Source organism: Pseudoalteromonas sp. S1727 (assembly GCF_005886375.1).
GTDB classification, from domain to species: Bacteria; Pseudomonadota; Gammaproteobacteria; order Enterobacterales; family Alteromonadaceae; genus Pseudoalteromonas; species Pseudoalteromonas haloplanktis.
The window spans coordinates 1-57,671 of the sequence record NZ_PNDT01000088.1 but is presented as its reverse complement, the minus strand read 5'-3'; the positions used below and the strand labels follow the sequence as shown (position 1 = coordinate 57,671).

The window sequence follows — 57,671 nt, the reverse complement described above, 5'->3', positions numbered from 1 at the left end:
GAACAAGCTAATCTTGCAGGCAGCGTGTTATATAACAGTCTTGTGCTGAAAATGAGTTCTCCTTTACCGGAAGAAGGTGTGCTTGATGATGAGTTTGATTTTTCACTAGATCGTTCCCAAAGTTGCGCTTCGATAGGGGAGTTTGACCGTTTGGCTGATAGCCAGCCGCATGCGGGGATGCCTTACGGATTACCGGGTATTTCACGAACTGAATTTAAGCACTTAGAGAATTGGCTTAAAAACGGTGGTAAAATGGCGCATATTAAACCGCCAAGTAAAACCGTGCTTGCACAGGCTCAGCGTTGGGAAAGCTTTTTAAATCAAGATGGTTTAAAGCACCAGTTAGCTGCGCGCTATATCTTTGAACATTGGTATTTGGCGCATATTTACTTTGCACAAGATGGCGAAAAAAGCTTCTTTAAACTAGTGCGTTCAACGACCCCGCCAGGGCAAGATATTGTATTGGTCAATACGCGTCGTCCATACGATGATCCTAAGGTAGAGCGAGTGTATTACCGTTTGATGCATGATAGATCAACTATTTTGGCCAAAACACACTTACCACTTGCCTTGGATGATACAAAGTTAGCACGTTTGTATCATCAGTTTATTGAACCTGATTACAAAGTTGAAAAAATGCCGAGTTATACGGCTGACGTAGCATCGAATCCATTTAAATCCTTTGCGGCAATCCCTACTAAATCTAAGTATCAATTTATGCTTGATGAAGCTGAGTTGATTATTATGGGCTTTATCAAGGGGCCAGTATGTCGTGGTCAAATTGCTTTAAATGTTATTAACGACCATTTTTGGGTGGCGTTTGCAGATCCAGATAAGGCTGCAACACCAGAAGTGGGGCAAATGCTAATGCAACATGAAGATGCACTGGCGCTACCTGCCGCCGAAGAAAGTAATGCTTTACCAATTTCAAGTTGGGTAAAATACTCACAGCGACAAAGTGCTTACCTTGAAGCAAAAGTAAAACTGGCAAATAGCATGTTCAAAAATGGCGAAAACCTTACTACCGACGTGTTATGGCGTGGTGAAGGGGTTAATGATAATGCCGCATTGACTATATTTCGCCATTTCGATAGTGCGACTGTAGTTAAAGGCTTTATAGGTCAAGAGCCGAAAACCATGTGGGTACTAGATTATGCATTATTCGAACGTATTCACTATTTGCTGGTGGCGGGGTTTGATGTGTATGGCAATATAGGCCATCAGCTCATTACGCGTTTGTACATGGATTTCCTCCGTCTTGAGGGCGAGCAAAACTTTTTAGCTCTGCTACCACAACAACAGCGTAAACAGCTCAAAGCAAACTGGTATCGTAAATCGCCAACAAGTCTTACTGAATTTTTTAAAAGCGGTGAGAGCTTTAGCCAACCAACTGGGGTGGAGTATCAAACTCAAGATCAACAACACGAGTTGTATGGGTTAATTAAGCAAACTTTAAAACCAGTGCTTAGCCCTCGCTATGACTATAAACAGGTTCCAGAGCCGTTACAGCAGTTAAATAACATGCCCGCCAAGGCCGTTAATCTACTGCCACAAATCTCTTATATTTTAGTCAAAGATGGTGATAAAGAGCATCAAGCGTATACCTTGATCCACCACAATGCTCACTATAATATTTCGAGCTTATTAAACGAAGAAGGGCAGCGAGCTTACGCAGAGGACACAGTCACAATCGTGCCAGGTTTTATTGGTGATTACCCTGAAGCTATTTGGTATTTGAACAATCCGCAACAGGTTGCATCTTTTGCGGAGCAGTTACCAATGATGCAGGTTGAGGCCGATTATAGGGCACTGAAGAGCCAATTTGCTATTCGCCGTACCCACCCGCAGTTTTGGCAATACAGCGATATTTTGCACCGGGTTGCTCAGCAATACCGTGGCGTAGAATACGGCTTATTTGATTATAATCGTTTAGAAAATAGGTAGTAAATAAAGCTGGTAGAACCAAGCTCAGATTAAAATGGGCTTGATTCTATTAGTGCACAGTGTCAGATTATTAGGCTTGGGTTACACTTAACAGAAAAAGAGCCTCTTATGATTCAAATCATTGCTAATATTCGCTCTCGCTACCGTTGGGCATTATTAGCGATTGCCATCCTCAGTACTGCAACCGCACTGTTAATTCAGTATATGCTGTTTGTGCAAAAAGACGACGCGCATATTATTAACGTAGTGGGTAAGCAGCGTATGTTATCGCAAAAAATAGCGTGGCATAGTAATGCACTAATAACAGAAACAGGCTTAGATACGCCGTTGCATCTTGCAGTTTTAGAGCAAGCAATTGCAGAGTTTACTGCGGGCCATGCACTTTTAGTACAACAGCAAGCAAATGGTGGTTATACGTATTTAAACGATGAGCTCGTTAGTTATTATTTTTCTCCACCAGTAAACCTTGCGCAAAGCGCCCAAGCATATTTAGATAAAGCGCAATTAATAGTAAATAATCGTAATGCCAGAACAGTAGATCAGTTATTTCATGTAGCGGATAGCGAAGCATTGCTGAAAGATCTGGATGGAGCAGTTACTTTATTTGAGCAGCACGCACAACAGAAGTCACAACTATTATCCTACCTAGAATTAAGCTTTTGGTTTACCACATTGGCTTTATTACTTATTGAGTTGAAATTTATCTTTCGGCCAATGGAGCACTTAGTTGCAGCGACGATCAATAAGTATCAACAACAAAAAGCGCAAGTAGAACAGATCAGCCATTACAAAGAACGTTTTATTGCACGGGCAAGTCATGAGTTTAGGACGCCATTACAAGGGCTTGTTAATTCGATTGAGCAACTACAGCTACCAGCAAACCAACAACAAGTGCAAAAGCAAGCTAAGTATTGTGCTAGTAGGATTGTTACTATGTTGGATGAGCTGCACGAATTACAACAATTTAATGCAGGCCAGTGGCAACTAAAGCCAGTTATGCAAAACTTACTGACGAGCCTTGAATCCGTAATCACTCCATTTAACTATGCATGTGAGACTAAAAATCTACAACTTGAAGTAAACTTAAGTGCCGACTTAAATCAAAATGTCATGCTAGATCATAAGCGTTTACAGCAAGTGATCACAGAACTATTAAGTAATGCGATTAAATATACCAGCAAGGGTTTAATTGCAATATCAGTAAACTATCGGGACGGTCAATTGCACATTGCGGTGACGGATAGCGGAGCTGGGTTTGCACAAAATTACCCTTATTTAAATGTAGATAGCGCAGATAGCGACAATAACTTTCAAGGCTTACAAACAGGTTTAGTACGCGTTCAGCATATTATTAGTGCTATGCAAGGGGGAATTGAATTTAAGGATCTATCGCCTCATGGCGCAAAAGTTAAGATCCGCATGCCACTGGCTGAATTAGAATCAACAGCAGAGCCCGCGTTATTACCGGCATCGTTAAATTGTTTAGTAGTGGAAGATAATTTACTAAATGCGACGATTTTATCGCGTATTTTAAGCAACTTTAACTACAGTGTAATAACGGCTGAAAACGGTCTAATTGCAACAGAAAAAGTCACTGAGAATAGCTTTGATGTGATTTTTATGGATTTAAATATGCCAGTGATGGATGGTTTTCAAGCAATTGATATAATTCGCCAAGAGCTTCATTCAATGACCCCAATTATAGTTGTTACAGCTAATACTGCTGCCAGCGATTTAGAACGTACGTATGATTTAGGCGCGAACGCTCATGTGTATAAACCATTTGGAGTGAGTGAGATTGAAAAAGCCCTTATACATGTCTTTGATAAGGGCTGATTGCTGCTAGTGGCGAACTTTGATATCGCCCACACCAACCACAACATTAATACTGTATTGGCCATCACCACGGTATTTACTGGTTGAACTCACCATTTTGCGGCTATGCTTAGCATCATTTTTCATTCCTGATACCTTGGTATCGCCAACGCCACTATCAAGGGTGATTGTTTGGTAATCATCTAATGCACTGCTGATCCTTACAGCCCCTACACCAACATCGATGTTAGCTGTGTTAGCAAAATCAGTGAGTTCAATATCGCCCACGCCTAACTCTATATCTATAGCCATGCTTGTAGGTAGGCTGACCAGCCAGTTTTGTTGTACTTCGTCATTTTCAATCGACAGGCTCAGCGTATCGTTATTTTGTTGATGCTTTAAAGTGATATCTTCCAGTGCCACATCATCGCTAAACCAGCTGTCATTTTTTGCTTTGAGTTCAATCGACACCGTAACGTGATGACCTTGGTGAGTGCTAAATTCTAAACTGCCAACCGGCACGTTGATTGCCAATGCTTGATTGGCCGTGACATCAAACGTCTGTTCAATTTTTTGCTCGGCATGGGCTGTAACACTGCTGGTTAATAATAGTGCGGCTAGGCTAAAGGTGCTAAGTATGTTCATTATTGCTACTCATTGTTGTTGGCTTTATAGATTAGACGTAAGCAAATTTAAAAAGGTTTAAACGGCGTGAATTTTATTCTATAGCCATGTTTATTAAAGTCATGTACTTTCAAACTAAGTAATTAACTACGGTGGGCTGATAGGAAGTACTGTGAAGTCAATTAAACTTAATAATGTAACGGCTAATCTAGGCGTCGATGAACACGTGAGCTTCGCGCTAAGTAACTTAACGTGGCAGGTTGATAGCCATCAGCATTGGGTGCTACTTGGTGGTAACGGAGCTGGTAAATCAGCCATTACTGCAGTCCTACTCGATCAGGCTAATATTGTCAGTGGTACACGACGTTGTGATTTTGAGCGTATGGAAATAGTCTCTTCAGACATGCAAAAGCAATTACTTGCCGCCGAGTTATTAGTTGACCAAGATGATATCACCGATGGTAAAACTGATCCTAAATTAGTGTCAGAATTAATTTATCAACAAGCAAGTGCAAACTTTGATGAGCAGTTATGTCAGCAGTTAATTACTGGGTTTGCTTTTGAGCCATTACTTAAGCAACGTTTACGCGCACTCTCCACAGGTGAAACACGCAAGCTGATGTTGATCAAAGCACTCAGTAATCGCCCTGAACTTATCGTGCTTGATGAACCCTTTGATGGCTTAGATGTTGAAAGTACTGAGCGATTAAATACCATATTGGCAGCGCTAAGCGAGAGTATGACCATGGTCTTTGTACTTAACCGTTTAGCTGAAATCCCAGCATTTATTAGTCATTATGGCTATGTAATTGCCGGTGAATTACAGTATCAGCTCGCAAACCCTGACGAAAAACAGCGCGATGACTTATTTAAACTATTACATTTAGCGCATACAGACTTAACCATTCCTGACAAAGATATGCAGCACAGCGCCCCTGCGTTTGATGATTCTGAATTAGTACGATTGCAAAATGCCAGCGTCAGTTATAGTGGCCAGATTATTTTTAGCAATTTAAATTGGACAATCAAAGCACAGCAACATTGGCAGTTAAGTGGTAAAAATGGCTCCGGCAAAACCTGCCTACTTAACTTAATCACCGGCGATAATCCGCAGTGTTACAACAATGATATCAAGGTATTTGGTTTTCAGCGTGGCAGTGGCGAAAGCATTTGGCAAATCAAACAATATATAGGCTATATTTCCAATGCCTTGCACATGGACTATCGCGTTAGTATCTGCGCACTCAACACCATAATATCGGGTTTTTACGACAGTATAGGCCTGTATCAAAAGCCAACACAACGCCAGCTTGACCTTGCCATGCAATGGTTAGCGCTATTGGGCTTAAGTGAATTTAAAAATACCCCATTTACTCAACTGTCTTACGGCGATCAACGCATGTTGTTAATTGCCCGTGCTATGGTAAAACACCCAACATTACTGATTTTAGACGAGCCATGCTTAGGGCTTGATGAAGCCAATCGACAGCGTGTTTTACTGCTAATCGAAAAAATATGCGCCGCAGGCAGTAGCACAGTAATTTATGTAAACCACCACGCCAAAGATAAAATAGCCGGTATTGAACACTACTTAGATATGGCAGATTTTAGCGGGTAGAGAAGGTGCTAGGGGTAGAGAAAGGTTCTAGAGACTAGGCGCTAGGAAAAACCAGAGCAGCTCGGCGTTAAGTTTATCACCGTAGATACAAGGTTGGGTTGAGTGCAACGAAACCCAACGACAAACCTAGCACATAGTAGGTCGTCATTTATGGCGACAGCTTTAGTTATTGTAATTGACGCGCTAAAGCACGACCTACGCCAACCTCAGGATCTAGTTGCCTAACCTCTTTGTGAGTAATTCACTTAAACACATTTTGTACAAAGAGAAGGGAATGAGCAGTAAATGATGGGGGCAAAATAGCAACTCGGCTATGTTTGAACCATCAATAACAATAAATTAAAAACAAGTGATTTTACAAGTTCGTTATATTTTTCAGATCGCGCGGTTAACATCCATACTTTTGTGTAATATTCTCACGATTAAAATTTGCCTTGTTTTATGTTCTTTATAATAAATTACGTGACTACCTTGCGGCCGTTTTCGATAACCTTCCCTTATGTAATCGCAATGAACTCCCAGCATAGGTTCGTCGGCTAATTGCTGGAAAGTACTATCTAACAGTTTTAAATAATCATTTCTTTGCGCTGTACCCCAAGTTAACTGAGTATATTTGGCTATTTTTATTAAATCGCTTTTGGCTTTTCCTGATAATTCGAATTGCGACATTAGTGGTTATCTTTGTCCAGCTCTAAAATCAAAGAATCATAAGAGTAATCTGCAACGCCACTGTTTTCACCGTCAATTAGCATATTGCGTAAATTCATTGTCTTTATTTCCTGATCTTCTAGGGCTCTTAAACCAGCACGTATTACTTCACTTGCTGAGCCATAACGACCTGAGTTAAGTTGCTGATTTATAAATTTATCGAAATGTTCGCCTAATGTTACGCTTGTATTCTTAGCCATAATGTAAAACTTTTTAAATACCAATATATACCGGATTATGGTATAAAAAATATATCAAGGCAATTAAATGGGCAAAAAAGCAGTTGGCTTTTTTCTCTTACCTTGCCAGTTCAGCCAGCTATTGTCTTGCCGCTTTTTTCAAGCTAGTTGTCGCCTTTTAAGCTCTTTGTGACTAATTATTTCTGTCAATAAGTATTGTTGAAAAGTATATTGTGTAAACTTGTCAGCTTTTTTGGTCATAATCTTAAATGAAAAAATCAACTGGATGTCATTTCATTTTAGAGTCTAGGGAGGTTAATTAACTATGGAATCTATAAGGATAGCCGTCGCGACGTTGGGATTTATCGCTGGCACTTTTTTGATAATGGGGATGCTAATTGTCCATTTTGACTGGACATACTTGTTTGCAGGGTTTGTCTTTTATCTTTTTACTTACCTTGTTTGGCCAAGCAAAAAACGCGGTAAGCGTGTTTCAGAAAGCTCTATAATTGACAAGCTTGAACTTATAGTTGAGTTCCCTATTGAGCTTATAATCTGGTTGCTTAGGATACTAGGGGGGTTATTGAGAGGCTTATTAGGCGGTAAAGGTGATGGAGCTGATATCGACTTCTAAAGGAAGCAGGCGGCCACTTTTATAATTTCAGTGTCCTTACGATATTAGCGCAGCAGCTACTTCTATATTCCTCTAAAGCGCAGCGTCTCTTAACCTTTTTGTGAATAACTTACTTAAATTTTTTTGCACAAAGAAAAAGGGAATGAGCAGTAAATGAGGGAGGACAATAAATTAGCCCGCTTGGCTATTGCTAGCCAAGCAGATGAAGTGTCTATTTGTGAGTCATTAAAGACGAGTTACTGTAAAACCTTGGTCTTTAAATTGTTTTAATAAACCGTGTTGCTCTGGTAAGTGTAGGGCGCCTACGGCGATAAATAACTTTTCTTTACCGATGCGTGGCGTGAGTTCTGTTACCCAATTATTGTTACGTTCAATCAGCATCACTTGTTCGCTGATCTCACCATAGTTACTGTCGTCAAAACTTTCATTGTAATACTTAGTTAGCGTGACCATGTCACCGTTTTTCCACGCATCCACTAAGGTAATAAAATAGGTTTCTACGTCGGCAAGTTGTTCAAACGTTTCTTCAATCATCTCATTGCTTAACAATGACATGTGGTTAAACATTTCCATTTGATATTCAAGGGTTTCTAACTCGCCCACTGCTATATTTTTATCTTTGGCGTAAGCAAGTACTTGCTTATCGATACCTGTTTGATCAGAAAATCCAGCATTTTGGAATTCCATTTGCATCATGGTTACCATTACCGCCCATGGGGCTAGATTATTAAACATCGCAATATCTATCGACTTTTTGCTGAAGTATTCTTTTAACTTAGCGTAGTTTTGCTCTGATAACTCACTTTGCAGGGTCTTACCATTTTTTAGCATCATAAACGGCATAGAGCGTCGTTGCATTTCCATTGGGCTAATTGCACTGATATCAACTTCAACAATTACTTTATCACTGGCATCAATGGCTTTAGTGACTTTCTCTGGTAGACCTTTCATGCTGGCATCGCCTACATGCACGGTGCCAAATAAATAGCTGTTAATACCGTTTTTCTCGATTTGCCAAAGGCCCGGTTCACTATGACTGGCAAAACTAATACACAGGAAAAGCGATAAAATAAAGTAACTGCTAATACGTTGGGTGAGGTTCATAATTGTCCTTATTAATAAATTACCGAGATAATATAAACTAATATTCTATCTAGGTAATGTTAAAATTAGTGCTAAGCGAGTATCCGGTTTATTTTTAGCGCTGATACTAAAGTGGTTTAAGTTGCATAAACTTTTTACTATCGATAACCCTAAACCGTGACGCTGGTTGTTCGTTCGTGAACTATCTAGTTGATAAAGCGGATCAAAAATCGCTTCTAGTTGTTGTTCACTTAATGGTTCTGTAAGGGGATTGCAGAGAGTAATAGTCGTTTTGTCTGCAAACTGCTCAACCCGTAAATTAACGCTTTGGCCAGGTACACCATAAAATAGTGCGTTATCGAGTAAGTTAGTCAAAATGGTATGCAAACAAAACTTATCTACTGTAACAAGCAGGTCCACGGCAATATCATGTTGTAATCGTTGTTCAATATCTGGGTGCTTAAACTGCAGTTCGTTACTGAGGTCATTTATAAATTCACTTAAATTGAGCTTTTCAAGGTTTAGTTCAATGGCGCTGCTACCAGCTCGTTGTAATAATAGAAGATTATTAACTATGGTTTTCATGCGCTGCGAAATGGCGAGTATATCGCTGGTGTAGGTGCTGGTTATGCGTTCATCGTTGGGGTAGCGCAATGCCACTTCAGAGAGGCTAATTAGCTCTGCAATAGGGGTTTTTAACTCATGAGCAATGTCACTAGTAAGGCGTTTTTCATTTTGATAGAGCTGCTGATTGGTGGTGATGAATTTATTGAGCTCATTACGAATAGGCTCTATCTCTTCTACCTTAAAGTCACTTTTAATGGTTTGTGAGGCGCCAGTGATATCGAGTTGTTTAATTTGTTCGTTTAAGTTATTCAGTGGATAGAGGCCACGATTGACGATGCGGGTAACTAAGTAGCGTACGCCAAATACTGTAATAATACAGGTAAGCAAAAATACGACATCAATAATGATTAACACTTTATTTAATGCTGAAGTTGGTGCTGCAATTGTTAATACCATAGTATTAAAATGACCACTATTACGTGCACTTTCGTCTTCTTGCTGAGCAATGAAGTGACTGATCATCGCTCGCCCTTCTTCACCATTTGGTAGAGTGTAATCAATAATTTTAAATTCATTAATCGGAATATCTATATTAGGTAAGTCGACGCCTGGATAGATCTGTAACGAGTCGGATTTTTCGAAGGTGTGTTGTTCGTGCCACAATTGATAAAACTCGCTGGCATTAGCTTGCTCGTATTCAGACATAAACTCACCGGCAAAATCAAACTCCAGTTTGCCCGCATGATCTTTTACTAAGGTTTTTAAGTAATTTGCTTTATTGGACAAGGATTGATTGAATTGATTCTCGACCCAAGAATCGACGCTTAAATCGACCGTTAAAAAAATAGTTACTAAGATCAATGAGATCACAGCGGTAATATTATTTACTAGTTTTCGTTTAATCGAATGAAGCTTAGTCTTGTGAGGCAACATAGCCGAACCCTCGTTTGTTCTTAATAGGGAGTTCCCCGCCAAGCTGGCGGACTTTTTTACGTATTGCAGAAATATGCGCTTCGAGGGCGTTTTTTGACAGTATATCAAATTGGCCGACAACAGCTTCACTGATCATTTCAAGCCCCAATACGCGGCCTTTTGCGCCAAATAAGCATTCAATAATTTTATACTCGTTGCGGGTTAGGTTTACAGGTTGCCCTTGATAATGCAGAGTTTTTAATCCTAAATCTAACACGCAATCACCAACACTTAAGGTATTTTGCTGGCTGTGCAGTTGACCCCGACGAGAAAGTGCCAGCACTCTGGCATGCAACTCTTCAAATGAGAAAGGTTTAGTTAAATAATCATCTGCACCAGTCATCAAGCCGTTTATTTTATCTTGCGCTTCTGAGCGGGCAGATAGAATAAGTACACGGGTTTGGCTAGAGGTACTGCGTAGTGCTTTAAGAATACTCATGCCATCTACACTTGGTAGCATTAGGTCGAGAATAATGAGATCATAATCGCCGCTGAGTGCCATGCTTAAGCCATGAGATCCATCCCCTGTACTATCAACAGTAAAACCAAGATTATTGAGGCCAACATCTAAGCTGCGTCTAAGTGGTTCAGAATCTTCTATTACCAGTATTTTCATTGTGTTAACTTTATAAACTGACGAATAAGCCTTACTACTTTAGCAAGGCTTAAAGATTAATGATACCAGCCTTTTTGATAGGCTAAGTTACCAAAGTTTGCATGAGCAAGAGCTTGTTTTACTAGTTGTTGATCATTACTAATGGGGACTAATTTACTCTCACTATAAAGATAAGACGTCGCGGGTTTGTGTGGTTGTAAAATAACCACTTTATTACCTTGAGGGTGATGCTTTGTTATATAGGCAAAGTTTTTATCATATTGCATCATCGCACGTTGTTCATTGTTGGCGATGGCTTGTGAAAGGTCGCGGCCTATCATTGGATGCTCACCACTGGCGCCAATTAACGACAATAACGTGGCTGGAATATCAAGCTGGCTGGCTAGCTGGTGATCGCGCTTTGCTGCAATACCTTTACCAAAGATCACCGCAGGGATACGAAAGTGGTCAATAGGCACTAAACTGGCGCCGGAAACCCGTGAATCGTGATCGGCAATGACTATAAATACAGTATCCTCCCAGTAGGTTGATTTTTTGGCTTTTTCAATAAATGTACCCAGTGCATAATCTGCGTATTTAGCGGCATTATTACGGGTTTGTTTGTCATTGTCGTAGAGTGAAATTTTATTATCAGGAAATTCATAAGGGCTATGATTTGAACTTGAGAACACTAAGCTGAAAAAAGGCTTACCTTGCTGTTGTAGCTTAGTCAGCTCTATATCTGCTTGTGTGTATAGATCTTCATCGGATGCACCCCATGAGCCATTAAAGTCAATGTTGGCAAAATCATCACTATCAACAATTTGCTCAAAACCATTGCCTAAAAAGAAGCTTTGCATGTTATCGAAGTGACTTTCACCGCCATAAATAAATTGGGTATGGTAGTTTTGCTTAGCAAGAAAATCAGCGATAGTAAAAAAGTCACGTTGTGATTTATCAAGTTTTACGACTGCACGTGAAGGGGTCGGCGTAAATCCGGTAATAACAGCCTCTATGCCTCGTACTGAGCGGGTGCCCGTTGCATATAAGTTATCAAATCCCCAACCTTGCTGGTAAAGTTTATCTATATTTGGAGTTAAAGGTAAGCCGCCTAACGTACCCACGTAACGTGCGCCTAAACTTTCTTGTAGTATGATCACTAAGTTTTTAGGTTTACCTTGGTACGCAGCTTGATGAAAAGTATTTGTTGGTGCGTTGCTATTGTTAAAGTCAGCTTGTTGATTTTGCATGCTTTTACGTACTTCTGTGAGTAATTGCTCTTCTGCCATCGTGCCATAAAAGTCTTGACTGGATTGTTCATTACTGAGCTGTTTAATTGCAAAGGCCACGCTGTAAAGCGAATTGAGGCTCAGGTCATTAAGTAAGTGATCGGTCGAAAATGCCACCATAGCGGGATTTAAAGGGCGATGACCAATAGAGTTACGTGCGCCTAGAGTCGTTAAACATAATAGTAAGATGACCACTACCGTATGCTTTAGTGTCGATAATTGAGCGCGGTTTTGCCATTGTGAAGCAAATATTATTGCAGCTGCTTTTATAGCTAATACCAGCAACAACAGTGAGCAGACTATCTCTGTTTTATAGCCTGAAAAAATCATCTTTGAGACTTCTTTAGGGTAAATTAAATACTCTATAAACAACCTATTAGGACGCAAATCATATTCATTAATGAAGGTTGGCGTTATCACTTCAAAAAAGACCAGTAGCGCGGTCATTAGTAACAGGTAGTACTTAATGATGTTGCGAGTCATGTATTGCTTACTCAGTGCTGAAGCGACAATAATAAGCAGTAAAGCAGGCATTAAAATATAACTTAAGGTTGCGATATCAACACGCAGTCCGCCAACAAAAATATTAAGCCAAGCATGAGAGCTAAATACGCGCTCACCTTGCCAAACACATAGGCCAAAGCGAGCTAAGGTTAGTGTTGTTAACGATAAGCCAAAAAATGTTAGTAATATCCAGTAGGGACCCAGCTTACTTGGTAGGTGATTTAGGTTAAGTTTCTGTGTTATGCCCATAAGATTGCCCACCAAATAAGTGTGCTGATCAGCATGGCAATAAACACACTGGCAGAGGCTATATCTTTTGCTAAACCTGATAACTCATGATGCTCAGTACCAATACGATCAACCACCACTTCAACGGCGGTATTCACTAACTCGGCAAATAATATAAACAACAAGCTGGCAATTAAAAGTAGCTTATTGCTGGTGGCTATCTCCTGCATCCAAGCAAACGCACCTAGCAATAGAAATAATGCGAGTTCTTGTTGAAATGCAGCTTCAAAGCGGGTCATCCACTTTAAGCCATTAAAAGTGTGGCGTAAGGTAAATATAAGGCGCATTAGTCCTTGGCGTTTGAGTACTGTTTTCGCATTATTCATGGTTGCTTACCGCTTTGTTATTAAGAGTGTTACAGGTGTTTAGCAAATCTAATTGGGCTTCATAGGTGCTGGTTTTAAGGCCAATAAAATTTGACAAAGTGTGAAATAAAATATCGTGTGAATACGCTGGCTGTGAGTCGAGTGAACGTAAACAGTTTTGGCTGATGCGTTGGTTGTTTTTCCCTACCCAAATATACAAAGGCACGTGGGTTTGCTCTGCTGGCGCAAAGCTGTACGGGAAGCCGTGTAAGTAAGCGCCATTTTCGCCCAGTGATTCACCATGGTCTGAAACATAAATAAAGTTTTTATCAATACTGTTAGGGAGTTCGCTTAGTTGTTGTAAAACTTGGCTGTTGACGTAGTCACTGTAGGCAATGCTGTTGTCGTAGGTATTAACCAGTTGCTCGTTAGTGCAATTTTGAATATCACTACGATCGCAAGTAGGAGTAAATAGCCTAAAGTCATCAGGATAGCGCTGAAAGTAAGTCGGGCCATGGGAGCCCATCATATGCAATACAATCACAGTATTTGCTTGGCTCAAATTTGCTAGTTTACGTCTAAGTGGCGCGAGTAATGCTTCGTCATAGCAAGGTTGCTGGGTGCAAAGCGAATCATCAGGAGTGAGAGTGGTTATGCGGTTACAGACATTTTTACAACCACTGTTATTGTCTATCCATAGTACATCTACACCAGCCGTTGCGGCGATATCCAGTATGTTTTGTTGGTTATCTGCTTCACTTCGCGAAAAGTTCGTATGCTGTTGCTGCGAAAACATACAAGGCACAGACACTGCGGTTGCGGTGCCACACGAGGCGACATTATTCATGTATGTGACATTGAAGGGGCGACTGTAACGGTTGGTGTCACGTGCATAACCTTGGTATGCAAAATTAGCAGCTCGAGCTGTTTCACCTACCACAATCACCGTGACTTGTGTTTGTGCTGGGGTAATAAGTGTTGGTGTGGGATCGAGTATTTTAAATGGCTCTTTTGTCACTAACCATTGATCACGCAGGTATTTGTAGCCACTGCTTAAATACTGAAATGGAATTAACTCTTTTTTTAAGAGCTGATTATTACGTCCTGTTGCTGCGTAGTCAGCATAAAAGCTCAATACAATCACTGCGATTAAAGCAAGGCAACCAAGTACCAACTTACTACGACTCAGTAGCTCTTGTGTAACAGGACTAAATCGCACATTTGTTTTAATCAAAATTAGTAACGGTAGAAGGGCAAATAAGGTAAAAAACAGCATAAATTGCGGGTTGAGATAACTGACGGCTTCTTGGCTATCGGTCTCAAAGGTGTTTTGGATCATTGAGTAATCAAATACCACACCGTAATTTAAGGTGCCGTATAAAGCGGCACAAGAACACAGTAATAAAATGTAACTAACGGGTTTGAGCAACCAGCGGCTCGATAGCAAAGAGAAAAAAATAATTAATAAGCACAGTAACAACAACGGTACTGACAGCAAAAACAACCAAGAGAAAGCTGGTAGGGTGGTAATGGCTGTAAAAGCACCTTGCATGAAAGGAATATTAATCACTAAGCAGTAGTAGCTTGCGAGTGCAATAATAAATACGTTGGCACTACAGGTAATGTAAAAACGTTTGTTAATACCCGTGCGGAAAAATTGACTGACGACCATAAATTCACAACTCATATATAATTCAATGGCGAGATGGTAGAAGCCAATACTTAAGAAATACTGAGGAGTAACTGGGCATTTCCTGAGTGAAACGATTTAAAAAGAATAATTTAATTACGAGTTCGTCAAAAATTAATCAAACCGCTATTTGGTTATAAGGAGGTATGAAATATCAAATGTTTCGCATATGAGAAAAATTAATCTATTTATGTGTCTATGTTGGATTTTTATGCCTTTAAAGGTCGGTGTTTACATGAATATTGGATTGATTTTAAGGTTGACTTAACCCTCCCATCGCGGTACTAATAGAAAAAGACGGCGGGGAGGTAAAAGTTCCTCGTGCGAACAAACAAATTTTGGTATCGATTACATGCTTATAAATGCACTAAACCTAGTCCTAATTAACGTCGTGGTAATTATTATTACCGCGGGGGCTTGTTAGTGCTTTAAAAAAGAGAAGCATTGAAAAAGCCCCCCGCACTTAACAGTCCGGGGGGCTTTTTAGTTTCAGGGTTTAGAATGGGTAATTAAGTTTAGACATGTCACTGAGGAATGAGGATTTATTAATGACAGGCGCAGAGTTAACAATTGATTTATTAGCCAAACACGGCGTAAATGAAGTTTTTGGCTACCCAGGTGGAGCCATAATGCCAATTTACGATGCGCTGTATGGCGCGCCGGTTAAGCATTACCTTACTCGTCATGAACAAGGTGCAGGATTTGCGGCGGTTGGTTTTGCGCGTAGCACGGGTAAACTTGGGGTCTGTTTTGCAACTTCAGGGCCTGGTGCAACTAACTTAATCACTGCGCTTGCTGATGCGATGATGGATTCAGTGCCATTACTAGCAATCACTGGGCAAGTACCTACTGCAGCAATCGGCTCTGATGCGTTTCAAGAAATCGATGTATTGGGTATGTCATTGTCGTGTACTAAACACAGTTATATGGTTGAGCGCCCTGAAGATTTAGCGGAAATATTACAAGAAGCCATGCACTTAGCACAATCAGGCCGTCCAGGCCCTGTATTGGTTGATATCCCAAAAGACATTCAAATGGCGCAAGTCCCCTTTCACCCTTGGCTGGCAGGAGATGATTACTTACCCGAGTTAGATTCAAATCAAGTGGCGATAGCCAACCAATTACTTAGTGAAGCGAAGCGCCCAGTTGCTTACGTAGGTGGTGGCGTACAGGCGGCAGATGCGCAAAAGCAGTTAATGCAGTTTTTAGAAAAAACTCACATGCCAGCAGTATCAACACTAAAAGCCTTAGGTAGTGTATTGCCTGATTACGAATTTAATTTAGGTATGTTAGGGATGCACGGCGGACAAGCCGCAAATTTAGCAGTACAAGAGTGCGATGTATTAGTATGTATCGGTGCACGCTTTGATGATCGGGTAACGGGTAACTTAAGTAAGTTTGCAGCCAAAGCAAAAGTAATCCATTTAGATATAGATGCAGCAGAAGTCGGTAAACGTAAACCAGCTAAAGCGTCGTTAATTGCGGATTTAAAAACCTCATTGCCACAACTTTCGTGTTTTGTTACTGAGCAGGCGTGGTTAGATCACACTAAAGCAATGATGGAACAACATGCGTGGCGCTATGACTACCCGGGTGAAAAAGTATTTGCTCCGTATTTATTAAACCAACTTAGTCAACGTATGCCAAGTAATGGTGTTGTTTGCTGTGATGTAGGTCAGCATCAAATGTGGGTGGCACAGCACATGAAGTTTAGTCACCCAAGTAACCACTTAAGCAGTGGTGGAGCCGGCACGATGGGCTTTGGCCTACCAGCAGCAATTGGCGCACAGGTAGCACGTCCTAATGATTTTGTGATCACCGTTTCAGGTGATGGTTCAATCATGATGAACATTCAAGAGTTAGCAACGATACGCCGTAACAATTTACCGGTAAAAATATTAATTTTAGATAACCAACGTTTAGGTATGGTTCGCCAGTGGCAAGAGTTGTTTTTTGAAGGGCGTTATTCTGAAACTGATTTATCAGATAACCCCGATTTTGTGCAGTTAGCAGCTGTATTTGGTATTCCGGGACAAACTATTACCCGTGCTGATCAAGTCGATGATGCGATCGCAGCATTAGTAAACAGTGATGGTCCTTATATAGTGCATGCCTGTATTGACGATAAAGAAAATGTCTGGCCGTTAGTACCGCCAGGTGCAGCCAACGATGAAATGATGACGGAGAGTGCAAAATGAAACACAGTTTAACAGTCGCCTTAAAAAACCAGAGTGTTGCCGTTGAGCGCTTTTTACGCGTAGTTCGCCATCGTGGTTTTGATTTAACCCATTTTCAGCTCAATATGGATAATGGCCACTATCACGTAGCGATGACTGTCGATAGTGATAAACCTATCTATCTTTTAACGACACAACTGAATAAGCTAGTAGACGTAAAGCATGTAACGTTACAAAATAATTTACAGCAGCAAGCCGTTTAAGCAGCTGCTCAACATAATCAACAGGGCTGTGGGTTTTTCCTATAGCAATAAAATTTTAAGAATGAGGATGTCAGCAACTGATAAAGGTGCTGCAAAACACTGAGGTAACTATGGCTAAATTAAGAAGTGCAACAACAACAGAAGGTCGAAAGCGCGCAGGCGCACGTGCATTATGGCGTGCAACAGGAATGACAGATACTGATTTTGGTAAACCAATTATTGCAGTTGTAAACTCGTTCACGCAATTTGTACCTGGTCATGTTCATCTTAATCAACTCAGTGAATTAATGGCCGAAACCATTACCCAAGCTGGTGGTGTACCAAAAGAATTTAATACTATTGCCATTGATGATGGCATTGCAATGGGTCACGGCGGCATGTTGTACTCATTGCCATCGCGCGACTTAATCGCGGACTCGGTTGAATACATGGTTAATGGCCACTGTGCCGATGCGATGATCTGTATTTCTAACTGCGACAAAATCACCCCAGGGATGATGCTTGCCGCACTGCGTTTAAACATTCCCGTTATTTTTGTATCGGGTGGTCCGATGGAGGCTGGTAAAACTAAGCTTGCTAATATCGATATTAAACTTGATTTAGTTGATGCCATGGTCAAAGGCGCCGATACCTCAGTGAGTGATGCCGACTCAGAGCAGGTTGAGCGTTCTGCATGTCCTACATGTGGCTCATGCTCAGGTATGTTTACCGCTAACTCAATGAACTGTCTATTAGAAGCGATAGGTTTGGCCTTGCCGGGTAATGGTACTACCCTTGCTACTCATAAAGACCGTAAACAACTGTATGTTGAAGCGGGTGCACGTATTGTTGATCTTTGCCGTGAGTATTATCAAAAAGATAATCAAGATGTATTGCCTCGTGCCATTGCTAACAAAACAGCGTTTATGAACTCAATGGTGGTCGATATTGCAATGGGTGGTTCATCAAATACCGTATTGCATTTGTTGGCGGCCGCGCAAGAAGCCGGTGTTGATTTTGATATGTCGCACATCGATGAGTTATCTCGTAAAACCCCATTTTTATGTAAAGTTGCCCCTGCAACCGCGCAATATCATATTGAAGATGTACACCGTGCTGGTGGCATGATGGCAATAATACGGGAGCTGGGTAAAGCAGGCTTAGTTGATTTATCTGTAAATCATGTGGCCGGTATGACCATGGCTGAGTTGGTTAAAAAATGGGATGCAACGGATCCTAATAATGAAGCCGCGCAAAAGTTCTACCGTGCTGGCCCAGCAGGTATTCGTACCACAAAAGCAATGAGCCAAGAATGTCGCTGGGATGAAGGCGATAATGACCGTGAAAATGGTTGTATTCGCAGTGTTGAGCACGCATTCCGTCAAGATGGTGGCTTAGCGGTACTATCAGGTAACTTAGCTGTGGATGGCTGTATCGTAAAAAGTGCTGGTGTAGTTGATGAAATGCTGCATTTTGAAGGCACCGCTGTGGTATATGAATCACAAGATGATTCAGTAGAAGGCATTTTGAATGATGAAGTGAAAGCCGGTGACGTTGTCGTTATTCGTTATGAAGGTCCAAAAGGTGGCCCTGGTATGCAAGAAATGCTTTACCCAACCAGTTACTTAAAATCAAAAGGTTTGGCTGAAAAATGCGCCTTGATCACTGATGGCCGTTTCTCTGGTGGTACATCTGGTTTATCAATTGGTCACGTGTCACCAGAAGCCGCCAGTGGTGGTGCGATTGCGTACGTTGAAAATGGCGATAAAATTATTATCGACATTGCGACTCGTGAAATCACCTTAGCGTTAACAGATGAAGAACTTGAAGCACGTAAGCAAAAACAACTTGCTCGTGGTAAGCAGGCATATAAGCCGCTTAATCGTGATCGTTATGTATCTTCTGCGTTAAAAGCGTATGCGCTACTTGCAACCAGTGCCGATAAAGGCGCGGTTCGTGATTTAGCCAAACTGGAGGAGCTTAGCTAATTATGGTTTCTCAAGAGCTCGATTATTTTCGCGCTATTATCCAAGCTAATATGGAACCACTGGCAAAAGTGACTGAGGTTAGCGAAATGGCTGAACTCAGTGCTCGCCTTGGTAATCAAGTATGGCTAAAGCGAGAAGATCAACAACCCGTTTATTCATTTAAACTACGTGGTGCATATAACAAACTAGCAAAATTACCTAAGGGCTCGGTGGTGATCACCGCATCTGCGGGTAATCATGCACAAGGTGTGGCGCTTAGTGCGTCACATCTGGGCCATCAAGCAACCATTGTGATGCCAGTCACGACTCCTGAGATCAAAGTTAACGCTGTGCGTGCGTTAGGTGGTGAAGTTGTATTACATGGCCATCATTTTGATGCTGCTAAAGCGCATGCGCTAGCTCTTACAGAGCAGCGTAATGGCGTATTTGTTCCGCCGTTTGACGATCCTGATGTGATTGTAGGCCAAGGTACTGTTGCTCGTGAATTAATGCAGCAGCTTAATCAACTTGATGCGGTGTTTATTCCTGTTGGCGGCGGTGGCTTGCTGGCTGGTATGGCTGTGTATATCAAATCTTTACGGCCTGATATTAAAGTGATTGGCGTTGAAGCCGACGAAAGTGCTTGTTTACAAGCGGCTCTAGAAGCGGGTAAGCCTGTTGAACTCGAACGAGTTGGCAGTTTTGCCGACGGGGTAGCGGTAAAAATTATCGGTGAAGAAACTTTTCGTTTAGCGCAAAAGTTTTGTGATGAAGTGGTGACTGTCACGGGCGATGAGATCTGCGCTGCAATGCAAGATATTTTTGTCTCAACCCGTGCTATCGCAGAGCCATCCGGTGCACTTGCAACTGCTGGGCTGAAAAAGTGGAGCCAACAAACCGGTCATAAAGGCCTGCATTTGGCGGCTATACTATCAGGCGCAAATTTAAATTTTGATCGCCTGCGTTATGTAGCTGAACGTACTGCACTGGGGGAGAAAAACGAAGCATTATTTGCAGTGACCATTAATGAAGAGAAAGGCAGCTTTAAACAGTTTTGTGCCTCATTAGGCGGCCGTGCAATTACTGAGTTTAACTACCGTTATGCTGGTCCCGGTGAAGCACAAATTTTTGTGGGTATTGCCTTGCGTCAAGGCCAGCAAGAATTAGATGAGTTGAAAGCGGACTTGACTACCAATGGCTATCAATTTTGTGACTTATCAGATAACGAACTGGCTAAATTACATGTACGATATATGGTTGGTGGTAAAGCGCCAGAGCAGCTCCATGAGCGCTTATTACGCTTTGAGTTTCCTGAATATCCAGGTGCATTAGCGCGCTTTTTAGATACGTTAGGCAGCAATTGGAATATTACGCTGTTTCATTATCGCAACCATGGTGGGTCTATGGGGAATGTATTAGCCGGTTTTGCTATTGAGCCAACTCAATATGAGGTATTTAACGAGCATCTAAACCGTTTGGGTTACAGTGTACAAGATGAAACACAAAACCCGTGTTTTACCCAGTTTTTAACAACTCAAGCACCTATAGATAGAGCTAAAGCCGCTAATAATTAAATAGATTGCCAAACTAGCCTAAGATACGAATTCAGCATTTTGCGCTAGTTTGGCTATAAGTACCTAAATTGAATTGTTTTTTCAATCCAGTTGATATGCAAAAGGCTTGGGTTAATCGAATATTTTATCTATAGTTAGGTTAATATAATTAAACTAATTAGAGCATGCTTTGCTATTTAAAGGACTGAAATTTAAGTTATCCGCTGCATTGATTATTTTTTGCGGACAAAGCAGTGCAACGACTGATATCACTTTACAACTAAAGTGGACCCATCAATTTCAATTTGCTGGTTATTATATGGCCCAGCAACAAGGCTTTTACCAAGCAGCTGGGTTAAATGTAACAATTTTACCTGCCGATCCTGATAACCCAGATACTTTTTCTAATGTGCTGTCAGGCCAAGCACAGTTTGGTGTGGCGCATTCGGGTATTTTACAGCAGCGCATTGCGGGTAAACCGCTAGTAGCAATGGCGGCTATATTACAGTTTTCGCCTTATTGTTGGATGGTAAAAAAAAGCTCTGATATTTTTCATCCTCGAGACTTTGCTGATAAACGTATTAGTAGTATTAGCCGTAAAGAAAATGCTGAATTACTGGTGATGTTAGAACGCAGTGGTATCCAAACAGATGATTTACCAGCTTATGCAGGGGATAGCAGTAGTGAAGATTGGTTAGCAGGCGCCATTGATGCGATGCAAGTATATGTGACGAATGAACCGTATACGATGCGTGAGCAAGGTATAGATCATAGGCTTATTTGTCCGCAGAAATATGGGATTAATGTTTACAGTGACATTCTTTACACGACTGAAAATATGCTCAGGCAGCACCCACAAGAGGTAGAGGCTTTCTATCAAGCCAGTTTAAAGGGATGGCGCTATGCCATGATGCATATGGATGAAGCAATTGCATTAACCCAGCATCAATACGCACCTGATAGAAGTTTTGCTCAACTCGCTTATGAAGCTGAAGTGTTGAGTGATTATATTTTACCTGCAGGGACGAACCTAGGCGCAATGTCGATCGCGAAATGGCGTTTGATTGCTGACTTATACGCAATAGAGCAAAGCGCTTTTAATCAAGCGCAAGATGGCTTTATTTATCAGTATGCTGAGCCCGAAAAAATTAATATGTCTTGGATGCTAATAGCCGCAATTATAATTAGTTTGTTATCCATTCCACTTTATTTACGCTTGATGCTAAGAAAAAGCGTATAATGCTTAAACGAATAGACCATCACAAAATCACATGAACCTTGCTGAGCAGTTTACAGCCTTAGATAATTTATTACACGACACTCGCCAATATTGGCAATGCACCGCGTTCGATTTTGATCAATTGCCATGGCCTGAACTAGAGCAAGCCTTGACGGCTTTGGATGATCAACAGGTTGCAGATCTCGATAGTGATCAGCCTGCACTGTATCAATTTATTAGCCCGTATGTTCCCGTCATTAACGATTTAGCTGCGTTGTGTGAGCTACCTCAAGCCTTAGTGACTCGCACCGAGTATCCATTTTGGATCAGCAATGGTATTAAGGGTCGCAAATTCACGCAGCTGCAAGACTTTGTTGCTTCACTCGGGCAAGCTCCTACTTTACCTGTTCTAGAATGGTGCGCAGGGAAAGGTCATTTAGGGCGTATGTTGGCCTATAATCAAGCACCAGAAGTTCACAGTATAGAACTACAACAGCATTTATGTGAGCAAGGTCAGCACAGTGCCCAGCAACAAGGGCTGGCTATGCGCTTTAGCCAAGCTGATGTGCTGGTTGATGAAGTTACAGGGTATTTTAAGCCGCGCCAACATGCGGTAGCACTGCATGCATGCGGGGCATTACATCAAACCTTTATGAATTGTGCCGTAAGCGCGCAAACACAAAAAATTAGCTTGTCGCCGTGTTGTTATCATTTATTTACCGACAATGATTATCAAGCAATGAGCGAGCTTGCTCGTCTTAGTAAGCTAAAGTTAACTCACCGTGATTTAAAGTTAGCCTTGCAAGAGACCGTAACGGCGCCCTCACGGGTTGATAAAATACGTAGAACCGAAGTGCAGTGGCGGTTAGGTTTTGATGCCCTTAGAAAGACACTGACTGGGGAGCAGCATTACGTTAGCGTGCCTTCAGTTAACAAGGCGATTTTTTCAGATTCATTTAAAGCTTTTTGTGCATGGGCTGCAAACAAAAAATCATTGAGTTTACCGCAATACATTGATTATGATTACTTTTTGGCTAAAGGGGAAATGCGCAAAAAAGTAACTGAGCGTATTGAACTGGTCCGTCATGTGTTTAGAAGGGCAATTGAAGTTTGGCTTGTGCTCGATCGTGCTTTATATTTGCAACAACAAGGTTATCAAGTCACTGTGCAGACGTTTTGCGAAAAACACTTAACGCCGCGCAATATTTTGATTCAAGCCACCGTCAAAGATAGAAAAGAGATGTCATGAGAAAGTTAAAAAATTTATTCGAAAATAATAAACGTTGGGCTGAACGCACGTGTAAAGATGATCCAGAATTTTTTAAAATTCTGTCAATGCAACAAAATCCAGAGTACTTGTGGATTGGTTGTTCAGACTCTCGGGTACCTGCCAATGAAATTGTTGATTTAATGCCTGGTGAGTTATTTGTTCATCGTAATGTAGCTAATGTAGTGGTGCATACCGACCACAACTGTTTGTCAGTGATGCAGTACGCTGTTGAAGTGCTAAAGGTAAAGCACATTATGGTGGTAGGTCACTATGGCTGTGGCGGCGTGCAGGCGGTGCTTAACGATGCTAAGTTTGGTTTAATTGATAACTGGCTACGTCATGTCGGTGATGTAAAAGAAAAATACATTGCAAAAATAGATGCTCTAGCTGAGAAAGACCGCCTTAATAGCTTGATTGAACTTAATGTTATTGAGCAAGTGCGCAATGTTTGCCGTACTAATATTGTTCAAGAAGCTTGGTTGCGAGGCCAAGATCTGACCATTCATGGTTGGGTTTATGGTTTAGCGAATGGTCACTTAAATGATTTAGAGTCCGTTGTGACCTGTGCCGATGAAGTAACTGATACTTATAAGAGTGCGGCATTGAAAGTATTTGATCGCTACGTTGGAGCGCTGTAGCGCCATTGCTTTGTTAGCAAGCAAGCTAGCTATATATGCTAGCTTTGCTAGGCAAGTAAATTCAGCACTATTTTGATGCTTTTCGCTTACGATATTGCAGGGGTGTTTCAAAAGTAAAACTGTGAAAGGCGTGACAAAAGTGAGCGTGATCATAGTAACCACATTGTAATGCAATATCAGTCATTGATATTTGGCTATCAGCGAGTAAGGTACGCGCGCTTTTGAGGCGATAAAACTGCTGTAATTGAGCTGGACTCACCCCCGCTTCTTTTTTTAAACGACGTTCAAGTGTTCGCCGAGTAAGCCCTAGTTGCTTACTTACAACGGTTGTGCAGTCATTAAGTTGTACCAGTTGCTTAATGACTTTTAGGGTGTTGTTGGCAACCAACTGCTTACTCATTGCTTGGGTTAGTAACCATTGTTCAAGAAAGAACAGTAGGCTTGTCAATGGGCTATTTTGCATTCTCTCAACACAGGCTAGTAAACTGCTATACCAGCTTGGCGTAAAATCGTGGCCTAGTAAGTAATCTTTTTCAGCTAGTTCGTGTAAGGATATTCCTAATAAGTGATATGCGCCGCAAGGTGCGAAGCGAACGCTTAGTAAAGAATCTAAAGTACTGAAGGTTTTAGCCTGAGTATGACGATTAAATGCGAATGTAATTACAGGCGTGGTAAGGCTTAAATCAATTGTTAGACTTGCACCTGCATCAGGGTAGCGTTTTTCTTTAAATAACTGCGCTGTTTGCGTATTTTTAAAGCCTATTTTCCAATAGCATTGCACCCAATCAGCTAAGCGCTGATCGGGTGCAAATGTTTGAAAGTTTAAATGAGGTAATGGATCATTTAACAATAAAATGGCCATATATTTAGCCTGCTTACTTAGTGCTTATCGTGTTTTCTTCGGCGCGTAAGGTGAGCACTTCATAGCCATCTGCGGTGACGGCAATCGTATGCTCCCACTGAGCAGAGAGCTTTTTATCGCGAGTAACGACAGTCCAACCATCGGGTTTGGTTTTTATTTTTGCCGCACCTTGGTTGATCATAGGTTCAATGGTAAAGGTCATGCCCTCTTTTAGTTGCACGCCAGTATTGCGCTTACCATAGTGCAAAACTTGTGGCTCTTCATGCATTTGCTCGCCGATACCATGGCCACAATATTCACGGACTACGCTATAACCATTACTATGAGCAAAGTTTGCGATGGCATTGCCAATATCGCCTAGCCTAATTCCAGGTTTAACCATCTTGATACCTTGCCACATCGCTTCATAAGTTTTATCAACCAAGCGCTTTGCCAGCGGGGATACTTCACCAAGCATATACATTTTGCTGGAATCGGCAATGTAACCGTTTTTTTCAAGCGTAATATCAATATTGACTATATCACCAGACTTTAATACTCGTTTAGGATCAGGAAAACCATGGCACACCACTTCATTAACCGAACTGTTTAATACATAAGGGTAATCGTATTGACCTTTACTTGCTGGGCGCGAGGCAAGGTTGTCGACAATATAGCGTTCCACTAAATCATTAATTTCCATGGTGGTGATCCCAGGGATCACTAAGGGATCTAAGTAAGCAAATACCTTGGCAAGTAAACGGCCCGATTCTCGCATAAGCGCTATTTGCTCAGGGGTTTTAATAATTATGTCACTCATGTCTGGACTCCCCAGTACTTACATCAGCTTGCGCAAGTTGTTGCTTGATAATTTCAGCATAGGTCATGGTTGGGTTTAATTCGGCTAACATACCGATTTTTATCCAGTATTCAGATTGTGAGTTGATTGAACGCACCATAGTGGTACTGGCTTTGCGTATTTCTTCGTGGAGCTGGTCGCTAATTTTTACGATACCCATAACACTGCCTATATATAAAACGTATATGAATCGTATATACATGTGCCTGTGATTGCAAGTTTACTGTTTTATAGGTAATAAAAAAGCAGCTAATGTAGCTGCTTTATAATGATCTGTTTGTAATCACTTATTGTGCATCATCGCTATTTTTAGCAACCAATTGTTGCTCAAGTAGCGCGACTTTAGCTTCAAGCTCAGTGAGTTTTTCACGGGTGCGGATCAATACTTGGCTTTGTACATCAAACTCTTCGCGGCTGACGAAATCCATCTCAGCAAGTTTGTTTTGAATGGCCTGTTTGGTTTTTGCTTCAAAGGTATCGGCAAGGTTTTTAACACCTTGTGGCATATTACTTGAAATCTGTTTGGCAATTTCTTCAATTTTTGCTGGGTTGATCATATTCTTCCCTTACTGTCACTAAAATGATAATAGCTAATATTACCTTATTGGCTAGGCGTATTGTAGTGATTACGTTAAAATTGCCCGTCTTTATGCAATCTCTTTGGTCAATATGAAACTCAATCCTAAACAAGATGAAGCGGTAAAATACATTAGTGGGCCATGCTTAGTATTGGCTGGAGCGGGATCTGGAAAAACTCGTGTAATTACTAATAAAATCGCTTACTTAGTGCAAAAATGTGAGTACCAAGCGCGAAATATTGCAGCTGTGACCTTTACTAACAAAGCGGCTAAAGAGATGCGTGAGCGGGTGATGCAAACGTTAGGTAAGCAAGAATCAAAAGGTTTATGGGTTTCAACTTTTCATACCTTAGGGCTTGAGATCATTAAAAAAGAACTTACAACGCTGGGCTTTAAACCGGGTTTTTCGTTATTTGATGATCAAGACACCAATCAGTTATTAGGTGACTTAACGGAAGAAGAATTAAAGAAAGACAAAGATCTACTCAATCTACTGAAAATGCAAATAGGCAGTTGGAAGAACGAATTAATTCTACCAGAGCAAGCCATTCGTGAGGCCCGTGAACCACAAAAAGCTTTATTTGCGCAATTATATGCTCGTTATCAAATTCAGCTACGTGCTTACAATGCACTCGATTTTGATGATTTGATCATGATCCCGACTATTTTACTCACCACCAATGCTACCTCTCGCGAGCGTTGGCAGCAGCGGTTTCGCTATTTACTGGTGGATGAATATCAAGATACCAATACCAGCCAATATCAATTAGTTAAGTTGCTTGTAGGTGAACGCGCTCGCTTTACTGTGGTAGGCGATGACGACCAATCAATTTATTCATGGCGTGGGGCACGACCGCAAAACTTAGTGTTGTTGAGTAAGGATTTTCCGGGCTTACGATTGATTAAGCTTGAGCAAAACTACCGCAGTGCTGGGCGAATTCTAAAAGCAGCCAATATTTTGATCGCCAACAACCCCCATGAGTTTGAGAAAAAGCTATTTAGTGAACTCGGTTATGGCGAGCCGATCAAAGTGATTGGCTGTCGTGATGAAGAACACGAATCAGAGCGTGTGGTTGCAGAGATCATCTCGCATAAGTTTATGAAGCGCACTAGCTATAAAGACTACGCTATTTTGTACCGTGGTAATCATCAAGCCCGAGGCTTTGAAAAATCACTAATGAGCAACCGTATTCCGTATAAAATTAGTGGTGGTACCTCGTTTTTCTCTCGTTCTGAAATCAAAGACATCATGGCGTATTTACGCTTACTAGTGAATCAAGATGACGATAATGCGTTTTTACGTATCGTAAATACGCCGCGCCGTGAGATTGGCACAGTGACGCTTGAAAAACTGGGAACCTTGGCGAATGAAAAACATGCTAGTTTATTTGCCACCTGTTTTGATAATGACTTAGGCTATCGCTTAAAAGGGCGAGGGTTAAATTCGCTAGCGGGCTTTGCTCGCTGGGTGGTTGAACTGTCGGACAATGCAGTGCGTGGTGATACGCTTGAAGCCGTAAAAGATTTAGTAAGACAAATCAATTATGAAGCATACTTGTACGAATCATCGCCCAGCGCTAAAGCAGCCGAAATGCGGATGAAAAATGTTTCAGAGTTATATCGCTGGATCACTGATATGCTCACAGGAGACGCGGATAATCCACCGCTGACGCTAGCGGAAGTGGTTAGTAAGTTAACCCTACGTGACATGCTAGAGCGCAATGAAGAAGAAGACGAAAGCGATGCAGTACAATTACTTACCTTACATGCATCAAAAGGTTTAGAATATCCTTATGTGTTTATGGTGGGCATGGAAGAAGGGTTATTGCCACATCAGGTCAGTATTGATGAAGATAACGTTGATGAAGAGCGCCGCTTAGCCTATGTAGGCATTACCCGCGCGCAGCAAGAGCTGACCATGACCTATGCGAAAATTCGTCGCCAATTTGGCGAAACATCGCAAACCGAGTTGAGCCGGTTTGTCCAAGAATTACCCCAAGATGATTTGGCCTTTGAAAATAAAAAAGCACCGAATACCCAAGCCGAGCGAATGGAAAAAGGTCAAGCAAGAGTTGCTAATTTACGCGCGATGTTGAAAAAGCCAGAGTAACTGAATTACGCTTAATTTAATAATTGCTCGGTAGCAGGCGCAGATGTTGCAGTGGGGCTATTAATGGCATGCTGCTTACCTATGAATAGCATTAGCCCATGGCTGTCGAGCAAGGCTCTATAATTGAGGATTGAAGGGCCTTTTGCGATCACTTTAACTTGTTTTATTTTAGTAATTGCGAGTATGCCTTGCAGTTGTAAATCAAAGCTTTTTTGTTGTAGCACTCGTTTACTAAAAGTGGAACTAAGTAGTAAATAATCAAAATTAAGCTCGCAAAGTAAATTAAGTTCGCAACGATCTTTGGCAAAATCATTTAAACCAATTGAATAACCTAGCTCAATGAGCATTTTCAAATTACTAATTTGCACAGCGGAAGCGTAACGGATCTCTTGCTCATTAAATAATAAACAAATTTGTTTTTTTATACTCTGACTTTGCATCGTTTGACACAATGCTTGAAACTCAATTTTCTCAAGTAATAGACCAGAGCATGGAAATAACACCTTATCCAATTGCGCTGCCTGGATCTGTTGGCAGGCTTTGGTTAATAATTGTAGTTCAACCTCGAGTTGCTGTGCTTTATCTGCGGCAAACTTCTTTAAGATTTCAAAACTAGTGCTACCAAGTACAGGATGCTCGCCGAATGCTTCAAGTAAAGATTCCGATTGATGCTGTTCATCGAGGGTGATGATTTCAGAGCAGCGAAAGTGCATTGGTAAAGAATCTAAGTGATGGCTACTCTCTAACTCATAAGTACTCGTGCCTGCACTGAGTAAGGGGTGATAAAACTCAAAGCGGCTGCGGCCTGCATTTTTGGCGTAATACATAGCGGCATCTGCATCACGAATAATTTCATCAGTATGCTTATAGCTTGTTTTAGAGTAGGTAATGCCGACACTTGCACCACTTTGTACACAAATACCTTTCATGCAAAATGGTTTTTTCATCAGTTCTATTATGCGTTTAGCTACATCTTCTGCTTGCTGGCGATCGGTTAAGTGAGTTAATAAAATTACAAATTCATCGCCACCTAAGCGAGCAAGTAAATCATGCTCACGAATGCACTGCGAAAACGACTCGCTAACACCAATTAAAAACTGATCCCCCGCTTGATGTCCTAATTGATCGTTAATATCCTTAAATTTATCTAAATCGATAAACAGTACGGCAAACTGCTGCTCAGGGTAGCGTTGATAATGCTGTAAGGTTTTTTCTAGCTGAGTTAAGAATAAACTACGGTTAGGTAATCCGGTGAGCGGATCATGATGGGCATCATGGTATAGCTGTTGTTCTATTTTCTTACGCTCTTCAATTTGCATTTGTAAATGCATATTGGTTTGACGAATTTCTTTGGTTTTTTCTGCGACTCTATGTTCTAACTGTTGATGACTCTGTTTTAAGGCTTGGGCTGCTAAATGAGCCTGCAAAACAGTGGCGATCTGATGTGAAACGAAGGTAATAAGTTCAAAATCGTCTTGGTCAAAAACATGTTTATTATTATATGCTTGGCAGGTTATTAGGCCAATAACACCTTGCGCAGTTTTAAGTGGTGCTCCCAGCCAACTGGTTGCTGAATGTAAGTCAGTGCAAGGCTCTGGGCGTTCTACTTCGCCAGATTTTAGAAGCTTCTCGGCACGAGCAGAGTCGATTAATTGGGTTTGCTCGGTACGAAGTACCAGTTCGCTGTAACCTTTAGCAAAAGGGCGCGGCTTGGTGTTTTCGTTAAATTCATCTACACAATAGGGGAAGTTTAACCAGCCGGTTTCTCGGTCGTACAAAGCAATATATAAGTTTTTAGCGTAAGTTATTGATTTTATTATTTCATGTACTTGTAAGTAGACTTCATCAATGTGCTTAGTTTGTGTTGCTAATTCTGAGATTTTAAATAGAATTTGCTGCCGTGCGAGGGTTTTTTTATGCTGCTCTACTTCAAGGTTAAGTGCTTCATTACTTTGCGTTAAAGCGCGGGTTCTTATTTTTACTTCTGATTCCAGCAGTTCACGCTTTTTAACCCGCTCGATAGCTGTCGATAAATATAAAGACATCACTTCCAGAAGTTCAATTTGTTGCTCAGAGTAACACTGTTCTTTATCGTAGCTTTGTGCGACTAGCACTCCGATAATGCGCTTCTCTCGATATACAGGTACACCCACCCAGTGTTCTGCGGGTGTGCCAAGTACTTTGAATAATCCTTTATCCGCAGCGGCTTGCATTTCTTCACCTTGGAAGTAGGTGGTTTTGCCTTGTTTAAACACATAGCCAGTAACGCCTTGAATAAAATTGTGATCTTGATTAAGAGGCACCGAAATACCATCTTTTTCATCAGCAAAATAAGAAAGCTCCAATGTGTTACTAAATTGATTTAATAGCACCACGTAAAAGCTTTTGCTAGGCACATAATCTTGCAAAATATTGTGGATTGCAGGGTACAGTAGTGTTAATTCGGCAACAGAGCTGGCTTGCTCTGATAATTGGATCAGGGCATTTTGTAAGTGGTGGGATTGCTTATATTTTTGGACTAAAGCTTTTAAACGATTATTCTTATGCTCTAGTTTATGTAATAAAGCCGCTTTATCTTCCAATGACAGTAACCGATTTTTATTATTGTATATTTATTGGGCTTATATTTTCACTTTTTAGGCGAATCGTCAAGCGGACAATAGTATTAGAAAGTGATAATAATAAATAGTGATAAAGGTAGGGGATGCTTTATTTTTATAATAAAAAAGGCTGATTTAAATCAGCCTTTATAAAAATACAGTACAGTATTAAGTATTAATTTTTGCTCATGAACTCAATGGCGGCTTGTAGCTCATCATCAGAACAATCCATACATGTGCCTTTTGGCGGCATTGCATTAAAGCCATTAATAGCATGATTTAAAAGTGTATCAGCACCTTTAGCTAAGCGTGGAGCCCAATCATCAGCTGATTTTGGAGCACCAAGTGCGCCAGTACCATGACATGCAAAACATGCAGCTTGGTAAACTTGTTCACCAGTGCGAGGACCTGTTGGCACTTCAGCAACGGCTGCTTTATCGCCTTCAAAGTAAACGGCACCAACTGGTGCGATACGTTTTTTGATCGCATCTTCAGTCATAGAGTTATCATATGGCTGTGCGTATGCGGTGGTTGCTAGCAATAATAATGCAGCTGATAGTTTTTTCATTTTGCCTTGCTCACTTCGATTTGAACGTGATCAATCACGATAGATGACGGAATTTAGAACGATTATAACGCTTAGCCGCAATTTATAAAACGCTGAGAGCTGTTTTTATTTTGAAAAAACGACATTTTTTGCGTTAGCGCAAAAAATGTCGTTATAAAACTCAGAAATTGTTCGCAAATGGTTTAACACATTTTAATGACCGCTCTGACGAGTTTTTCAATGCCTGCATCGGCATCTAAAATAGATTCTGCAAGCATGTATGCTGGTGTGCTTACGAGTTTGTGTTGCTCGTCAATAACAATGTCATTAACTGGGCAAGTAATGTGCTGAGCCCCTAATTTTTGTAATGCATCGGCAGTATCAACATCATTGCCTATGGTTGCTTTAACTCCATTGCCGTAGATCAACGGGATCATAGCGGGTGCTATACACATATAACCTGCTGCTTTATTAGTATCTGCAAATGCTTTTCCTACACGCAGCATCTCAGCGTGTAATTGTGCTTGTGTGCCATTAATGGCAAAATCACAGAGGTTTTTAGCTGCGCCAAAACCGCCAGGTACTATTAACGCGTCAAAGTCATTAGCGTCCAATTCGGATAGTGCTTTTATATCCCCTCTGGCAATACGTGCCGCTTCAACCAGTACGTTGCGATTTGGCTGCATTTCTTCGCCATTGAGGTGGTTGATGGTATGTAATTGTTCAATATCAGGGGCAAAGCATTGGTAGCTTGCGCCAGCTTTAGCAATATGTAATAAGGTTAATACGGCCTCGTTGATCTCTGCACCATCATAAACCCCACAACCTGCTAAAATTACAGCTATTTTTTTCATATTATTGGCCCTTATTTATGTTTCATAAAGTTAGTTTAGCATGGCTTTTTAGTGTTCGTCGTGACCTTTGTAAGATCATTTTATGATCTTGCAGATGATCGATTAAAGATTATTTTTACTTTTTTAATTCATCTGAGGATGAGTAAAAACGTGCTATATGCTTTTTTAAAAGATGAGTAAGAGGAAAAAATTATAAAGGATCACTATGATCTTTGATCCATTGTGATAGAATGCTCGTCCGGTTATTTACAAGGGATGAATTAACCGTTATTAGTTGTACCAAAAAGCACAATGAAGGGAAGCGATAAAATGCTTTTCCACATTGCTATAAAAATAATAAAAAAAGAACCTCGCATTATCTTTTTTAAATAAAACAAACGCTTACTGTTTTTCTAGGTAGTTTTAACTACTTTGGAGGAATCCTTTGTGGGTGTTATCTACATAGTTATCCACAGCTTGCTCTTATTTGCTTGCTTAAACAAAGTTTAATTGGCAGTCGTTTTATGTGTGCCCTTATGGCATGCTTATAATTATTTCGTTTTCTCTCATTTAGGATCCAATTACACCATGGCTCAGATCCCTGAAAATCCACTTATTTTAGTTGATGGCTCATCATATTTATTTCGTGCATATCATTCACCACCACATTTAACTAACTCAAAAGGTGAGGCTACAGGCGCTATTTATGGCGTAGTTAATATGATGAAAAGTTTGATCAAGCAGTACGATCCCAGTCATATGGTGGTGGTTTTTGATGCTAAAGGGAAAACGTTTCGTAATGATATGTACAGTGAATACAAGGCCAATCGCCCACCGATGCCTGATGACTTACGTACGCAAATAGCACCACTACATAAGATTATTAAAGCGATGGGTTTTCCGCTTATTAGCATCGAAGGTGTAGAAGCCGATGATGTGATTGGCACATTTGCGCGCATTGCCTCAGAGCAACAGCGTCATGTATTGATTTCAACTGGCGATAAAGATATGGCTCAGTTAGTTAATGAGCATGTCACTTTGATCAATACTATGACTGATAGTATTTCAGATCCTGAAACGGTGCTTGAAAAGTTTGGGGTTGGCCCTGAGCTCATTATCGACTACTTGGCGTTAATGGGCGATAAAGTCGATAACATTCCTGGTGTAGATGGCTGCGGCCCTAAAACAGCGGTTAAGTGGTTGCAAAAATATGGCTCATTACAAGGTGTGCTTGAACATGCTGGGGAGATCAAGGGGAAGATCGGTGAGAAACTGGCTGCCGCTGTTGATCATTTACCACTAAGTTATGAACTGGCTACGATCAAATGCGACGTTGAGGTTGAATCTGATCTAGACACTTTCAAACTGCAAGAGCCTAATCGTGATGAATTAATTGCCTTATATGGCGAATGTGAATTCCGTCGTTGGTTGGCTGAATTACTGGATAATCCAAAAGATGCCGATACCCATTTGGCTGTGCCAAGTGAAGCGAATGAACTACCTCAAGTTGCAGACGCTCACTATGAAACCATTCTCACACAGGCACAATTAGATACCTTAGTTGAGCAACTGAATAAGGCTGAACTTTTTGCGTTTGATACCGAGACGACTAGCCTTGATTACATGCAAGCCAAACTTGTTGGGATGAGCTTTGCAGTAAAAGCTGGTGAAGCGGTGTATTTACCTATAGCCCATGATTACCCAGGTGCGCCAGAGCAGTTAAGCTTAGAGACGGTAATGGCTAAGCTAGGGCCAATTCTAGCAGATGAAAATAAAGCGAAAGTAGGGCAAAACCTTAAATACGATAAAAGCGTATTAGCCAATGCTGGCTTTGAGCTCAAAGGTATAAAGTTCGATACCATGCTTGAATCTTACGTATTTAATAGCGTAGGCACGCGTCATGATATGGATTCATTAGCACTTAAATACTTAGGTCATAAAAATATTAGCTTTGAAGAGATTGCTGGTAAAGGCAAGAAACAGCTAACCTTTAACCAAATTGAACTTGAAAAAGCCGCGCCGTATGCCGCTGAAGATGCGGATATTACTCTGCGCTTGCATGAGGTGTTATGGCCAAAAATAGCGGCTGATGAAAAGCTTAAATCAGTGTTTGAAGAGATTGAGCTACCGCTGCTGAGTGTTATTTCAGATATTGAACGTACCGGTGTCGCAATTGATAGTAAAATGTTAGCAGCGCATAGCCAACGTTTAGGTGAGCGACTTATTGAGCTGGAAAAAGAAGCTTTTGACATAGCTGGCGAACCGTTTAATTTAAGTTCACCAAAGCAGCTACAAGTGTTGTTGTTTGAAAAACTTGAACTACCGGTTATTAAAAAAACCCCGAAAGGTGCGCCATCTACCGCTGAAGAAGTGCTGCAAGAGCTCGCTCATGATTACCCATTACCGAAAGTGATCATTGAGCATCGTGGTTTATCTAAGCTTAAATCGACTTACACCGATAAACTGCCGTTAATGGTCAATGAGCAAACTAACCGTGTGCATACCTCTTACCATCAAGCGGTTACAGCAACGGGACGCTTAAGTTCTACTGATCCTAACTTACAAAATATCCCAATTCGTTCAGAAGAAGGACGCCGCATTCGTGAAGCTTTTATCGCAGCGGATGGCTACAAAATAGTGGCAGCCGATTACAGTCAAATTGAACTACGGATCATGGCGCACTTATCGCAAGATAAAGGTTTGCTCAATGCGTTTGCTAATGGCCTTGATGTACACAGTGCTACTGCTGCAGAGGTATTTGGTGTTACGCTAGAAGAGGTGACGACTGATATGCGCCGAAAAGCCAAAGCGGTTAACTTTGGTTTAATTTATGGTATGTCGGCATTTGGCCTCGCGCGTCAACTTGATGTACCACGCCATGAAGCACAGCATTATATTGATAAGTATTTTGAGCGCTTCCCAGGAGTGCTTGAGTATATGGAATCAACCCGTGAAAAAGCAGCTGAAAATGGCTACGTTGAAACTATTTTTGGCCGACGTTTACACTTACCTGAGATCAACGCCCGTAATGGTGCGCGTCGTAAAGGAGCGGAGCGTGCTGCAATCAACGCACCGATGCAAGGCACAGCCGCCGATATTATTAAAAAGGCCATGCTAACGGTAAATAAATGGGTGTATGAACAGGCACCAAGTACCGTTAAGTTACTAATGCAAGTACACGATGAATTGGTATTTGAAATCAAAACAGACTGTGTAGAGCAATATACAGCTGAGATTTGTCAGTTAATGTCAGATGCGGCAAAACTCGATGTCCCCTTGGTTGTTGAAGCCGATAGTGGTGACAACTGGGAACAAGCTCATTAATTGAGCCGACGACTATAAAAGCGCCTTCTGGCGCTTTTTTATTTTTAACTCGCTGCTGTTAATTATGCGTTAAAAAAAAATATTATTTGTAGGATTCGTTATTTGTTTATCAATTCTGCTAGTTTGTACCTGTATTTAGTTTATTTCTCACTATTAGTTTGGTAAAGTCCTCGCGTCCTCATCCTGTAGGACATCCTGTTGATGATGCACTCGCAAGGGTGCAACGTATTGATAGCTTCTCCCCAGTTTGCTATACCAACCCAGTATTAATTTACTGGGTTGTTTTTTTTATCTCGCCATTGCACTTCACTCTATCAGTGCTAACATCAATATAATTCTCATTATTAAAGGAATGCGTTATGTTTAAAACTATGGCTGTCGCCACTTTGTCCCTATCTAGTCTACTTTTGGCACCACTTGCGAATGCGGCGTGGCATGTTAATAATGATCAAAGCAAAGTGAGCTTTATCTCGATCAAATCAAATAGTATTGCTGAGGCACATTACTTTAAATCGGTCTCGGGTGGCTTATCTGATCAAGGTCAGTTTAAAGTCGAAATTGATTTGGCATCTGTTGAAACGATGATCCCAATTCGTAATGAGCGCATGACCAACTTGTTATTTGAAACTGCTAAGTTTCCTAAAGCAATTATCACTGCTGATTTAACTAAGCGCTTACAAGCAATCGCACCAGGGCAGCACCTATTAAAGGGGATTAGTGCCGAACTAGATTTTCATGGTAATAAAAAAACAATTAAATTTGATGTGTTAGCAAATATGTCGCCAATGGGTGATATCACCATCTCATCGCTTAGCCCTATTATCATCAATGCGAGTGATTTTGCTGTAACAGAAGGGATTGCCGAGCTGCAAAAATTAGCGGGCTTACCATCAATTGCAACCGCTATTCCAGTAGACTTTTCATTAACGTTAAATAAAGATAGATAATGCAAAGTTTGCCTGAGCTTGCCAAATTGCTTGAGCAACCAGGCAAGCCTTTTGATGATTGGCAGCCAGTACATTGTGGTGAGTTGCCAATTGAAATCAATGAACAAGGTGACTGGTTTTACGCAGGAAGTAAAATTAATCGCCTGGCCATGGTTAAGCTATTTGCTGCTGTGCTTTGTAAGGAGCAGGGAGCATATTATTTAAAAACACCGGTCGAAAAAATAGCTATCACAGTACGTGATGCACCTTTTATTGTGGTTGATTGGTGCTTTGAAATGACGAAGCAAGGTCAAGTGTTGTGTTGTACCGATAATTTAGCGAGAACTTGGTTAATTACACCATCACAACCTATTGTAGTACAGCACTATCAAGGGCAAGTTGTGCCATATATCCAATTACCGAATGGTTGTAGCGCGCGAGTTTCTAGAAGTGTGTTTTATCAGTGGGCTGAAATAGCCGATACTGATCAGCAAGGCTATTTCATTCAATCTGCGGGTCAACGCTTTTACTTATCGATGTAATTACGCGTCAGTATCTGTTGTTGGTTCTGCATCAGCTGGCGGGGTTGCAACGATCGGTCCTAAAAACCACTCATCTAATTTTTTTGCAACTTCAGGTAATCCAGTGCCTTTTAACGATGAAAATGCATGTACGGTAATGTCACCCTCTAATGTGCTTAATTCGCGACGAACTTGCAAAACTTGTGCTTTACGTGCACCTTGCTTTAGTTTGTCTGCTTTAGTTAATAGCGCTAGCACCGGAATTTCACTGCTAGTTGCCCAGTTAATTAAATCACGGTCTAAATCTTTTAGAGGGTGGCGAATATCCATCAGTACTACAATACCTTTTAAGCTTTGACGCTTTTGCAGGTATTCACCAAGTGATTTTTGCCATTTCTTTTTCATTTCGATTGGTACCTTAGCAAACCCATAGCCAGGTAAATCGATTAGTCGCATATTATCAACATCAGCTAATTCAAAAGTATTGATCAACTGGGTGCGACCTGGGGTTTTACTGGTACGTGCTAACTTTTGATCTGTTAAGGCATTAAGGGCGCTTGATTTACCAGCATTAGAGCGGCCAGCAAAGGCAACTTCAATTCCCGTATCAGTAGGTAATTTAGTGATATCTGGGGCGCTGGTTACGAACGACGCAGTGTTATATTTGATACGAGATTTGAGCACAGGCTCTCCTAGAAACTTAATTTAAGTATTACAGCGAGTAAACTTTCTTATTAAAGTTCACTTAAGCGGTGCATTTTATACTATTACTGGCGTATTAAAAAGCTGATTTGGACTAAGATAGCAGCCTAAAATAAGCAAAAATGATAGCTCTAAAGCTTAATCTAGGTCAAAACCCTATAATTTATAAGTTTAATATGAGTAGAAAACGTGCCAGAGAATTTATTATCGTGTAGAATATATAAATCACAACATCCATATTGTAGATGATACAGGGTCGGAAACAGAGAATTCACCATGAAAAAAATAGCACTATCTTTAACTATATTGCTTGGTGCGTTGTCAGCAAGCAACGCAACAGCATTTGATGGCGATGTAAACGCAGGTAAAGAAAAATCAGCAACGTGTGCGGCTTGTCACGGCCCAGACGGTAACGCGCCGGTTAATATCTACCCAAAACTTGCAGGCCAGCACGCAGATTACATTTATAAGCAACTTGTCGATTTGAAATCAGGCATGACTTCAGGTGGTAAAGAAGGTCGTATGGACCCTGTCATGAGCGCAATGGCAATGCCATTAAGCGATCAAGACATGAAAGACGTGGCGGCTTATTTTTCGTCACTAAATATGTCTGAAGGTGCAACCCCTAAAGATGTAGTTGAAGTTGGCGCCATGCTTTATAAAGCCGGTGATGCAGAGCGTGGTATTCCAGCATGTGCAGCATGTCATGGCCCTCGTGGTAATGGTTCATCATTAGCTAAATTTCCAAAGATCTCTTTTCAACATCCTGAATACATCAAGTCACAACTTGAAAAATTCCGTGATGGTACACGCAATAATGATTTAAATGGCATGATGCAAGATATTGCTAAAAAGCTAACAGACAAAGATATCGAAGTGCTTTCGAAGTACCTAGGCGGTCTACACTAAAGTAGTATGGTTTAGTTTTATTTTTAAGACTAAACTCTACATTAGTTACAAAAAGCAGCGTACGCTGCTTTTTTTGTACCCGTGTTCTAGTTGATATTTCCCTCTTTCTTGTAAGACATTGACCATACCAAGCTGTAAGCTAAATCTTATTTTTATTTTTGTTTTTATTATAACTTGTTGTAATTTAATGTTTTCACAATGTTGCAATTTATGTTGTGTAAGAAAAGTTATATAAATTAGTTGTAACAAAATTATTAATGCGTAAATTAACCCCTGTCGCTGAAACAATAAGAACAAAATGGATTAAACTACACGGAAAGTAGTGTGACACGATTATCGGGGATAGGCATCGGTTGATGTCACCAAGGGAATATTAAAAAAGAGTCAATGAAGACCGAGAATAATAAAATCTCATGGAAGTTTAAAATAACAATAAAATGGAATGTTACACGGAAGGTAAAAATAATAACAATATGGATAAGTAAAATAATAACAATAATAAAGACTAAAAAGTCGAAGGGAGAAGTGTCCAGTTAAATGGTCGCTCAGATTAGCAGGCGGTAGAGATGTTTTCTCTACCGCCTTTTTATTTGTCCTGTTACAATAGCCACCGTTTAGAAAGTGCGCTAGTAGTCGAGTTACCCAACCTCAATCCGCACAAACCGAATTCTTCTGGCAAGGCCAGCATTGCAACGCCAAAAACGCGCGTTGTGCAAAACCTCTTAAGTGAGATGATCAAGATATGAGCAGAAAGAAAAAGTCACGTAAAATCCCGTCTAACGGTCCGGTTCGTTTAAGCCAAGATAAGCTTAAAGAAATGCGTGCGTTAAAAGAGCAACGCGTTAAAAAAACCAAAGGTGCTAAACCAGGGTCACGTAATTCGATTGAGACTTTGCAACCAGAAAGCAAAACCAATCAGCAAAATAAAGACAAGCGTGTTGGCAGCAAAAAGCCAATTCCTTTGATTGCTGTTGCGCCTGAGCCGGTTATTGAACTTAAACGTAACTTAAAGCCACAAGTTGAACTGAAAAAAGTCGTACAACCTGAGCTTTCACCAGAGCAAGAACTTGAAGCGCTAGAGAACGATGAGCGTTTATTAAAACTGGTTGAGCTGCATGAAAGTGGCCAAATGTTAACTGGTAAAGATGCTAAATACTTTAATAGCCGTATTGCACGTCATCAAGAGTTATGTGAATTGCTTGGCATTGAAGACGATGCAGATGACTTTGCTGACGAACAGTTCAGTGACGAAGGCAATAGCGATTTTGATCATTATTTGTCGAACGATTTAGCCAACGAGTGGTTAGATGATGACGAGGATGATAAATAATGAATATGCTGATCTTAGCTCTGTGTGTTGGTGCTGTGATCATTGCAGGGCTGGCATTTTATGCTGGCCAATTACTGTATAAGCTCAGTGCGCAAAAAAAGCTAATAGCGAAAGAGCAAGCAAAGCAACAAGCCAAGCTCGCTCAATCGCGTTTAGAACGCAATGCAAAGCTGGCTGATAGCATTCATCTAATCGCTCGCGCAATGCATCAAGAGCAGTGTGAGTACTCTGAAGGATGCTTGCGTATATGGGTGCTAATGTCGCAATATAGCTTTGCAGACGATGATGATTTATCAAAACGTTATCCGGGCATATTCGCAATGTATGAAGTCGTAAAAGAAATGCCAACTCATGATGCGCGTAAAAAATATTCTAAAAAAGAAATATTTAAACAGGATACTGTGCGCTGGCGTGCTGAAGAAAGTAATGCCGAGGCAATCAAAGCTGATTGTGAGAAAATCCTTGAAGATTTCAAAGCAGCGCCAGGCAGCGAGAATGTGGTTTTTAATTAGATTTGTGATAACACATAAAGCAAAAGCAGACCTAGGTCTGCTTTTTTGTGCGTGGTAACTAAATCACCCGTGAAAAGCGGGTGTTTTTAATGTGTTGCTGCAAGTAAGTATCAAAGCACATGCAAATGATACGAATAAACAAATTACCGCGCGCAGTGACGGTGATCAATTTTTCATTGATAACAACCATACCATCAGCAATTAATGGCTCAAGGGCGCTGAGGGAGCTGGCAAAGTAGTCTGCGAAGTCGAGTTGGTACTTATCTGCAATACTTTTCATATCCAGCTGAAAATGACAGATCAGTTGTTTGATTACTTCAGCGCGTATTAGGTCATCACTATCTAGTTGCATGCCTTTAGTAATTGCACTGCCGTGTTGAGTTTCTATCGCGTGGTAATACTGTTTTAGCTGTTTTTGATTTTGTAAAATAGCGGTGCCAATTTGCGAAATCGATGACACACCCAACCCGAGTAAATCGCAGTCACCATGCGTGGTGTAACCTTGAAAGTTACGATGCAATTGTTGGCTATTTTGTGCCACGGCTAATTCATTGCTGGTTTTGGCAAAATGATCCATACCAATGAATTGATATCCTGCTTCACTCATTTGCTCCAGGGTATTTTTAAACATGGAGAGTTTATCGTGAGCGCTGGGTAAATCGGCGTCTTTAATTTTTCGTTGTGCGGCAAAGCGCTCAGGTAAATGCGCATAGTTAAACACAGAGACACGATCAGGGCTCAGCTCAATAAGCTGCTCTATGGTTTCTTTAAAGCTCTGAGGTGTTTGTAAAGGCAGGCCATATATCATATCTGCATTGATTGACTTGAAGCCAAGCTCACGTGCTTCACTGATCAAGCTTTTTACTGCATCAGCACTTTGCGGGCGATTAACCGCAAGTTGAACCTCATCATTGAAGTCTTGAATACCAAATGACACACGATTAAAGCCTAAAAAGCGTAAGTGTTTTAACATATCATCGGCAAGCGAGCGGGGATCAATTTCAATTCCGCGTTCAGCATCATGAGCAAAGTTAAAATGCTGTTCGAGTATGCCAATTAAACGCGCCATTTGCGCCGCAGTTAAAAAGGTTGGCGTGCCCCCGCCTAAATGTAATTGCTCTACTTGGTAACTGGTAAATAGCGCTGCTTGCGCGATGATCTCTTGCTCTAAATAATCGAGGTAGAGATCTGCTTTTGATTGATGGCGGGTGATCACTTTATTGCAGCCGCAGTAATAGCAAAGCTGGCTACAAAAGGGGATATGAATATAGACAGAGAGGCTGTTGGTTGATGATGAGTTGATAGCCTTAATCAAATCATGCTGCTGGTAGCCATCACTAAACGACAAGGCGGTTGGATAAGAGGTGTATCTTGGCCCCGAAATATTGTATTTGTTTATTAAGTCTTGATCCCACTTTGGTAAATTAATCATCACGCGCGCCTTTAATAAAGTTTGCGTCATTATAAAAAAATCAACTTGGCTGAGTATTGATCTACAACAAAAAAGAGTGCTGCGAGAGCACTCTTTGTTAGTAGTTTAAAAAGGGATTAAAGCTTAAATTGATTGACAGTTTTATTAAGGGATGCTGCCAAATCATTCAGCTCCCGAGCTTCATCAGCAAGTTCAAGAGCATGATCAGCGGTATTATTTACTAAGTTATTAATCGCCGCTAAGCTGTTATTGATATCTTCTGCTACCACTGTTTGTTGCTCAGTTGAAGTGGCAATATGATGACTTTGATCTTGTACTTTAGTGACGGAATCGGCAATGTTCTGTAGGGCGTCAAGCACTTCTTGTGTTTGCGTAACTGAGCTTTGCGCGCGTTCTTGTCCTTGCTGCATCATAGTGGATGCTTGCTGCGCAATTTGCTGTAAGCGTGAAATCATATTGCGAATATCATCAGTAGATTCTTGGGTGCGGCTCGCTAAGGAGCGAACCTCATCGGCAACCACAGCAAAGCCACGACCTTGCTCACCGGCACGAGCAGCTTCTATAGCGGCATTAAGTGCCAGGAGGTTCGTTTGCTCGGCAATTGAGTTGATCACATCAACAACGGCGCCAATATTACTACTTTCTTGCTCTAAACCAGCCACAACCTTGGACGCCTCACCGATATGTTCTGCTAATGCAGTCATTACGCTTTGTGCATTTTGCGAACGTTTTGCTCCATCAACAGAGATGTGTTGTACTTCTTCAGCGGCATTATTGGTGTGTTGGGCATTGCGAGAAATCTCCATCACGGTGGTGGCCATTTCAGTTACTGCAGCACTTACACTGTCGACTTGTTGTTTCTCTTGTTGGATTTCGTCATTAGTTTTTTGTGAAACTAAATTTAACTGCGCTGCGGCATTGGTTAATTGTTTTGCTTGTTGTGCGGTGTCTAACATCATCACACGTAGCTTATCAATAAAGGTATTCATATGATGAGCTAGTTGGCCAACCTCATCTTTACTATCTATGGTAATAGTTTGGGTTAAATCGCCATCCCCTGATGCAATATCGCGCATAATATGGGTTAGGGTGATGATAGGCTTTGAGATCATTTGTGTGGCCCAGATGATCATGGCAATGATGATCAGCAAAATAATAACCACCGAGGTGGTGGTAGTCATTACCGCATCATTGACTGGTTCATCAATTAAGCTGCGCGGTACTAAAATTCCCACATACCAATTTACATAAGGATGCTCTAATTGCAGACGGTGATACACCACAAAATACGCTTGGCCCTGCAAAGTAACACTAGCATCGCCTGTTATGTTATTTTTCATCAGCTGGTTAAGTTCAGCAAACCCTTGAGTGTTGTTAAACTGTTTTTCTAGTACTTCTAGCCCTTCTTTACCGTTAGGGCCTTCATCGGTAATCGATAACTTGTGGTTGGTACGATTTGATAAGTGCACCACTTTTTGATCGCCGTCGAGTAAAAAGCCAAAGCCTTGGCCGTTAAAGCGAATATCTTCAACCATTTTATTGATTTTATTGAGTTGTAAATCAACACCACCAAAACCAATGAGTTCACCTTGTTGATCATAAACAGGTTGTTGTACGACGGCTGAGGCATTGCCTGTTGTTAAATCAACAGAAATTGGCCCTACATATAAGCGGTTTAGTTTTAATGCATCTTTCCACCAGCCGCGTTTATACGCATAATAGGGCTCGTTATTGTAATGAGTGGTTCGCTCATTTTCTTTAAAGTATTCGCCGGTTTTTGCTGATGCAAAAAAGGCGGATAAAATATTTTCGTCTTTACTACTAATGCGCACAAAGTCTTGGTTTATTTCATCATATCCAGGTGCACCTTGTAAGGTTTGGTCACGTTTTTCCCAATTATCAAACCAGTTTACTAAATGCGGATTATTGACAAAAGTGGCTACTACTTTTCCGTACTGAGCAAAATAGCTTTGCATTGATAGTTGTTCGCTTTGCAAGTAGCTGTGGGCTTCACGCTCGATACTTTGTCGAGACAAAGCGGCAATGTGATTAACAAAGTACGCAGAGGCAATCAGTAATAAGACACTTATAGTGCCACCGATCAGTAATAGTATTTTTTTTCGCAATGATAGATTTTTAAGCATAAGTGCACACATTCTTGTTATTTAGTAGAGTAAGCACTCTTATCTAACCATATCTTGATACGTAGTGCTATGGTATCTGATAAGACAAATTAATGAAATTTTATAAAATTGTAAGGGTGATGTTACGTAATGGGTACAAATAAAGACCAGTTAATTGTATTAGGTGCAGGTTGGCTGGGTCAGCCCTTGTGTTTACAACAGCAGGCTAAAGGTTGGGACGTACAAGGTACGCACCGCAGCAATGTACACCAACATGCTTTTCAACGGCAGCTAGTATTGCTAGACAATAAGCTAACTCATCAACTTGATTTACATAATGCGTGGTGGGTATGTGCAATACCGCCTCGTAGCCGACACGCAGACAGCCACTATTTAGAAACTCTGACGCTGGCCATTGAGCTTGCTGAGTCAATGAAGGCAAAAGGGTTTCTCTTATGCTCATCAACAGCGGTCTACGATCAAGATAATGCAATCTATACAGAGCAAAGTGAGGTTAAAGCAAGCACTGCACGTCAACAGCCACTAATTGATGCAGAGCAATTAGTGTTAAATGCGGGGGGAAAGGTACTTCGATTAGGTGGTTTAATTGGTCCTGATCGCGAACCAGGTAGGTTTGTGGCGGGTAAAGAATTACGTGGCTCGAGTCGACAAACCGTTAATATGGTGCAGCAGCAAGATGTAATTAATGCGGTACTTACGGTGCTGGATAACTGGCAAGTGGCAGCGCCAATATACAATGTTGTGAATCCCGCGCATCCAACTAAAGCGGATTATTATCAGCAGAAGTGTCAGCAGTATGGTACGCAAGCGCCCACCTTTATTAGTGACAAAATAGCCGAACGCATCATCGATGGTTCGGCTATTGAAGCGTTAGGTTTTAATTATCAATTTGCTATTTAAAACGAAGGTAAAATGCCCGTAGGCAACAAGTTACATAGTTTACCCTGTTGCAATAACGTATTGGCAGCTTCGATATCAGGGCCAAAATAACGGTCCTTATCGTAGTAACTGACCTTTTCACGCAAGATAGCTTTAGCTTGCTCTACTTTTACAGAAGCTGTTAATGGTTTTCTAAATTCCAACCCTTGCGCGGAGGCAAGCCATTCAATGGCTAATACACCTTGGGTGTTATTGGCCATTTCACCAAGACGACGCGCTGCAAAGGTTGCCATTGAAACATGGTCTTCTTGGTTTGCTGACGTTGGTAGGCTATCTACCGACGCAGGGTGCGCCAGTGATTTATTTTCAGATGCCAGTGCTGCCGCTGTTACTTGCGCAATCATAAAGCCCGAATTAACCCCACCATTTTCAACTAAAAACGGTGGCAGTTTTGATAGATTTGAATCAATCAATAGGGCAATTCGACGCTCCGCAAGGGCGCCAATTTCGGCAATCGCTAACGCTAAGTTATCGGCTGCCATTGCAACTGGCTCGGCATGGAAGTTACCACCAGAGATAATATCACCGACATCTGCAAAAACTAATGGGTTATCTGTAACACCATTTGACTCACACAATAACACCTCTGCGGCTTGGCGAATTTGTGTTAAGCAGGCTCCAAGCACTTGTGGCTGACAACGTAAGCAGTATGGATCTTGTACTTTTTCACAATCAACATGGGCTTCGCTGATCTGCGATTGTGCACCAAGCAGTTCACGGAAGATGGCTGCGGTATCTATTTGCCCGCGTTGACCACGTATATCATGAATACGCGCATCAAATGGTGAGCGACTACCCATAGCCGCTTCAATGCTGATTGAACCAATAGCACAGCTTTGTGCATATAAGTCTTCGGCGCGGAATAAGCCTTGCAGAGCAAATGCAGTAGAAGCTTGAGTGCCGTTTAACAAAGCTAAGCCTTCTTTAGCGGCAAGTGTTAGCGGTTCAAGCTTGGCAATTACTAGGCCTTGGGCAGCGCTGATTAATTTACCTTGATGACGCATTTCGCCTTCACCCAATAGTGGTAAACACATGTGTGATAACGGTGCTAAATCGCCCGATGCACCCACCGAGCCTTTCTTAGGCACACAAGGGTAAACTTCGGCTTCAAGTAATTGCATAAAAAACTCAATAACTTTTAAGCGAATACCGGAAAAACCACGAGATAAAGAATTGATTTTGAGCACCATCATCAAACGTACCGTGCTGTCATCCATGTATTCGCCAATACCTGCTGCATGAGAAAGCACAATAGAGCGCTGTAGTAGTTCCAGTTCATGCTCGGCAATTTTAGTATTAGCCAGTAAGCCAAAACCAGTGTTAATTCCGTACACTGTACGCTGCTGATCAATCACATCTTGCACCGTTTGTGCGCTTGCGGCGATCTTGATGTCGCTGTCTTTAGCAAGCGTTAACTTAACTGGCGAAAGATTAATTTTACGCAGTGTTGCCAAATCGAGCTGGCCGGGTGTGAGAGTATATTCAAACATGGTTATTCCTTATTCAACATAGGTAAGTCGAGACCTTGCTCGTTTGCGCAATTAATTGCAATATCGTAACCTGCATCAGCATGGCGCATTACGCCGGTAGCAGGGTCGTTCCATAGCACGCGACCAACGCGTGCGGCAGCTTCATCTGTACCATCGGCAACAATCACCACACCAGAGTGTTGGCTAAAGCCCATCCCTACGCCACCACCATGATGCAGTGAAACCCACGTCGCACCGCCGGCAGTATTCAGTAAGGCGTTTAATAATGGCCAATCAGAAACGGCATCTGAACCGTCTTTCATTGCTTCGGTTTCACGGTTAGGGCTGGCAACTGAACCTGAATCTAAATGGTCACGGCCAATCACGATTGGTGCTTTTAATTCGCCATTTTTAACCATCTCGTTAAACGCCAGTGCTAGGCGGGCGCGGTCTTTTAAGCCAACCCAACAAATACGCGCTGGTAAACCTTGGAACTGAATACGTTCACGAGCCATATCAAGCCAGTTGTGCAAATGCTTATCATCAGGAATAAGCTCTTTAACTTTAGCATCAGTTTTATAAATATCCTCAGGATCGCCAGATAGGGCTACCCAACGGAACGGACCGATGCCTTCACAAAATAATGGGCGAATATAAGCGGGTACAAAACCTGGAAAATCAAAGGCATTACTTACACCTTCTTCAAACGCCATTTGGCGAATGTTATTGCCATAATCAGTTGTCGCAGCGCCAGCTTGTTGTAGGGCTAACATCGCAGTGACTTGTACTGCCATAGATTGTTTTGCAGCTTTCACTACGGCTTGTGGATCTTGTTCACGCATTTTAGCAGCATGATCCATGCTCCAACCTTGTGGTAAGTAGCCATTAAGCGGATCGTGCGCTGATGTTTGATCGGTTACAACGTCTGGGGTAATTTTACGTTTAACTAGTTCACTAAATACATCGGCGGCGTTACCAAGTAAACCAACCGATAGCGCTTCACCTTTAGCGCATGCATTGTTGATAAGCTCTAGGGCATGATCTAAATTGGTCGCTTTAACGTCTACATAGCGGGTTTTAATTCTAAAATCGATACGGGTTTCATCACATTCGACAACTAAGGCGCTAAAACCTGCCATGGTTGCTGCAAGTGGTTGCGCGCCACCCATACCGCCTAAACCACCGGTTAATACCCATTTACCAGTAGCATCACCGTTAAAGTGTTGTTTTGCCATGGCGACAAAGGTTTCGTAAGTACCTTGTACTATGCCTTGTGAGCCGATATAGATCCAAGAGCCTGCGGTCATTTGCCCGTACATCATCAAGCCCAGTTTATCTAGCTCATTAAAATGCTCCCAATTAGCCCAGTGTGGTACTAAGTTTGAGTTCGCAATTAATACCCGTGGTGCATTGCTATGAGTCTTAAATACCCCAACAGGTTTACCCGATTGCACGAGTAGCGTTTCGTCGTCTTCGAGTCTATCAAGGGTTTCGATGATTTTATCAAAACAAGGCCAATCACGGGCTGCACGACCAATGCCACCATATACAACGAGGGCATGTGGGTGCTCTGCAACCTCAGGATCTAAGTTATTCATTAACATACGCTTAGCCGCTTCGGTGAGCCAGCTTTTAGCGCTTATCTTATCGCCATGTGGCGCGCGGATCACACGCGATTCGTCAAGTCTATTGTTCATGGAGTGCTCCTGTTGTATATACAAGCTTGTTAGTTACAAAAAATACGCTGTTAAGCGCATCATTTTGATATTAATGATCTTTTAATGTTGCTTTTTAAATGTTAAATGGCCACCTAAGCGGTATTTACTACCAGGGGACACTAAACGAGCAAAGCTTACTATGCCTGCGGATGACCAGGTGCGGCGGATCACCTGCAAACAAGGTTCTTCATGGTATAAGTTTAACCACTGGCACATTTCACTATTGGGCATAATTGCTTCAACTGTGTGGCGTGCTTCGGTCAGCGGAGCCACACTTGATAAATACTCATGCGGTGTCAACGTGGTAAAATCTTGCTGTAAGTAGCTTTGTGCTAGCGCGGGGTTAACAAAGCGCTCCTCCACTTGCAGTGGTTGATCGTTTTCGTTGTGCACCAGCACACTGCGAAATACTACACTGTCTACTTCAACACCAAGGGCAATGGCAATCGGTGCCACGGCATTGATTGATTCAAGTACTAATACCGTACAACTGTAATTGCCATTTCGGGCTTTCACTTCATCCGCTATATTTTTAATTTCAAGTAATGATGACTGTGATTTGAAACTGGCGACAAACGTCCCTAAGCCTTGGCTACGAGTAAGGATGCCGGCTTCGGTTAATTCGCTTAATGCTCGGCGTGCAGTCATGCGGCTAACACTAAATTGTTCGGCTAACTCGTTTTCAGAAGGCACTCGTTGGTTTTCAAGCCACGCGCCTGAGCGAATATTATCAACAATAAACTGTTTTATTTGCGCGAACTTAGGTGTCGTCATGTACAGAGCCACTGCGTTATTTTAATGAAATACAGGCTATAAGATGGCACATTTATCTTGTATATACAAGATAGCTTGTTAAACTGATGAAAACATTTTTTAGGGGCTGCTATGACAAATCTAACTGTAAATAACCACGGTGAGGAGTGGGACTTATTGATCACTGATGCCAATATTGCCACTATGGATAGCAGTATTGCTGCACCTTACGGGGCTATTGAAAATGCCGCGTTGGCAATTAAGGATGGTCACATAGCTTGGCTTGGTAAGCAAAGCGAGTTACCACAGTTTGATGCATTGGCAACGCCAATCATTTCGGCAAAAGGGCAGTGGCTCACGCCTGGTTTAATAGATTGTCATACCCACTTAGTGTTTGCCGGCTCCCGCGCTGAAGAATTTGAACAGCGTTTGCAAGGTGTAAGTTATGAGCAAATTGCCGCACAGGGCGGCGGTATCGCAAGTACAGTCAGCGCCACTCGCGCAGCTGATCATGAAACATTATTTGTATTAGCGAAAGATCGTTTAAATGCACTTTATGCTGAAGGTGTTACGACTGTTGAAATTAAATCGGGTTATGGACTCGATTGCGAAAGTGAAGTGAAAATTCTCGAAGTGGCGCGATTACTGGGTGAAAATCACCCTGTTGATGTAAAAACCACTTTTTTGGGTGCTCATGCACTCCCACCAGAATATAAAGACCGCAGTGATGAATATATTGAGTTAGTGTGCAATGACATGTTAACGCAAGTCGTTGCGGGTAATTTAGCCGACGCAGTGGATGTATTTTGTGAAAATGTCGGTTTTAGTCCTGCACAAACTCGTCGTGTGTTTGATGCGGCCACTAAGCACGGTCTACCTGTTAAATGCCACGCAGAACAATTATCAAATCAACAGGGCGCGCAGCTAGTTGCTGAGTTTAATGGTTTATCGGCGGATCATATTGAGCATCTAGATGAAGAGGGTGTAAAAGCTATGGCAGCGGCAGGTACTGTCGCGGTTTTACTACCCGGTGCATTTTATTTTTTACGTGAAACTAAGCAGCCGCCAATTGCATTATTAAAGCAATATAATGTGCCCATGGCCATCTCAACCGACTTTAACCCAGGTACGTCACCCTTGTGTTCTTTGCAATTAATGATGAATATGGGCTGTACCTTATTTAGGCTAACACCAGAAGAAACCTTAACAGGCGTCACTAGAAATGCAGCAAAAGCCCTAGGTTTAACTGATCGTGGGGTACTGAAAGTGGGTATGCGTGCAGATATAGCACATTGGCAGATATCCCACCCTGCGCAATTAAGTTACCAATTAGGCGTAAATAAACTGTTAAATTTGTGGGTTTTGGGTAGACTAAACTAATCAGTATTAATGTTGTACTCAAAAGATGTTTTTAATTGCGCTATTAACAAACACAGGACTTGAACATACTGCAGGGAGCGCATTACTTAACCACACACAATTACCTGTTTTTTTGGCCGGTGCTGTTTTAATGGCGATGATCTGCGCTTTGTGCGTTACTCAAAAGCCGTTATTCCGTCTGAGTTACTTGATCAATAGCGTACTAGCGCTGGCAGTATTAAGTAATGAGCTTAACTTTTTGGAGTTATTCTTCGCAGCCAGTATCGGCTTACATTTATGGTTGGCATTTTCGCAAGATAAATGGACGATGCTAACAATCAGTTGCTGTTCTGCTTTGGTGTTTACCGTATTTTTAGCCGCTCATTTATTATTGGGGTCACCACTTTATTTGATTGTACTGGCGAGCATAGTATTAACGATATCAGGCTATTTTACTGATGAAGAGCTGACAACTAGCGCAGATGAAACAACTCAACTTAGTAGTGCCAGTTACATGGAACCTGCGCCGTTATTAAATTTACCTAACACTACACTGTTACGCCAACGTTATTATCAGTGGCGTAAAGATAACCCACAGCGTGCAGCCTTGGTGGTATTTCGTTTAGAAGGGTTTGCACAAGTTAATCAGCATATTGGTCGTGATTTTGGTGACTTATTACTTGCGCAGTCGGCGAACCGTATTAAGCAATTACTTCTTATTGATGAAGTGATTAGCTTAGCGGGTGAGCAGAAGTTAGCGCATTTAGGTGGACTTAACTTTGCTTTTATTTGTAATTTAGCCCACCAAAAGCACTTACATGAACAGCTAATCAATCAAATATTAGGGGCGACAGTAAAGCCTTTTAATGTAGCTAACTGCACCATCAAAGTAAGCGCGCGGGCGAGTTTTGTAGATTGTGATGAGCAAGAAAATAGCTTTGATAATCTAATTTCGTTCGCTTTTCTCGCGTTAGATAGCCACCCTCAACAACAAGTGGTTGCTTATCATCAACAAATGAAAATAGAGCAAATAGAACAGCAAGCCCGTTTACAAGAGCTCGCAAATATAGATTTTACCAGTGAGTTTGAATTGTATTTCCAGCCGATTATTTGTAATCAGCATGAAAAAATTGAGTTTTTAGAGTTATTGCTACGTTGGCAGCATCCTCGACAAGGGATCTTATCAGCCAACCGTTTTATAGATGACATACGTGTGGCTGGGCTTGCCTATCCATTAGCGACCTTTGTAATAGAGCGCGCTGCGGAACTTGCTATGGCACTGCGAATGGAAGGTATTAGTATGCCTTTAAGTATCAATCTATTTGGTTCAGAAATGCTCAATGAAGAATTTATTGAGTTTATCGATCGCATCTTTGCTGAGCATAATCTACAAGCGGGTGATTTAATTATTGAGTGCCCATTAAACTTGTTTATGAGCCTAGACGAGCAGGGTAAAGCCATGGTGTCGCGCATAAATAGCATAGGGATTAAAGTGTGTGTGGATGGTCTTGGCGATAGCCCTATTTGGTTAGCTAAACTGCCAAATTTAGCGGTTGAGTATGTAAAAATAGCCCCGGCATTAACTGCCGATTTTAGTCAACAAAGCCATGTTCGCAGTTTGATAAGTGGTATGGTCGATATGCATAATCAGCAAAATGCGAAAGTCATTTGCGAAGGGGTTGAAACTCGTGAGCAGCTAAACTTTGTGAAAAGCTTAAATACTTACGCTGCACAAGGGTATTACTTTAGTCATCCATTGAGTAGTGTTGGCATGATCTCTTGGCTTAAGCAATGGCAAATTGAGCATCAATAGCTGTTATAGCTGCTCTCTGGCTTGTAAATAAGCATTCACTAGCGCAGTTATTATTTGTCCTGCGTCGCTCATTCCTGCCTGCATACCGCTGGGGTGTTGATTCGGCGCAGCTTCACATAAATGCAAGTAGTGGCTGTTTATTTGGCTGGCAGCCAAATGCACAAAATGCTCGGCATCACTGACACTAAAACCACAGTTTGTGTAAGCACTGACGGGCATTAATGAAATGCTATCTAAATCAACTTCCACCCCAAGAGGAGCATGAGTTAGCGTTGCAAGTGCTTGCTGGCAAGCTTCTGTGAGAGTTTTTTCGCGTCTTACTTGCAGTGCTTGGTAGCTGTCATAATTAAATTGCGCAGTTGCTAAAGCGTCAATAATCGTTTGATTGTTTTTTAGTTCATGCATGCCAATTACATGGTAATTAGCTAGGCACTGCTCATTGTAAGCATAACGAAAGCCATTGCCGCTGTGGCGACCTTCGCAATCACGAAAATCAGCATGTGGATCAAAATTAATTGCATTGATCGCAGTTTGTTTGTGTTTGCTGAGTGCGCGAATAATACCTAAGCAATTATTATGACCACCGCCAATAACGATAGGCTCAAGACCTGCGGCAAAAATTAAACTCAACACTTGCTCAACACGCTGATCAAGTTGAGCACATAACTCACGTAATTGGATTAACTGCTGAGGATCTTGGTTTGATAAATCGCGTGCCGCAAGGGTTAAATCGTTCACTGCGACTTCACCTAATAACAACACTTTTTCGTTCGCTAAAAATTGGTTATCAGGTTGATTTAAAAATCGTTTAAGGAATGCTTGCCAACCATCTTCCGCACCACCATTGCCTAGATTAGCACGCGGACCAATATCTTCGCACACCCCTACTAGCACATACTTAATACCAAACTGTGCGGCATCTTGCATGGCTTGCAGAGGATCTACATGGGTATCGAGCAAAGCGATAGATTGCCATGCTTTTTTTTCATTGGCGCGACTGCTACACCAAGGTTTTACAGTCGCTTCGTCATAAATATGGAGATGGTTTGTCACTGACTATTCTTCTACAATTTCCAGTTCAAGTTCTTCTGCTGATAACACAATACCTGTACTATCGGCGTAGATAAAATCATCATCAAAAAACGATACACCCGCAAAGTTTACGCCAATGCCATCTTCGCCAGCACCAGTGCTATCAGCCGCTACAGGGATCGAAGCGATGGCTTGAATACCTAAATCAAGTTCTTCCAACTCATCAACATGGCGAACGGCCCCATAAACAATAATACCTTGCCAGTTATTTTCAATGGCGAGTTCTGCAAGCTCAATATCAATAAGCGCACGACGTGTCGAGCCACCGCCGTCAATTAATAGCACACACTCGTCCCCATCTTGAGAGAGTATGTCGCGGATCAGTTCATTATTTTCAAAACACTTTACGGTTTTTATTCGGCCACTAAAGCTGTGACGACCACCAAAGTTAATGAACATAGGTTCGAGCACATCGACCACATCGGCAAAGTGATCGCATAAATCTGAAGTGCTGTAATCCATTTTTCTATCCTTTTTGAAGATACGTGAGCTGAACTTTAGTATACCTTGCTTTATTGCAATAACAACGACTTAATTGCAACGCTTTGTTCTTTTTTTAAACAATTATTGCGCTAAAACAGTAAAAGCAATATTAGTGTCTTAAAAGCGTCACTCAATTGTTATTTTCACCACCTAAGCTGAAATTGTGTACAGCGTTTACACCATAAAGGAGCAAGTGATGAATGAGAACAACATGCTAAAAAAAATGGCCCAGCTTGATCAAAGCTTATTTTTAATGGTGTTTAATGGTAATGCCCCAAACTGGTTAAGAAATTCTGCCTTAGGTTTTTCTAAAACAGGGGATGGGGGGCTTTACGTGTTAATTGCTGTTGGTTTTGGTTGGTTAAGTAATGAACCTGAGTTACGCCTTTTAGCAATGACCTTATTACTTGGCTTTTTAATCGAGCGACCAATTTATTATGTCGCAAAAAATAGTTTTGCCAGAATTCGGCCATGTGATTGCTTAATCAAAGGGGCTTACATTGTTCCTAGCGATAAGTTTAGCTTGCCATCAGGGCACAGCGCCGGCGCATTTTTAGTTGCCGTTGTATTAGCTCAGTACTTTCCAGAACTCATTAGTTTGTGGTTTCTATGGGCTACATGTGTTGCTACCTCTCGGGTTTTACTTGGCGTTCATTTCCCTATAGATGTCGTTCTTGGTGCATTGATGGGCAGCAGCTGTGGTTTATTAGCAATCTTACTAGTGGCGACTTTATGAAGATATTGTATGGTATTCAAGGGACCGGCAATGGTCATGTTACCCGGGCGCGCGTGATGGCGAAGGCGTTCAAGCAAATGGGGGTTGAGGTTGACTATGTGTTCTCAGGACGAACCCAGCAAAACTACTTCGATATGGATGAGTTTGCAAATTATCGTAGTTTTCGCGGCTTATCCTTTAGTACTAAAAATGGCCAAGTAAATAGCTTTCACACGGTGAAAAATACTCGGCTTTGTAAATTGCTGAGAGATATAAAACAGCTCGATGTATCTGATTATGATTTTGTATTTAACGATTTTGAACCTATTACCGCATGGGCGGCAAAGCGCCAAGGAGTGCCTGTTATTGGCATGAGCCATCAGGCCGCATTTTTATCGCCTAAAGTACCGATGTTTGGACACAGCTTACTTCGGCGCTCATTTATTAAATATTATGCTCCTGCAGATATTTATTTAGGGGTGCATTGGCAACCTTTTGCGCAAAATATCATTCCGCCATTTATTGCTCATCATCACCATAACAACCCTGTTAATGTAGATAATAAAGTATTGGTGTATCTTCCTTTTGAAGATCTCAATAGCGTAATTGATTACTTACGCGATTTTCCTGAAAAAGAGTTTTATTGTTATCACCCCCAAGCTAGCAATGCATCAAGTGGGCATATTCATTTGCGAACTCCAGCCCGAGATGGCTTTTTAAATGATTTAGCAAATGCCAGTGGTGTGATTGCTAATGCAGGATTTGAACTGTCGAGTGAAGCATTAAAGCTTGGTAAAAAGTTGCTACTAAAACCCTTATCAGGACAGTTTGAACAAGATGCCAACGCACAAACATTATTGGCAATGAAAGCTGCACACGTTATGAATTATTTAAACCCCAATGCCTTGGATGATTGGATCCACAGTGCCGGGCAAAAACAAATTAATTTTCCGAGTGATCCACAGCCATTAGTTGATTGGTTGGTGGCAAAGCAGTGGCATAGCACTGAGGATTTGCACCAAAACTTGTGGTCAGCGGTAAGCTAACGTTAAATTTAGCTCAGTTTTTAAAACATCTTGTAAATAGAGCAATAATGTAAGCTAACTTTCCGTTATTTAACTATACTATTTACAATGAATAACTTTAAAGGCTGTTGTTAATGGGTTTACTCCAAAATTTGACTATTAAACGTCGTTTACAAGTCAATGCACTCGTAGTTGGTCTTGCGATGGTAGTTATGCTGTGCGTCATTATTTATGAAGCACGCATAATGTTAAAACTAAATGAAACGATTCAATATGCAGAAGAACTCGATATCCATGAGCTCTCTATGCGTAAGTACGAAAAAGACTTTTTGTTTTATAAGCAAGAAAGCAGTTTAGAGTTATTTGCACAAGAATATGAGCAACTAAAATATAAAATTAGTATGTTAACAGAGCTCTCTCAAGAGCTGGAAATCGCCACGGCACAGGTAGAGCAATTTGCCACTCTTGCTGAGCAGTATAATGAAGATTTTCAGCACGTTGTTAAATTGCAAAAGAAAATAGGTTTACACCCAACAGATGCACTTTATGGTGAACTACGAGATGCCGTTCATCAAATGGAAGCTTTGCTCGATAAGCAAAATAACTACCACTTATTAAGCCTAATGTTACAGCTTAGACGCTCAGAAAAAGACTTTATGTTGCGCTTTGATCTGAAATACCTAGACCGTTTTGAAGAGGGGGTTGCTCAGCTGACAAGGCAGATCCGCAACGAAGACTTAGCAACCAATCAGCAGTCTGAATTGCTCAGTCTACTCACCAGCTATAGTAGCAAGTTCAAAGCATTAGTTGATGCACAAGTTGCGCTAGGTTTAGATTTAGATTCCGGTGCGCTGGGTAAAATGCGTACGAGTGTGAAAAAAAGTGATGACGTGGTGACACAAATTACCGCAGCAACTAAAAAGCAAGTGGAATCTACAGCCGCCCAAGCACAAATGACGGCGATCATAATTTTTATTATCGCAAGCTTGTTAGTGATGCTTTTAGTGTACTTCACAAGTCGCTCGATTATAGTGCCTATTGAGCGGGTTTATCATGCTATTAATGATATTCGCCGTAACAATGATTTACGTCTTTCTATAGAGCACACAGGTAAAGACGAAGTAACCACTATGACCATTGACTTTAATAGCTTAGTGGGTGATTTTAAAAAGCTAATTTATGAGGTGAATACCGCTTTAACCACGCTAAATATAGCGACCGACCATCTATCGGAAACTACCGCCGCCACCAGCTCAGGTATGCAAGAGCAGTTACATGAAGCCGACATGGTAGCAACGGCTGCTACTGAAATGCAGGCGACTATTCAGGACATTTCTCATAATACTGAAGCCGCAGCTAAAAAAGCTGAATCAACTAACCAAAGCGCACAACAAGGCCGCCAAGAAGTTGAAGCAACGGTTAAACAAATAAATCAACTATCTGATTCGCTAGGTGATGCCTCAGCGGTCGTATCGCAGCTCGAAAAAGACGGCGAAACAATTGGTTCAGTACTTGACGTTATTCGCGCTATTGCCGAGCAAACAAACTTACTAGCCCTAAACGCGGCAATTGAAGCCGCACGAGCTGGCGAGCAAGGACGCGGCTTCGCAGTGGTGGCCGATGAAGTTCGCTCGCTTGCCCAGCGCACGCAAGAGTCAACAAAAGAGATTGAAAGCATTATTTCTATCTTGCAAGGGCGCACTCAAGAAGTGGTAAGTATAATGCAGCACTGTAGAAATCAAGGCGGCGAAAGCGCAGCGCAAGCAACTAAAGCCGGTGAACTGTTAGGCTCAATTACCGAAGATGTACAAACGATTATGGAAATGAGCACTCACATTGCCGCCGCAATTGAGGAGCAAAGCCAAGTTGCTTCAGAGGTAAATAAAAACGTAGTACGTATTCGCGATATTGCCGAAGACGCCTCCGGCCACGCCGCCACTAACGCACAAACCAGCGAAGAAGTGTCAGAGCAAGCAAGAGTACTTTATAAAGCAATAGATAAGTTTAAGGTGTAGCTGTCAGCTGTCAGCTGTCAGCTGTCAGCTGTCAGTTTTAAGCGCTAAGCCATAAGTTTTAAGCAGCCTGAGTTGTTTGAAAGTTATGGCTTTTTTGTTTGGATCATTAAATGAGCGCAGCGTCTCTTAACCTCTTTGTGAGTAATTCAGTTAAAGATCTTTTGTACAAAGGGAAGGGGATAACAAGCCGCGGGGTTCGAGCAACGAGCTGCGGGTATACACCTAGCACCATTGTAGGTCG

Annotated in this window: 48 protein-coding genes (1 of these 48 running past the window's edge); 24 read left to right on the top strand and 24 right to left on the bottom strand. The window is 41.5% G+C overall.

Going from position 1 to position 57,671, the window contains the following annotated elements; genetic code table 11:
* Both CWB85_RS17470 and CWB85_RS17465 read left to right on the top strand, forming a co-directional pair.
* Positions 1-1,944, top strand: partial view of a fatty acid cis/trans isomerase gene (locus CWB85_RS17470; protein WP_138555568.1) — the 3' portion only. 390 nt of this gene lie to the left of the window's left edge; 1,944 of the gene's 2,334 nt are visible here — the last part of the coding sequence; the start codon falls outside the window, past its left edge; the stop codon is at positions 1,942-1,944.
* Positions 1,945-2,052: 108 nt separating this feature from the next.
* Positions 2,053-3,780, top strand: coding sequence for a response regulator (locus CWB85_RS17465; RefSeq protein WP_138555567.1), 1,728 nt, complete (start codon positions 2,053-2,055; stop codon positions 3,778-3,780).
* Between the two features lie 6 nt (positions 3,781-3,786).
* Here CWB85_RS17465 and CWB85_RS17460 read toward each other — a convergent pair whose 3' ends face one another.
* The gene (locus tag CWB85_RS17460) at positions 3,787-4,404 is read right to left on the bottom strand and encodes a toast rack family protein (protein ID WP_138555566.1); all 618 of its coding nucleotides are present in this window, start codon (positions 4,402-4,404) and stop codon (positions 3,787-3,789) included.
* Between the two features lie 151 nt (positions 4,405-4,555).
* Between CWB85_RS17460 and CWB85_RS17455 the strand changes: the two genes are divergently transcribed.
* Positions 4,556-6,001: an ATP-binding cassette domain-containing protein gene (locus tag CWB85_RS17455; RefSeq protein WP_138555565.1), complete on the top strand. Its 1,446-nt coding sequence runs from the start codon at positions 4,556-4,558 to the stop codon at positions 5,999-6,001.
* Between the two features lie 375 nt (positions 6,002-6,376).
* On the opposite strand, the gene CWB85_RS17450 is transcribed toward CWB85_RS17455, so the two are convergent.
* Together CWB85_RS17450 and CWB85_RS17445 are read right to left on the bottom strand one after the other, a co-directional pair.
* Positions 6,377-6,670 carry a type II toxin-antitoxin system RelE/ParE family toxin gene (locus CWB85_RS17450; RefSeq protein ID WP_138555564.1) on the bottom strand — a complete coding sequence of 98 codons (294 nt, stop codon included), beginning with the start codon at positions 6,668-6,670 and terminating at the stop codon, positions 6,377-6,379.
* Positions 6,670-6,909 (bottom strand): type II toxin-antitoxin system ParD family antitoxin, encoded by a 240-nt coding sequence (locus CWB85_RS17445; protein WP_138555563.1) that lies wholly within the window; start codon positions 6,907-6,909, stop codon positions 6,670-6,672. The genes CWB85_RS17450 and CWB85_RS17445 overlap by 1 nt, the downstream gene beginning before the upstream one ends.
* Before the next feature lie 304 nt (positions 6,910-7,213).
* Here CWB85_RS17445 and CWB85_RS17440 point away from each other — a divergent pair, with 304 nt between their 5' ends.
* The gene (locus CWB85_RS17440) at positions 7,214-7,522 is read left to right on the top strand and encodes a hypothetical protein (RefSeq protein ID WP_138555562.1); all 309 of its coding nucleotides are present in this window, start codon (positions 7,214-7,216) and stop codon (positions 7,520-7,522) included.
* A gap of 225 nt (positions 7,523-7,747) precedes the next feature.
* On the opposite strand, the gene CWB85_RS17435 is transcribed toward CWB85_RS17440, so the two are convergent.
* From CWB85_RS17435 to CWB85_RS17410, 6 genes are read right to left on the bottom strand one after another with little or no spacing between them, the layout of a single operon-like run.
* Positions 7,748-8,626 carry a TraB/GumN family protein gene (locus CWB85_RS17435; RefSeq protein WP_138555561.1) on the bottom strand — a complete coding sequence of 293 codons (879 nt, stop codon included), beginning with the start codon at positions 8,624-8,626 and terminating at the stop codon, positions 7,748-7,750.
* A gap of 45 nt (positions 8,627-8,671) precedes the next feature.
* Complete coding sequence (locus CWB85_RS17430) at positions 8,672-10,105, bottom strand: sensor histidine kinase (protein WP_138555560.1); 1,434 nt, start codon at positions 10,103-10,105, stop codon at positions 8,672-8,674.
* Positions 10,086-10,760: a response regulator transcription factor gene (locus tag CWB85_RS17425; RefSeq protein WP_016709591.1), complete on the bottom strand. Its 675-nt coding sequence runs from the start codon at positions 10,758-10,760 to the stop codon at positions 10,086-10,088. The genes CWB85_RS17430 and CWB85_RS17425 overlap by 20 nt, the downstream gene beginning before the upstream one ends.
* Positions 10,761-10,816: 56 nt before the next feature.
* Positions 10,817-12,781, bottom strand: coding sequence for an LTA synthase family protein (locus CWB85_RS17420; RefSeq protein WP_138555559.1), 1,965 nt, complete (start codon positions 12,779-12,781; stop codon positions 10,817-10,819).
* Positions 12,772-13,146 carry a diacylglycerol kinase gene (locus CWB85_RS17415; RefSeq protein WP_016709589.1) on the bottom strand — a complete coding sequence of 125 codons (375 nt, stop codon included), beginning with the start codon at positions 13,144-13,146 and terminating at the stop codon, positions 12,772-12,774. Before CWB85_RS17415 ends, CWB85_RS17420 begins: the two co-directional genes overlap by 10 nt.
* Positions 13,139-14,812 carry a phosphoethanolamine transferase gene (locus CWB85_RS17410; protein WP_138555558.1) on the bottom strand — a complete coding sequence of 558 codons (1,674 nt, stop codon included), beginning with the start codon at positions 14,810-14,812 and terminating at the stop codon, positions 13,139-13,141. The genes CWB85_RS17415 and CWB85_RS17410 overlap by 8 nt, the downstream gene beginning before the upstream one ends.
* Positions 14,813-15,363: 551 nt before the next feature.
* On the opposite strand from CWB85_RS17410, the gene ilvG reads away from it, so the two are divergent.
* The 7 genes from ilvG to can all read left to right on the top strand — a co-directional run bounded on the left by ilvG (position 15,364) and on the right by can (position 23,881).
* Entirely contained in the window at positions 15,364-17,013 is a 1,650-nt protein-coding gene (gene ilvG / locus CWB85_RS17405; RefSeq protein ID WP_016709587.1) for an acetolactate synthase 2 catalytic subunit, read from the top strand.
* Entirely contained in the window at positions 17,010-17,255 is a 246-nt protein-coding gene (gene ilvM / locus CWB85_RS17400; RefSeq protein ID WP_138555557.1) for an acetolactate synthase 2 small subunit, read from the top strand. Before ilvG ends, ilvM begins: the two co-directional genes overlap by 4 nt.
* Positions 17,256-17,365: 110 nt before the next feature.
* The gene (gene ilvD / locus CWB85_RS17395; protein WP_016709585.1) at positions 17,366-19,222 is read left to right on the top strand and encodes a dihydroxy-acid dehydratase; all 1,857 of its coding nucleotides are present in this window, start codon (positions 17,366-17,368) and stop codon (positions 19,220-19,222) included.
* 2 nt (positions 19,223-19,224) lie between these two features.
* On the top strand, positions 19,225-20,775 hold the full coding sequence (gene ilvA, locus CWB85_RS17390) for a threonine ammonia-lyase, biosynthetic (RefSeq protein ID WP_138555556.1): 1,551 nt from the start codon (positions 19,225-19,227) through the stop codon (positions 20,773-20,775).
* A gap of 169 nt (positions 20,776-20,944) precedes the next feature.
* Positions 20,945-21,994, top strand: a complete 1,050-nt coding sequence (locus CWB85_RS17385; RefSeq protein WP_016709583.1) for an ABC transporter substrate-binding protein — start codon at positions 20,945-20,947, stop codon at positions 21,992-21,994.
* A gap of 31 nt (positions 21,995-22,025) precedes the next feature.
* Positions 22,026-23,222: a methyltransferase gene (locus tag CWB85_RS17380; RefSeq protein WP_016709582.1), complete on the top strand. Its 1,197-nt coding sequence runs from the start codon at positions 22,026-22,028 to the stop codon at positions 23,220-23,222.
* Positions 23,219-23,881 (top strand): carbonate dehydratase, encoded by a 663-nt coding sequence (gene can, locus CWB85_RS17375; protein ID WP_016709581.1) that lies wholly within the window; start codon positions 23,219-23,221, stop codon positions 23,879-23,881. Before CWB85_RS17380 ends, can begins: the two co-directional genes overlap by 4 nt.
* Before the next feature lie 67 nt (positions 23,882-23,948).
* Here can and CWB85_RS17370 read toward each other — a convergent pair whose 3' ends face one another.
* From CWB85_RS17370 to ubiK, 4 genes are all read right to left on the bottom strand, one after another.
* Positions 23,949-24,743: a helix-turn-helix transcriptional regulator gene (locus tag CWB85_RS17370; RefSeq protein ID WP_138555555.1), complete on the bottom strand. Its 795-nt coding sequence runs from the start codon at positions 24,741-24,743 to the stop codon at positions 23,949-23,951.
* Between the two features lie 13 nt (positions 24,744-24,756).
* On the bottom strand, positions 24,757-25,542 hold the full coding sequence (gene map, locus CWB85_RS17365) for a type I methionyl aminopeptidase (protein ID WP_138555554.1): 786 nt from the start codon (positions 25,540-25,542) through the stop codon (positions 24,757-24,759).
* On the bottom strand, positions 25,535-25,741 hold the full coding sequence (locus CWB85_RS17360) for a ParD-like family protein (protein WP_016709578.1): 207 nt from the start codon (positions 25,739-25,741) through the stop codon (positions 25,535-25,537). Before CWB85_RS17360 ends, map begins: the two co-directional genes overlap by 8 nt.
* Before the next feature lie 127 nt (positions 25,742-25,868).
* The gene (gene ubiK, locus CWB85_RS17355) at positions 25,869-26,138 is read right to left on the bottom strand and encodes a ubiquinone biosynthesis accessory factor UbiK (RefSeq protein ID WP_016709577.1); all 270 of its coding nucleotides are present in this window, start codon (positions 26,136-26,138) and stop codon (positions 25,869-25,871) included.
* Between the two features lie 112 nt (positions 26,139-26,250).
* Here ubiK and rep point away from each other — a divergent pair, with 112 nt between their 5' ends.
* Positions 26,251-28,269: a DNA helicase Rep gene (rep, locus tag CWB85_RS17350; protein ID WP_138555553.1), complete on the top strand. Its 2,019-nt coding sequence runs from the start codon at positions 26,251-26,253 to the stop codon at positions 28,267-28,269.
* Positions 28,270-28,280: 11 nt separating this feature from the next.
* Here the strand turns inward: rep and CWB85_RS17345 are convergent, their stop codons facing one another.
* The 3 genes from CWB85_RS17345 to elbB form a co-directional block, all read right to left on the bottom strand.
* The gene (locus CWB85_RS17345; protein WP_138555552.1) at positions 28,281-30,851 is read right to left on the bottom strand and encodes a bifunctional diguanylate cyclase/phosphodiesterase; all 2,571 of its coding nucleotides are present in this window, start codon (positions 30,849-30,851) and stop codon (positions 28,281-28,283) included.
* A gap of 193 nt (positions 30,852-31,044) precedes the next feature.
* Positions 31,045-31,437, bottom strand: coding sequence for a c-type cytochrome (locus tag CWB85_RS17340; RefSeq protein WP_016709574.1), 393 nt, complete (start codon positions 31,435-31,437; stop codon positions 31,045-31,047).
* 182 nt (positions 31,438-31,619) lie between these two features.
* The gene (gene elbB / locus CWB85_RS17335; RefSeq protein ID WP_138555551.1) at positions 31,620-32,270 is read right to left on the bottom strand and encodes an isoprenoid biosynthesis glyoxalase ElbB; all 651 of its coding nucleotides are present in this window, start codon (positions 32,268-32,270) and stop codon (positions 31,620-31,622) included.
* A 567-nt stretch (positions 32,271-32,837) separates the two neighbouring features.
* Between elbB and polA the strand changes: the two genes are divergently transcribed.
* From polA to CWB85_RS17320, 3 genes are all read left to right on the top strand, one after another.
* On the top strand, positions 32,838-35,573 hold the full coding sequence (gene polA, locus CWB85_RS17330; protein ID WP_138555550.1) for a DNA polymerase I: 2,736 nt from the start codon (positions 32,838-32,840) through the stop codon (positions 35,571-35,573).
* 359 nt (positions 35,574-35,932) lie between these two features.
* Complete coding sequence (locus CWB85_RS17325; RefSeq protein ID WP_016709570.1) at positions 35,933-36,520, top strand: YceI family protein; 588 nt, start codon at positions 35,933-35,935, stop codon at positions 36,518-36,520.
* Positions 36,520-37,041 (top strand): DUF1285 domain-containing protein, encoded by a 522-nt coding sequence (locus CWB85_RS17320; protein WP_016709569.1) that lies wholly within the window; start codon positions 36,520-36,522, stop codon positions 37,039-37,041. The genes CWB85_RS17325 and CWB85_RS17320 overlap by 1 nt, the downstream gene beginning before the upstream one ends.
* Here CWB85_RS17320 and yihA read toward each other — a convergent pair whose 3' ends face one another.
* Complete coding sequence (gene yihA, locus CWB85_RS17315; protein ID WP_016709568.1) at positions 37,042-37,704, bottom strand: ribosome biogenesis GTP-binding protein YihA/YsxC; 663 nt, start codon at positions 37,702-37,704, stop codon at positions 37,042-37,044.
* A gap of 294 nt (positions 37,705-37,998) precedes the next feature.
* On the opposite strand from yihA, the gene CWB85_RS17310 reads away from it, so the two are divergent.
* The 3 genes from CWB85_RS17310 to CWB85_RS17300 all read left to right on the top strand — a co-directional run bounded on the left by CWB85_RS17310 (position 37,999) and on the right by CWB85_RS17300 (position 40,473).
* A complete protein-coding gene (locus CWB85_RS17310; RefSeq protein ID WP_016709567.1) occupies positions 37,999-38,631 on the top strand; it encodes a c-type cytochrome in 633 nt (210 codons plus the stop codon).
* Positions 38,632-39,373: 742 nt separating this feature from the next.
* On the top strand, positions 39,374-39,961 hold the full coding sequence (gene yihI / locus CWB85_RS17305; protein WP_016709565.1) for a Der GTPase-activating protein YihI: 588 nt from the start codon (positions 39,374-39,376) through the stop codon (positions 39,959-39,961).
* A complete protein-coding gene (locus tag CWB85_RS17300; RefSeq protein ID WP_016709564.1) occupies positions 39,961-40,473 on the top strand; it encodes a DUF2489 domain-containing protein in 513 nt (170 codons plus the stop codon). Before yihI ends, CWB85_RS17300 begins: the two co-directional genes overlap by 1 nt.
* Positions 40,474-40,531: 58 nt before the next feature.
* On the opposite strand, the gene hemN is transcribed toward CWB85_RS17300, so the two are convergent.
* Entirely contained in the window at positions 40,532-41,905 is a 1,374-nt protein-coding gene (gene hemN / locus CWB85_RS17295) for an oxygen-independent coproporphyrinogen III oxidase (protein ID WP_138555549.1), read from the bottom strand.
* Between the two features lie 116 nt (positions 41,906-42,021).
* A complete protein-coding gene (locus tag CWB85_RS17290) occupies positions 42,022-44,049 on the bottom strand; it encodes a methyl-accepting chemotaxis protein (protein ID WP_029216208.1) in 2,028 nt (675 codons plus the stop codon).
* Positions 44,050-44,178: 129 nt separating this feature from the next.
* Between CWB85_RS17290 and CWB85_RS17285 the strand changes: the two genes are divergently transcribed.
* Positions 44,179-44,949 carry a Rossmann-fold NAD(P)-binding domain-containing protein gene (locus CWB85_RS17285; RefSeq protein ID WP_138555548.1) on the top strand — a complete coding sequence of 257 codons (771 nt, stop codon included), beginning with the start codon at positions 44,179-44,181 and terminating at the stop codon, positions 44,947-44,949.
* Here CWB85_RS17285 and hutH read toward each other — a convergent pair.
* The 3 genes from hutH to hutC all read right to left on the bottom strand — a co-directional run bounded on the left by hutH (position 44,946) and on the right by hutC (position 48,949).
* Positions 44,946-46,478, bottom strand: a complete 1,533-nt coding sequence (gene hutH, locus CWB85_RS17280) for a histidine ammonia-lyase (protein ID WP_138555547.1) — start codon at positions 46,476-46,478, stop codon at positions 44,946-44,948. The two genes, CWB85_RS17285 and hutH, sit on opposite strands and share 4 nt — an antisense overlap.
* A gap of 2 nt (positions 46,479-46,480) precedes the next feature.
* Positions 46,481-48,154 (bottom strand): urocanate hydratase, encoded by a 1,674-nt coding sequence (gene hutU / locus CWB85_RS17275; RefSeq protein ID WP_138555546.1) that lies wholly within the window; start codon positions 48,152-48,154, stop codon positions 46,481-46,483.
* 81 nt (positions 48,155-48,235) lie between these two features.
* A complete protein-coding gene (hutC, locus tag CWB85_RS17270) occupies positions 48,236-48,949 on the bottom strand; it encodes a histidine utilization transcriptional repressor HutC (protein ID WP_016709558.1) in 714 nt (237 codons plus the stop codon).
* 111 nt (positions 48,950-49,060) lie between these two features.
* On the opposite strand from hutC, the gene hutI reads away from it, so the two are divergent.
* A complete protein-coding gene (gene hutI / locus CWB85_RS17265; protein WP_138555545.1) occupies positions 49,061-50,308 on the top strand; it encodes an imidazolonepropionase in 1,248 nt (415 codons plus the stop codon).
* 130 nt (positions 50,309-50,438) lie between these two features.
* Positions 50,439-52,100: a GGDEF domain-containing phosphodiesterase gene (locus CWB85_RS17260; protein WP_050901596.1), complete on the top strand. Its 1,662-nt coding sequence runs from the start codon at positions 50,439-50,441 to the stop codon at positions 52,098-52,100.
* A gap of 3 nt (positions 52,101-52,103) precedes the next feature.
* On the opposite strand, the gene CWB85_RS17255 is transcribed toward CWB85_RS17260, so the two are convergent.
* Together CWB85_RS17255 and rraA are read right to left on the bottom strand one after the other, a co-directional pair.
* Positions 52,104-53,153, bottom strand: coding sequence for a formimidoylglutamase (locus CWB85_RS17255; RefSeq protein ID WP_138555544.1), 1,050 nt, complete (start codon positions 53,151-53,153; stop codon positions 52,104-52,106).
* 3 nt (positions 53,154-53,156) lie between these two features.
* Positions 53,157-53,654: a ribonuclease E activity regulator RraA gene (gene rraA, locus CWB85_RS17250; protein ID WP_016709553.1), complete on the bottom strand. Its 498-nt coding sequence runs from the start codon at positions 53,652-53,654 to the stop codon at positions 53,157-53,159.
* Between the two features lie 217 nt (positions 53,655-53,871).
* Here rraA and CWB85_RS17245 point away from each other — a divergent pair, with 217 nt between their 5' ends.
* The 3 genes from CWB85_RS17245 (at position 53,872) to CWB85_RS17235 (ending at position 57,430) form a co-directional block, all read left to right on the top strand.
* On the top strand, positions 53,872-54,411 hold the full coding sequence (locus tag CWB85_RS17245; protein WP_016709552.1) for a phosphatase PAP2 family protein: 540 nt from the start codon (positions 53,872-53,874) through the stop codon (positions 54,409-54,411).
* Positions 54,408-55,436, top strand: a complete 1,029-nt coding sequence (locus CWB85_RS17240; RefSeq protein ID WP_016709551.1) for an MJ1255/VC2487 family glycosyltransferase — start codon at positions 54,408-54,410, stop codon at positions 55,434-55,436. Before CWB85_RS17245 ends, CWB85_RS17240 begins: the two co-directional genes overlap by 4 nt.
* A 113-nt stretch (positions 55,437-55,549) precedes the next feature.
* Complete coding sequence (locus CWB85_RS17235; RefSeq protein ID WP_138555543.1) at positions 55,550-57,430, top strand: methyl-accepting chemotaxis protein; 1,881 nt, start codon at positions 55,550-55,552, stop codon at positions 57,428-57,430.
* Positions 57,431-57,671 lie beyond the last annotated feature (241 nt).

Bases quoted from the DNA above. Each gene is read 5' to 3' on its own strand.
- CWB85_RS17370 (WP_138555555.1), bottom strand. From the start codon at position 24,743: ATGGCCATTTTATTGTTAAATGATCCATTACCTCATTTAAACTTTCAA.
- polA (WP_138555550.1), top strand. From the start codon at position 32,838: ATGGCTCAGATCCCTGAAAATCCACTTATTTTAGTTGATGGCTCATCA.
- CWB85_RS17425 (WP_016709591.1), bottom strand. From the start codon at position 10,760: ATGAAAATACTGGTAATAGAAGATTCTGAACCACTTAGACGCAGCTTA.
- hutC (WP_016709558.1), bottom strand. From the start codon at position 48,949: ATGACGACACCTAAGTTCGCGCAAATAAAACAGTTTATTGTTGATAAT.
- hutI (WP_138555545.1), top strand. From the start codon at position 49,061: ATGACAAATCTAACTGTAAATAACCACGGTGAGGAGTGGGACTTATTG.
- hutU (WP_138555546.1), bottom strand. From the start codon at position 48,154: ATGAACAATAGACTTGACGAATCGCGTGTGATCCGCGCGCCACATGGC.
- CWB85_RS17435 (WP_138555561.1), bottom strand. From the start codon at position 8,626: ATGAACCTCACCCAACGTATTAGCAGTTACTTTATTTTATCGCTTTTC.
- CWB85_RS17440 (WP_138555562.1), top strand. From the start codon at position 7,214: ATGGAATCTATAAGGATAGCCGTCGCGACGTTGGGATTTATCGCTGGC.
- CWB85_RS17340 (WP_016709574.1), bottom strand. From the start codon at position 31,437: ATGAAAAAACTATCAGCTGCATTATTATTGCTAGCAACCACCGCATAC.
- ilvM (WP_138555557.1), top strand. From the start codon at position 17,010: ATGAAACACAGTTTAACAGTCGCCTTAAAAAACCAGAGTGTTGCCGTT.
- CWB85_RS17415 (WP_016709589.1), bottom strand. From the start codon at position 13,146: ATGAATAATGCGAAAACAGTACTCAAACGCCAAGGACTAATGCGCCTT.
- ilvD (WP_016709585.1), top strand. From the start codon at position 17,366: ATGGCTAAATTAAGAAGTGCAACAACAACAGAAGGTCGAAAGCGCGCA.
- CWB85_RS17310 (WP_016709567.1), top strand. From the start codon at position 37,999: ATGAAAAAAATAGCACTATCTTTAACTATATTGCTTGGTGCGTTGTCA.
- CWB85_RS17325 (WP_016709570.1), top strand. From the start codon at position 35,933: ATGTTTAAAACTATGGCTGTCGCCACTTTGTCCCTATCTAGTCTACTT.
- CWB85_RS17380 (WP_016709582.1), top strand. From the start codon at position 22,026: ATGAACCTTGCTGAGCAGTTTACAGCCTTAGATAATTTATTACACGAC.
- CWB85_RS17260 (WP_050901596.1), top strand. From the start codon at position 50,439: ATGGCGATGATCTGCGCTTTGTGCGTTACTCAAAAGCCGTTATTCCGT.
- CWB85_RS17320 (WP_016709569.1), top strand. From the start codon at position 36,520: ATGCAAAGTTTGCCTGAGCTTGCCAAATTGCTTGAGCAACCAGGCAAG.
- rraA (WP_016709553.1), bottom strand. From the start codon at position 53,654: ATGGATTACAGCACTTCAGATTTATGCGATCACTTTGCCGATGTGGTC.
- CWB85_RS17445 (WP_138555563.1), bottom strand. From the start codon at position 6,909: ATGGCTAAGAATACAAGCGTAACATTAGGCGAACATTTCGATAAATTT.
- ilvA (WP_138555556.1), top strand. From the start codon at position 19,225: ATGGTTTCTCAAGAGCTCGATTATTTTCGCGCTATTATCCAAGCTAAT.
- CWB85_RS17465 (WP_138555567.1), top strand. From the start codon at position 2,053: ATGATTCAAATCATTGCTAATATTCGCTCTCGCTACCGTTGGGCATTA.
- map (WP_138555554.1), bottom strand. From the start codon at position 25,542: ATGAGTGACATAATTATTAAAACCCCTGAGCAAATAGCGCTTATGCGA.
- CWB85_RS17410 (WP_138555558.1), bottom strand. From the start codon at position 14,812: ATGAGTTGTGAATTTATGGTCGTCAGTCAATTTTTCCGCACGGGTATT.
- CWB85_RS17240 (WP_016709551.1), top strand. From the start codon at position 54,408: ATGAAGATATTGTATGGTATTCAAGGGACCGGCAATGGTCATGTTACC.
- can (WP_016709581.1), top strand. From the start codon at position 23,219: ATGAGAAAGTTAAAAAATTTATTCGAAAATAATAAACGTTGGGCTGAA.
- CWB85_RS17460 (WP_138555566.1), bottom strand. From the start codon at position 4,404: ATGAACATACTTAGCACCTTTAGCCTAGCCGCACTATTATTAACCAGC.
- ilvG (WP_016709587.1), top strand. From the start codon at position 15,364: ATGACAGGCGCAGAGTTAACAATTGATTTATTAGCCAAACACGGCGTA.
- hutH (WP_138555547.1), bottom strand. From the start codon at position 46,478: ATGTTTGAATATACTCTCACACCCGGCCAGCTCGATTTGGCAACACTG.
- CWB85_RS17285 (WP_138555548.1), top strand. From the start codon at position 44,179: ATGGGTACAAATAAAGACCAGTTAATTGTATTAGGTGCAGGTTGGCTG.
- CWB85_RS17245 (WP_016709552.1), top strand. From the start codon at position 53,872: ATGAATGAGAACAACATGCTAAAAAAAATGGCCCAGCTTGATCAAAGC.
- CWB85_RS17290 (WP_029216208.1), bottom strand. From the start codon at position 44,049: ATGCTTAAAAATCTATCATTGCGAAAAAAAATACTATTACTGATCGGT.
- CWB85_RS17235 (WP_138555543.1), top strand. From the start codon at position 55,550: ATGGGTTTACTCCAAAATTTGACTATTAAACGTCGTTTACAAGTCAAT.
- elbB (WP_138555551.1), bottom strand. From the start codon at position 32,270: ATGAAAAAAATAGCTGTAATTTTAGCAGGTTGTGGGGTTTATGATGGT.
- ubiK (WP_016709577.1), bottom strand. From the start codon at position 26,138: ATGATCAACCCAGCAAAAATTGAAGAAATTGCCAAACAGATTTCAAGT.
- yihI (WP_016709565.1), top strand. From the start codon at position 39,374: ATGAGCAGAAAGAAAAAGTCACGTAAAATCCCGTCTAACGGTCCGGTT.
- CWB85_RS17300 (WP_016709564.1), top strand. From the start codon at position 39,961: ATGAATATGCTGATCTTAGCTCTGTGTGTTGGTGCTGTGATCATTGCA.
- CWB85_RS17360 (WP_016709578.1), bottom strand. From the start codon at position 25,741: ATGGGTATCGTAAAAATTAGCGACCAGCTCCACGAAGAAATACGCAAA.
- hemN (WP_138555549.1), bottom strand. From the start codon at position 41,905: ATGATTAATTTACCAAAGTGGGATCAAGACTTAATAAACAAATACAAT.
- rep (WP_138555553.1), top strand. From the start codon at position 26,251: ATGAAACTCAATCCTAAACAAGATGAAGCGGTAAAATACATTAGTGGG.
- CWB85_RS17430 (WP_138555560.1), bottom strand. From the start codon at position 10,105: ATGTTGCCTCACAAGACTAAGCTTCATTCGATTAAACGAAAACTAGTA.
- CWB85_RS17420 (WP_138555559.1), bottom strand. From the start codon at position 12,781: ATGGGCATAACACAGAAACTTAACCTAAATCACCTACCAAGTAAGCTG.
- CWB85_RS17450 (WP_138555564.1), bottom strand. From the start codon at position 6,670: ATGTCGCAATTCGAATTATCAGGAAAAGCCAAAAGCGATTTAATAAAA.